This window comes from Bradyrhizobium sp. ISRA430 (assembly GCF_029909975.1).
Taxonomy (GTDB): Bacteria; Pseudomonadota; Alphaproteobacteria; order Rhizobiales; family Xanthobacteraceae; genus Bradyrhizobium.
Genome location: NZ_CP094516.1, coordinates 1,006,381 through 1,060,626 on the forward strand (window position 1 = coordinate 1,006,381; position 54,246 = coordinate 1,060,626).

General features: G+C 64.0%; 61 protein-coding genes (2 of these 61 cut by a window edge). 31 read left to right on the forward strand and 30 right to left on the reverse strand.

Going from position 1 to position 54,246, the window contains the following annotated elements:
* Positions 1–260: the 3' portion of a hypothetical protein gene (locus tag MTX21_RS05185; protein WP_280963748.1), read on the forward strand. 4 nt of this gene lie to the left of the window's left edge; only the last 260 of its 264 coding nucleotides appear in the window; its start codon lies off the left edge, out of view; the stop codon is at positions 258–260.
* 59 nt (positions 261–319) lie between these two features.
* Here MTX21_RS05185 and MTX21_RS05190 read toward each other — a convergent pair whose 3' ends face one another.
* A complete protein-coding gene (locus MTX21_RS05190; protein WP_280963749.1) occupies positions 320–1,144 on the reverse strand; it encodes a lytic murein transglycosylase in 825 nt (274 codons plus the stop codon).
* Positions 1,145–1,278: 134 nt separating this feature from the next.
* Positions 1,279–2,187: a DUF2189 domain-containing protein gene (locus MTX21_RS05195; RefSeq protein WP_280963750.1), complete on the reverse strand. Its 909-nt coding sequence runs from the start codon at positions 2,185–2,187 to the stop codon at positions 1,279–1,281.
* A 330-nt stretch (positions 2,188–2,517) separates the two neighbouring features.
* Between MTX21_RS05195 and MTX21_RS05200 the strand changes: the two genes are divergently transcribed.
* Positions 2,518–2,904 (forward strand): DUF3597 domain-containing protein, encoded by a 387-nt coding sequence (locus MTX21_RS05200; protein WP_280963751.1) that lies wholly within the window; start codon positions 2,518–2,520, stop codon positions 2,902–2,904.
* A 52-nt stretch (positions 2,905–2,956) separates the two neighbouring features.
* On the opposite strand, the gene MTX21_RS05205 is transcribed toward MTX21_RS05200, so the two are convergent.
* The gene (locus MTX21_RS05205; RefSeq protein WP_280963752.1) at positions 2,957–3,232 is read right to left on the reverse strand and encodes a GNAT family N-acetyltransferase; all 276 of its coding nucleotides are present in this window, start codon (positions 3,230–3,232) and stop codon (positions 2,957–2,959) included.
* Positions 3,233–3,337: 105 nt separating this feature from the next.
* Between MTX21_RS05205 and MTX21_RS05210 the strand changes: the two genes are divergently transcribed.
* Both MTX21_RS05210 and MTX21_RS05215 read left to right on the forward strand, forming a co-directional pair.
* Positions 3,338–4,273 (forward strand): tetratricopeptide repeat protein, encoded by a 936-nt coding sequence (locus tag MTX21_RS05210; RefSeq protein ID WP_280963753.1) that lies wholly within the window; start codon positions 3,338–3,340, stop codon positions 4,271–4,273.
* Between the two features lie 199 nt (positions 4,274–4,472).
* Entirely contained in the window at positions 4,473–4,871 is a 399-nt protein-coding gene (locus tag MTX21_RS05215; RefSeq protein ID WP_280963754.1) for an SPW repeat protein, read from the forward strand.
* A 47-nt stretch (positions 4,872–4,918) separates the two neighbouring features.
* Here the strand turns inward: MTX21_RS05215 and MTX21_RS05220 are convergent, their stop codons facing one another.
* Both MTX21_RS05220 and MTX21_RS05225 read right to left on the reverse strand, forming a co-directional pair.
* On the reverse strand, positions 4,919–5,194 hold the full coding sequence (locus MTX21_RS05220) for a GNAT family N-acetyltransferase (protein WP_280963755.1): 276 nt from the start codon (positions 5,192–5,194) through the stop codon (positions 4,919–4,921).
* Positions 5,195–5,349: 155 nt separating this feature from the next.
* Entirely contained in the window at positions 5,350–5,712 is a 363-nt protein-coding gene (locus tag MTX21_RS05225; protein ID WP_280963756.1) for a hypothetical protein, read from the reverse strand.
* Between the two features lie 283 nt (positions 5,713–5,995).
* Between MTX21_RS05225 and MTX21_RS05230 the strand changes: the two genes are divergently transcribed.
* From MTX21_RS05230 to MTX21_RS05250, 5 genes are all read left to right on the forward strand, one after another.
* Positions 5,996–7,603, forward strand: a complete 1,608-nt coding sequence (locus MTX21_RS05230) for an acyl-CoA synthetase (protein WP_280963757.1) — start codon at positions 5,996–5,998, stop codon at positions 7,601–7,603.
* 9 nt (positions 7,604–7,612) lie between these two features.
* A complete protein-coding gene (locus MTX21_RS05235) occupies positions 7,613–8,473 on the forward strand; it encodes a DUF296 domain-containing protein (protein ID WP_280963758.1) in 861 nt (286 codons plus the stop codon).
* Between the two features lie 109 nt (positions 8,474–8,582).
* Entirely contained in the window at positions 8,583–9,335 is a 753-nt protein-coding gene (locus MTX21_RS05240) for an AAA family ATPase (RefSeq protein ID WP_280963759.1), read from the forward strand.
* A gap of 917 nt (positions 9,336–10,252) precedes the next feature.
* Positions 10,253–10,819, forward strand: a complete 567-nt coding sequence (locus MTX21_RS05245) for an SRPBCC family protein (protein ID WP_280963760.1) — start codon at positions 10,253–10,255, stop codon at positions 10,817–10,819.
* A 2-nt stretch (positions 10,820–10,821) separates the two neighbouring features.
* Positions 10,822–11,775: a cytochrome D1 domain-containing protein gene (locus MTX21_RS05250; RefSeq protein WP_280963761.1), complete on the forward strand. Its 954-nt coding sequence runs from the start codon at positions 10,822–10,824 to the stop codon at positions 11,773–11,775.
* A 93-nt stretch (positions 11,776–11,868) separates the two neighbouring features.
* On the opposite strand, the gene MTX21_RS05255 is transcribed toward MTX21_RS05250, so the two are convergent.
* Complete coding sequence (locus MTX21_RS05255; RefSeq protein ID WP_280970973.1) at positions 11,869–12,528, reverse strand: HAD-IA family hydrolase; 660 nt, start codon at positions 12,526–12,528, stop codon at positions 11,869–11,871.
* Between the two features lie 98 nt (positions 12,529–12,626).
* Between MTX21_RS05255 and MTX21_RS05260 the strand changes: the two genes are divergently transcribed.
* Complete coding sequence (locus MTX21_RS05260) at positions 12,627–12,854, forward strand: DUF433 domain-containing protein (protein ID WP_280963762.1); 228 nt, start codon at positions 12,627–12,629, stop codon at positions 12,852–12,854.
* A 1-nt stretch (position 12,855) separates the two neighbouring features.
* Complete coding sequence (locus tag MTX21_RS05265) at positions 12,856–13,191, forward strand: DUF5615 family PIN-like protein (protein ID WP_280963763.1); 336 nt, start codon at positions 12,856–12,858, stop codon at positions 13,189–13,191.
* On the opposite strand, the gene MTX21_RS05270 is transcribed toward MTX21_RS05265, so the two are convergent.
* From MTX21_RS05270 to MTX21_RS05285, 4 genes are all read right to left on the reverse strand, one after another.
* Complete coding sequence (locus MTX21_RS05270; RefSeq protein ID WP_280963764.1) at positions 13,188–13,415, reverse strand: hypothetical protein; 228 nt, start codon at positions 13,413–13,415, stop codon at positions 13,188–13,190. The genes MTX21_RS05265 and MTX21_RS05270 overlap by 4 nt on opposite strands.
* A gap of 52 nt (positions 13,416–13,467) precedes the next feature.
* Positions 13,468–16,443 carry an excinuclease ABC subunit UvrA gene (gene uvrA, locus MTX21_RS05275; protein ID WP_280963765.1) on the reverse strand — a complete coding sequence of 992 codons (2,976 nt, stop codon included), beginning with the start codon at positions 16,441–16,443 and terminating at the stop codon, positions 13,468–13,470.
* Positions 16,444–16,799: 356 nt separating this feature from the next.
* Positions 16,800–17,495: an outer membrane protein gene (locus tag MTX21_RS05280; protein WP_280963766.1), complete on the reverse strand. Its 696-nt coding sequence runs from the start codon at positions 17,493–17,495 to the stop codon at positions 16,800–16,802.
* 234 nt (positions 17,496–17,729) lie between these two features.
* Positions 17,730–18,491: an outer membrane beta-barrel protein gene (locus tag MTX21_RS05285; protein WP_280963767.1), complete on the reverse strand. Its 762-nt coding sequence runs from the start codon at positions 18,489–18,491 to the stop codon at positions 17,730–17,732.
* A gap of 456 nt (positions 18,492–18,947) precedes the next feature.
* On the opposite strand from MTX21_RS05285, the gene MTX21_RS05290 reads away from it, so the two are divergent.
* From MTX21_RS05290 to gyrA, 3 genes are all read left to right on the forward strand, one after another.
* A complete protein-coding gene (locus tag MTX21_RS05290) occupies positions 18,948–19,439 on the forward strand; it encodes a single-stranded DNA-binding protein (protein ID WP_280963768.1) in 492 nt (163 codons plus the stop codon).
* Between the two features lie 211 nt (positions 19,440–19,650).
* On the forward strand, positions 19,651–20,049 hold the full coding sequence (locus MTX21_RS05295; protein WP_280963769.1) for a DUF2306 domain-containing protein: 399 nt from the start codon (positions 19,651–19,653) through the stop codon (positions 20,047–20,049).
* Between the two features lie 169 nt (positions 20,050–20,218).
* Complete coding sequence (gene gyrA / locus MTX21_RS05300; RefSeq protein ID WP_280963770.1) at positions 20,219–22,960, forward strand: DNA gyrase subunit A; 2,742 nt, start codon at positions 20,219–20,221, stop codon at positions 22,958–22,960.
* Here gyrA and MTX21_RS05305 read toward each other — a convergent pair.
* From MTX21_RS05305 to MTX21_RS05330, 6 genes are all read right to left on the reverse strand, one after another.
* Positions 22,957–23,886: an alpha/beta hydrolase gene (locus MTX21_RS05305; RefSeq protein WP_280971361.1), complete on the reverse strand. Its 930-nt coding sequence runs from the start codon at positions 23,884–23,886 to the stop codon at positions 22,957–22,959. The two genes, gyrA and MTX21_RS05305, sit on opposite strands and share 4 nt — an antisense overlap.
* A 27-nt stretch (positions 23,887–23,913) precedes the next feature.
* Positions 23,914–24,648, reverse strand: coding sequence for an ABC transporter ATP-binding protein (locus tag MTX21_RS05310; protein WP_280963772.1), 735 nt, complete (start codon positions 24,646–24,648; stop codon positions 23,914–23,916).
* On the reverse strand, positions 24,645–25,778 hold the full coding sequence (locus tag MTX21_RS05315) for an ABC transporter permease (protein WP_280963773.1): 1,134 nt from the start codon (positions 25,776–25,778) through the stop codon (positions 24,645–24,647). The genes MTX21_RS05310 and MTX21_RS05315 overlap by 4 nt, the downstream gene beginning before the upstream one ends.
* Positions 25,779–25,788: 10 nt before the next feature.
* Positions 25,789–27,330: an acyltransferase gene (locus MTX21_RS05320; protein WP_280963774.1), complete on the reverse strand. Its 1,542-nt coding sequence runs from the start codon at positions 27,328–27,330 to the stop codon at positions 25,789–25,791.
* Complete coding sequence (locus MTX21_RS05325; RefSeq protein WP_280970974.1) at positions 27,254–29,107, reverse strand: KUP/HAK/KT family potassium transporter; 1,854 nt, start codon at positions 29,105–29,107, stop codon at positions 27,254–27,256. The genes MTX21_RS05320 and MTX21_RS05325 overlap by 77 nt, the downstream gene beginning before the upstream one ends.
* Before the next feature lie 191 nt (positions 29,108–29,298).
* Positions 29,299–29,556 (reverse strand): hypothetical protein, encoded by a 258-nt coding sequence (locus MTX21_RS05330; protein ID WP_280963775.1) that lies wholly within the window; start codon positions 29,554–29,556, stop codon positions 29,299–29,301.
* Between the two features lie 257 nt (positions 29,557–29,813).
* Between MTX21_RS05330 and coaD the strand changes: the two genes are divergently transcribed.
* From coaD to queA, 5 genes are all read left to right on the forward strand, one after another.
* Positions 29,814–30,311 (forward strand): pantetheine-phosphate adenylyltransferase, encoded by a 498-nt coding sequence (coaD, locus tag MTX21_RS05335; protein WP_280963776.1) that lies wholly within the window; start codon positions 29,814–29,816, stop codon positions 30,309–30,311.
* 35 nt (positions 30,312–30,346) lie between these two features.
* A complete protein-coding gene (locus MTX21_RS05340; RefSeq protein ID WP_280963777.1) occupies positions 30,347–30,910 on the forward strand; it encodes a peptidylprolyl isomerase in 564 nt (187 codons plus the stop codon).
* An 8-nt stretch (positions 30,911–30,918) separates the two neighbouring features.
* Complete coding sequence (locus tag MTX21_RS05345) at positions 30,919–31,332, forward strand: hypothetical protein (RefSeq protein WP_280963778.1); 414 nt, start codon at positions 30,919–30,921, stop codon at positions 31,330–31,332.
* The gene (locus MTX21_RS05350; RefSeq protein WP_280963779.1) at positions 31,329–31,793 is read left to right on the forward strand and encodes a peptidylprolyl isomerase; all 465 of its coding nucleotides are present in this window, start codon (positions 31,329–31,331) and stop codon (positions 31,791–31,793) included. Before MTX21_RS05345 ends, MTX21_RS05350 begins: the two co-directional genes overlap by 4 nt.
* A 159-nt stretch (positions 31,794–31,952) precedes the next feature.
* Positions 31,953–33,026, forward strand: a complete 1,074-nt coding sequence (gene queA, locus MTX21_RS05355; protein WP_280963780.1) for a tRNA preQ1(34) S-adenosylmethionine ribosyltransferase-isomerase QueA — start codon at positions 31,953–31,955, stop codon at positions 33,024–33,026.
* Between the two features lie 110 nt (positions 33,027–33,136).
* Here queA and MTX21_RS05360 read toward each other — a convergent pair whose 3' ends face one another.
* From MTX21_RS05360 to MTX21_RS05375, 4 genes are all read right to left on the reverse strand, one after another.
* On the reverse strand, positions 33,137–34,174 hold the full coding sequence (locus MTX21_RS05360) for an aspartate-semialdehyde dehydrogenase (protein WP_280963781.1): 1,038 nt from the start codon (positions 34,172–34,174) through the stop codon (positions 33,137–33,139).
* A 225-nt stretch (positions 34,175–34,399) separates the two neighbouring features.
* Positions 34,400–35,005 carry a PepSY domain-containing protein gene (locus MTX21_RS05365; protein WP_341510688.1) on the reverse strand — a complete coding sequence of 202 codons (606 nt, stop codon included), beginning with the start codon at positions 35,003–35,005 and terminating at the stop codon, positions 34,400–34,402.
* Positions 35,006–35,263: 258 nt separating this feature from the next.
* Complete coding sequence (locus tag MTX21_RS05370; RefSeq protein ID WP_280963783.1) at positions 35,264–36,016, reverse strand: TetR/AcrR family transcriptional regulator; 753 nt, start codon at positions 36,014–36,016, stop codon at positions 35,264–35,266.
* Between the two features lie 130 nt (positions 36,017–36,146).
* Positions 36,147–37,346, reverse strand: a complete 1,200-nt coding sequence (locus tag MTX21_RS05375) for a patatin-like phospholipase family protein (RefSeq protein ID WP_280970975.1) — start codon at positions 37,344–37,346, stop codon at positions 36,147–36,149.
* Between the two features lie 216 nt (positions 37,347–37,562).
* Here MTX21_RS05375 and tgt point away from each other — a divergent pair, with 216 nt between their 5' ends.
* Positions 37,563–38,696: a tRNA guanosine(34) transglycosylase Tgt gene (gene tgt, locus MTX21_RS05380; RefSeq protein WP_280963784.1), complete on the forward strand. Its 1,134-nt coding sequence runs from the start codon at positions 37,563–37,565 to the stop codon at positions 38,694–38,696.
* Here the strand turns inward: tgt and MTX21_RS05385 are convergent.
* On the reverse strand, positions 38,693–38,911 hold the full coding sequence (locus tag MTX21_RS05385) for a hypothetical protein (protein ID WP_280963785.1): 219 nt from the start codon (positions 38,909–38,911) through the stop codon (positions 38,693–38,695). The two genes, tgt and MTX21_RS05385, sit on opposite strands and share 4 nt — an antisense overlap.
* Positions 38,912–39,134: 223 nt before the next feature.
* On the opposite strand from MTX21_RS05385, the gene cysK reads away from it, so the two are divergent.
* Positions 39,135–40,112, forward strand: coding sequence for a cysteine synthase A (gene cysK / locus MTX21_RS05390; RefSeq protein WP_280963786.1), 978 nt, complete (start codon positions 39,135–39,137; stop codon positions 40,110–40,112).
* A gap of 2 nt (positions 40,113–40,114) precedes the next feature.
* Complete coding sequence (locus tag MTX21_RS05395) at positions 40,115–40,354, forward strand: BrnA antitoxin family protein (RefSeq protein ID WP_280963787.1); 240 nt, start codon at positions 40,115–40,117, stop codon at positions 40,352–40,354.
* A gap of 197 nt (positions 40,355–40,551) precedes the next feature.
* Here MTX21_RS05395 and MTX21_RS05400 read toward each other — a convergent pair whose 3' ends face one another.
* Positions 40,552–41,988, reverse strand: coding sequence for a caspase family protein (locus tag MTX21_RS05400; RefSeq protein WP_280963788.1), 1,437 nt, complete (start codon positions 41,986–41,988; stop codon positions 40,552–40,554).
* A gap of 205 nt (positions 41,989–42,193) precedes the next feature.
* Positions 42,194–43,069 (reverse strand): DMT family transporter, encoded by an 876-nt coding sequence (locus MTX21_RS05405; RefSeq protein WP_280963789.1) that lies wholly within the window; start codon positions 43,067–43,069, stop codon positions 42,194–42,196.
* Positions 43,070–43,222: 153 nt separating this feature from the next.
* Here MTX21_RS05405 and MTX21_RS05410 point away from each other — a divergent pair, with 153 nt between their 5' ends.
* Positions 43,223–43,621 (forward strand): RidA family protein, encoded by a 399-nt coding sequence (locus MTX21_RS05410; RefSeq protein WP_280963790.1) that lies wholly within the window; start codon positions 43,223–43,225, stop codon positions 43,619–43,621.
* Between the two features lie 53 nt (positions 43,622–43,674).
* On the opposite strand, the gene MTX21_RS05415 is transcribed toward MTX21_RS05410, so the two are convergent.
* The 3 genes from MTX21_RS05415 to MTX21_RS05425 all read right to left on the reverse strand — a co-directional run bounded on the left by MTX21_RS05415 (position 43,675) and on the right by MTX21_RS05425 (position 45,282).
* Positions 43,675–44,226 (reverse strand): hypothetical protein, encoded by a 552-nt coding sequence (locus tag MTX21_RS05415; protein WP_280963791.1) that lies wholly within the window; start codon positions 44,224–44,226, stop codon positions 43,675–43,677.
* Entirely contained in the window at positions 44,171–44,521 is a 351-nt protein-coding gene (locus tag MTX21_RS05420) for a hypothetical protein (RefSeq protein ID WP_280963792.1), read from the reverse strand. Before MTX21_RS05420 ends, MTX21_RS05415 begins: the two co-directional genes overlap by 56 nt.
* Before the next feature lie 173 nt (positions 44,522–44,694).
* Positions 44,695–45,282 (reverse strand): formyltransferase family protein, encoded by a 588-nt coding sequence (locus MTX21_RS05425; protein ID WP_280963793.1) that lies wholly within the window; start codon positions 45,280–45,282, stop codon positions 44,695–44,697.
* Positions 45,283–45,444: 162 nt separating this feature from the next.
* Here MTX21_RS05425 and MTX21_RS05430 point away from each other — a divergent pair, with 162 nt between their 5' ends.
* From MTX21_RS05430 to MTX21_RS05440, 3 genes are all read left to right on the forward strand, one after another.
* Positions 45,445–45,624 carry a hypothetical protein gene (locus tag MTX21_RS05430; RefSeq protein WP_280963794.1) on the forward strand — a complete coding sequence of 60 codons (180 nt, stop codon included), beginning with the start codon at positions 45,445–45,447 and terminating at the stop codon, positions 45,622–45,624.
* Positions 45,625–45,688: 64 nt separating this feature from the next.
* Positions 45,689–45,847: a hypothetical protein gene (locus MTX21_RS05435; protein ID WP_280963795.1), complete on the forward strand. Its 159-nt coding sequence runs from the start codon at positions 45,689–45,691 to the stop codon at positions 45,845–45,847.
* Between the two features lie 122 nt (positions 45,848–45,969).
* Positions 45,970–46,185: a hypothetical protein gene (locus MTX21_RS05440; protein ID WP_280963796.1), complete on the forward strand. Its 216-nt coding sequence runs from the start codon at positions 45,970–45,972 to the stop codon at positions 46,183–46,185.
* 6 nt (positions 46,186–46,191) lie between these two features.
* Here MTX21_RS05440 and MTX21_RS05445 read toward each other — a convergent pair whose 3' ends face one another.
* The gene (locus MTX21_RS05445; RefSeq protein ID WP_280963797.1) at positions 46,192–46,494 is read right to left on the reverse strand and encodes a hypothetical protein; all 303 of its coding nucleotides are present in this window, start codon (positions 46,492–46,494) and stop codon (positions 46,192–46,194) included.
* A 209-nt stretch (positions 46,495–46,703) separates the two neighbouring features.
* Here MTX21_RS05445 and MTX21_RS05450 point away from each other — a divergent pair, with 209 nt between their 5' ends.
* On the forward strand, positions 46,704–46,928 hold the full coding sequence (locus MTX21_RS05450) for a hypothetical protein (protein WP_280963798.1): 225 nt from the start codon (positions 46,704–46,706) through the stop codon (positions 46,926–46,928).
* An 8-nt stretch (positions 46,929–46,936) separates the two neighbouring features.
* Here the strand turns inward: MTX21_RS05450 and MTX21_RS05455 are convergent, their stop codons facing one another.
* Positions 46,937–48,979 carry an acetoacetate--CoA ligase gene (locus MTX21_RS05455; RefSeq protein WP_280963799.1) on the reverse strand — a complete coding sequence of 681 codons (2,043 nt, stop codon included), beginning with the start codon at positions 48,977–48,979 and terminating at the stop codon, positions 46,937–46,939.
* A gap of 242 nt (positions 48,980–49,221) precedes the next feature.
* Between MTX21_RS05455 and MTX21_RS05460 the strand changes: the two genes are divergently transcribed.
* From MTX21_RS05460 to MTX21_RS05470, 3 genes are all read left to right on the forward strand, one after another.
* Entirely contained in the window at positions 49,222–49,848 is a 627-nt protein-coding gene (locus MTX21_RS05460) for a metallophosphoesterase family protein (RefSeq protein WP_280971362.1), read from the forward strand.
* Positions 49,849–49,977: 129 nt separating this feature from the next.
* Positions 49,978–50,283: a hypothetical protein gene (locus MTX21_RS05465; RefSeq protein WP_280970976.1), complete on the forward strand. Its 306-nt coding sequence runs from the start codon at positions 49,978–49,980 to the stop codon at positions 50,281–50,283.
* Positions 50,284–50,496: 213 nt separating this feature from the next.
* A complete protein-coding gene (locus tag MTX21_RS05470) occupies positions 50,497–50,631 on the forward strand; it encodes a hypothetical protein (protein ID WP_280963801.1) in 135 nt (44 codons plus the stop codon).
* Between the two features lie 868 nt (positions 50,632–51,499).
* Here the strand turns inward: MTX21_RS05470 and MTX21_RS05480 are convergent.
* Positions 51,500–52,171: a hypothetical protein gene (locus MTX21_RS05480; RefSeq protein WP_280963803.1), complete on the reverse strand. Its 672-nt coding sequence runs from the start codon at positions 52,169–52,171 to the stop codon at positions 51,500–51,502.
* A gap of 256 nt (positions 52,172–52,427) precedes the next feature.
* Complete coding sequence (locus MTX21_RS05485) at positions 52,428–52,655, reverse strand: hypothetical protein (RefSeq protein ID WP_280963804.1); 228 nt, start codon at positions 52,653–52,655, stop codon at positions 52,428–52,430.
* Positions 52,656–53,174: 519 nt separating this feature from the next.
* Here MTX21_RS05485 and MTX21_RS05490 point away from each other — a divergent pair.
* On the forward strand, positions 53,175–54,246 hold the 5' portion of the coding sequence (locus tag MTX21_RS05490; protein WP_280963805.1) for an AI-2E family transporter. 35 nt of this gene lie beyond the right edge of the window; the window shows 1,072 of its 1,107 coding nt (coding positions 1–1,072); the start codon lies at positions 53,175–53,177; its stop codon lies beyond the right edge, outside the window.

Below are 54,246 nucleotides of genomic sequence, written 5' to 3' on the forward strand. Positions count from 1 at the left end.
CGAAGTTACTCGGGGTTATTGCAATTGCTGCCGTTGCCTTGGCCGTCGCGCCGGCTCAAGCCGCCAAACATGCGGCTGGTGGGTGCAGCTCGGCCAATCTGGAGCACACGGAGACCGCGATCGAGAACATGCCGGATGGCGACAGCAAGACGGTCGCACAGAAGGAGATCGCGGCAGCTCAGGACTCACTGCTCAACGGCAAAATGGGTGTATGCGGCGCACACCTGAACAAGGCGATGCGCGCCTCCATGGGTAAGTAAACGCTCAAAGAGGGCCGGTCGCGGCGCGATCGGCCCTAGGCTTTTGTTCAGGACCTGTCCTAAGGAGCGCGCGCGAGCTGGGTCGCGAAATAGGCGACCGTCTTGGCGTAGACCTCGCTCTTGTTCCACTGCTGTAGCACCGCGAAATTCGGGCTGCCCGGCTGCCAATCCTTGCCGCGCTGCCAGCCATAGCCGGCCAGATAATTCGCGGTGGAGGCGAGCACGTCGGGCGCGTTGTGCAGCAGGTCGCGCTTGCCGTTGCCGTCGAAGTCGACGGCGTACTTTATCCAGGATGACGGCATGAACTGGGTCTGGCCGATCTCGCCGGCCCAGGCACCGCGCATTTCAGCCGGTGCCAGATCGCCGCGTTGGACGATGCGCAGCGCATCCATCAGCTCGCCGCGAAACTGCTCGGCGCGCCGGCAGTCATAGGCCAGCGTCGCGAGCGAGCGGATCGTCGGAAACTTGCCGATGTTGACGCCGAAATCGGTCTCGAGCCCCCAGATCGCGACCAGCACCTCGCCCTGCACACCGTACGCCTGCTCGATGCGGGAGAGCACCGAGCCATATTGCTTCATCATGTTGGAGCCGCGCTGCAGGCGCGGCGGCACCATGCGGCCGGAAAATTCTTCAAAGCTCTGGCTGAAGACTTTTTGCGAGCGGTCGCGATTGAGCACGGTCTGATCGAGGGTCACGCCGGCAAGCCCCGCGGTGATCGCCTGCTGCGAGATGCCCTTGGCGGCGGCGTCGGTTTTGAAGTCGGCAAGCCAGGCATCGAAGTTGCCCGAGCCGCAGGCGACTGCGGCGAGCGTGGGCTCGGCAGACAGGATGGACGCGGTGAGGGTGAAGGCGGCGAGGGCGAGACGAGAAATCGTCGGGGTCATTCGAATGAATTCATTCCGTGAAGTGGCATGACCGGCGGCGACAATCTCGGGAGTAACCGCGGCCAAAGCAAGGCGTTTGAAGACACTCCGATCCTGCCCACGACGCGGGCAGGATCGGCTGTTGCCGCATGTTACTAGGCGTTCGTGTCATTCCGCCAGGGGAAGAGGTTGGCGGGGAAATCGGCCGCCGGCTTGCGCGGACGATGCGGCGGAGGCGGCACCGGACGGGCACCGGGTTCGGAGACGATTGCCTTGCGGTAGAGGTGCCAGGTGGCGTGGCCGAGCAGGGGGATGACTACGGCCAGGCCAAGGAAAGCGGGGATCGTTCCGAGCGCCAGCAGCACTGCCACGATCAGGCCCCAGGCCGCCATCGGCACCGGGTTCTTCGCCACGACGCGAAGCGAGGTCACCACCGCCTCCAGCGCGCCGGCATGGCGGTCGAGCATCAGTGGAAACGACACGACGCTGACGCAAAGCGTACCCAGCGCGAACACGAAGCCGACGCCGCAGCCGACCACGATCAGCCACCAGCCTTGTTGCGTCGTCAGCACGCGCCTTGCGAAATCCGAGATTCCGGTCACGCCTTCATAGCCGAAGGCTGCAACGTAGATCGCCTGCGCCGTCGCGACCCAGGTCACGAACAGCGCGAGCAACAGCGTGCCGAGGCCGAGCATCGCGCCGAATGAAGGCGAGCGCAGCACCTCCATGGCATCCCAGGCGCTGGCTTCCTCACCGCGTTCGCGCCGGCTGCTGAGCTCATAGAGTCCGAGGGCGGCGAACGGGCCGATCAGGGCAAAGCCCGCGGCCAGTGGAAACAGCAGCGGCAGCACCGAATAGCCCATCACCACGCGAGCGAGCACGAGGCCCAGCACCGGATAGATCACGCAGAGGATGATGGCGTGGCTCGGAACCGCCTTGAAATCTTCCCAACCGCGCTTGAGCGCGTCGTGCAGGTCGGACAGTCGGATGGTTCGGATCACAGGTCCAGCCGCATCCGCGGTCTGGGCCATCGTGGGGACATTGCCCTGGTAGAACGTGGCCATGGTCGCTAACTCCCTTGCCCTGCGGCCGAACCCCCGGCGCCGGCAAACGGCGCAAGCGGCCGCTCATCTCTGACTTTCGCGATCCCGACCAGACGCGAGATCCAGATGGCATCGCGAGCTGAACGTCAACCGTACCCCCAATTCCGAGTCCTGTCCCGCACGCATGGGTGAGATTCGATGCCGCAGTGCAACCTCGAACGTGTCATTCGGTCGTCATTTCGCCGCAGATAAGCTGATGCTGGTTGCAGCTTCGCTGAACTCGGCGGGCGCAACGCAGAAACTTCGGCTATAAGTGAAGGCCTTCCAACGGATCCTATTCGGGGAGCAGACATGAGCATTTTCGGGAAAATCATGAGCGCGATCTTCGGCAGCGAGCCGGCCGCTGCCGCGCCCCCTGCGGGCAGTGCGCCCGCCGGCTCCGCGCCGTCGTCTGCGCCTGCTGCTGCGCCCATGGCAACCGTGGACGTCGCCGCGATCGTCGACAAGGCCGCCGCCGCCCACAAGGGCGAGAAGCTGGAATGGCGCACCTCGATCGTCGACCTCATGAAGGCGCTCGACATCGATTCCAGCCTTGCCGCCCGCAAGGACCTCGCCAAGGAGCTCGGCTACACCGGCGACATGAACGACTCGGCCAGCATGAATGTCTGGCTGCACAAGCAAGTCATGTCCAAGCTCGCCGCCAATGGCGGCAAGCTGCCGCCCGAGATCAAGCACTGATCGGCATCACCGTCGCACCAGGGGCCCGCGAGATCGCGGGCCCCTTTTGCTTTCAGGCGACGAGATCGGCATCCTCCGGATGCCTGTCGAGATAGTCGACGACGAAACCGCAGCCGGCAATCACCTTCTTGCCGTCGTGGCGGATCAATTCCAGCGCGCCCTTGATCAGCTCGGAAGCGATGCCGCGGCCGCGCAGCGCGCGCGGCGTCTCGGTGTGGGTGATGATCACGGCCGACGGCGTCAACCGATAATTGGCGAAGGCGACCTCGCTGCCGACGTCGAGTTCGAAGCGGCTCTTGTCCTTGTTGTCGCGTACCGATGCCGCCATGCGTGACCCTTCCGAAGCGAGGCTTGTTTCCCCGATCTAGGCGCCTGAACCGGCTCTTGCCAAGGCGCGACCAAGGAAGGTTGCCGCAGGGGAGATATCCGAAAAATGCGTGTCCCGATCAGCCTCATGGCCGTACTTGCCGCGCTCGCCGCGATGTCGCCGGTGCCGGCCTCGGCGGAAGGCGGCCCGGCCTGGGAGGCGTGCGTTGGACTGACAGGCACGCCGGACGAGCGGGTCAAGGCCTGCTCGATCGTGATCGACACCAAGAGCGAGAGCGGCCGCAGGCTCGCCGGTGCCTATTGCAACCGCGGCCATGGCCTGACCGAGAAGAGCGAACTCGATGCCGCGCTGTCCGACCTCGACGAGGCGGTCAGGCTCGCTCCGGATTATGCCTGCGCCTTCAACAATCGCGGCCGCGTCTTTTCCTTCAAGCACGACTACGATCGCGCCATAGCCGACTACGACCAGGCCATCAAGCTCGATCCGTCGCTGGCGCTCGCCTATAGCAACCGCGGCGAGTCCCGCTATAACAAGGGCGACCTCGACGGCGCCTTGGCTGACTTCAGCACCGCGATCAAGCTCGACTCGAACTATGCCACGGCCTATGCCAATCGCGGCTACGCCTACTATCGCAAGCACGACATGCCGCATGCGCTCGCCGACTTCACCATGCGGATCAAGCTGGCGCCCGGTCTGCTCGCCTATATCGATCGCGGCAACGTCTATCGCGACAGCGAGCAGCTCGACCGCGCCGCCGCCGATTACGGCGAGGCGATCCGGGTAGCGCCGACGGATGCGCGCGGCTGGCGCAATCGCGGTATGATCCGGCTCTACCAGGGCGACAACAAGGGCGGGCTCGCCGACTACGACAAGGCGCTGCAATACGATCCGTCCGACGTGTTCTCCTGGAACAATCGCGGCCAGGCCAGGCTTCGGCTTGGTGACAGGCAAGGTGCCATCGCCGACTTCAGGAAGGCGCTGGAGCTGCGGCCCGGGTTGCCGGCCGCGCGCGAGGCGCTCCAGAAGCTCGGTGCCCTGTAGTTGCAGTGCAGTACGAGTGCCTGACGAGGGAGCACCGCACGCGACCCCAAATAATCCGCGCCATCGCTCTTGCAAGTTCCACGGCGGTTGCGACATTCTTGACAGGACATACGCCCGAATGCGGCCGGCAGGGTCGTTAGACATTCGGAGTGTCATGATCGCCAGCCGCCGACGTATGCCTCTGTTGTAGGAGGGTACGATGTCGGACTTTGGTTTCTTGAATACTCATCGAACATGGGAAGACTGGTGCGGGATGCTGCTCGGCGCGCTGATCGTCGCGTCGCCATGGTTTCCCATCCAGGATCAGGCCGCGATTGTCGGACAGCAGATGGCGATCCTGAACGCGGTCGCAGTCGGCCTTGCCGTGTTTGGCATCAGCCAGCTCGAATACGTCTCGCTGCAGCGCTGGCAAGAGGTGACGACGATTCTGATCGGACTGTGGCTCATCGCCTCGCCCTATGTCCTCGGCTATTCCGGTGAGGGTTTTCTCCGCATCTACCACACGAGCCTCGGCGCGGTGGTGGTGCTCCTCGGCGTGCTCCAGCTTTGGCAGGACTGGGACCTGAATGACCAGGAGATGCTCAAGCATGGGCAGTAGGCCGTAGATGTCGGCAGATCCGCCTGGCTATGGGCGGGCCTGTACTCTCATCTCTTCACAAGATCCGCATAGTCCGGGTGCTTGTCGATCCACGCCTTCACGAACGGGCACTGCGCGACGACCTTCAGGCCTGCGGTGCGGACCTGATCGAGCGCGCCCTTAACCAGCTTCGAGCCGATGCCCTTGCCGCCGAGCTCCGATGGCACCTCGGTATGGACGAAGGTGATGACGTCGCCATCGAGCTTATAGTAGGTCGCGGCGAGGTGGCCCTCGACGGCGAGCTCGTAGCGGCTGTGGGTTTTGTTGTTGATGACGTCGCTCATGTCGTCTCCGGTCAGCTCTTCAGCGATTCCGTCAGCATCTTGCGGATCGACCAGGCCTCGCCGTCGGAGGCGCCCCTGATGTCGTCGATCTTCCAGCTATCGGCCTCGCCCGCGAAATCATAATGCACGATCTGGTCGGCGGGTTTGCGATCGGTTCAATCGGCCGCCGTGGCCAGCCGCGCGTCTTCGGGCTGTTGTTGCCGCGGGCGCAGGCACCCCTGGCAGATGACGAGCGAACGGTTGACCCTGGCGTCCTGCTCGGCCTCGATGCCGTCCTGGGCCTGCCACCATTCTTTCGAATAGGGCTGAAATCCCGCCTCCGCGTTGTTGCGGTCGGCTCGTGCAACGGTGCGCGATGGGCCAGAGACGGAACGCGGCTGATTGGGATCCTCGCCGGCGCCATCCCAGGCATAACGCGCGGGTGTGAACGCGGGATCCGAGGCGAGGTGCGCTTGCGGCGCCACAGCGCATCCGGCAAGCGCCAGCGACAACAGGAGGACGGCGGGCGCTTTGACCATGATGCGGCACTCTGTACGCGAGAACTGCGCGAGGTTGCGCCGATCATGTTTAAGATTCCCTGAACGGTCGCGGTCGCGGCGGCGACCAACGCGAATGAGATATTTGCTCCTCATCTTCACTCTGCTGTTTCAAGGAGAAGGCCATCTCGGCGATGTCGTTTGAGTTCGGGAAGCCGTAAGGCGAGGTGCGGCCGGCGGCCTTGCTACGTTGCGGGCGATGGCGATAAATGGGATGCAAAGGGCGGGGCACAAGCACGCGATCCGCCATCGAAGAGGAAACCCCATGCAGCCCCTGCGCATGTCCCGCCGCGTCATGAATCTCGCTCACATGCTGACCCAGAATGCGCGGCGGCATGGTTCGCGCCCCGGATTCGTGTGGGGCGACAGATCCTGGACCTGGCGCGAAATCGATGCGCAGGTCTCGGCACTGGCGGCGGCGCTCGCAGCGCGCGGCATCAAGAAGGGCGACCGCATCCTCGTCCACTCCAAGAATGGCGACGAGATGTTCGTCTCGATGTTCGCGGCGTTCCGGCTTGGTGCGGTCTGGGTTCCCACCAATTTCCGCCTGATGCCGGACGAGGTCGCCTATCTTGCCCAGGCCTCCGGTGCGAAGGCGTTTTTGTGTCACGTCGATTTTCCCGAGCACGCTGCGGCCGTGAGCGGCGGCGCGCTGGACTTCATCTGGAGCATCGACGGCAAGGCCTCGTTCGGCGAGCGAAGCGTGGCGGAGGCCATCGCCTCGCAGGCCGGCGCTGATGTCGCGAATGTGGATGTCGAGTACGACGATCCCTGCTGGTTCTTCTTCACCTCCGGCACCACCGGCCGCTCCAAGGCCGCCGTGCTCACCCACGGCCAGATGGGGTTCGTGGTGACCAATCATCTCGCCGATCTGACGCCCGGCACGACGGAGCAGGACGCATCGCTTGTGGTGGCGCCGCTGTCTCATGGCGCCGGCGTGCATCAATTGATGCAGACCGCGCGCGGCGCGCGTACCGTGCTGCTGCCGACGGAAAAATTCGATATCAACGAGGCGTTCCGCCTGATCGAAGCGCATCGCGTCAGCAATCTGTTCACGGTGCCGACGATTTTGAAGATGATGATCGAGCATCCCGCCGCCGACAAATACGATCATTCCTCGCTGCGCCAGGTGATCTATGCCGGCGCGCCGATGTATCGCGAGGACCAGAAGGCCGCGCTGAAGAAGCTCGGCAAGGTCATTGTGCAGTATTTCGGCCTCGGCGAGGTCACCGGCAACATTACCGTGCTGCCGGCGGCGCTGCATGATCCCGAGGACGGTCCGCACGCGAAGATCGGCACCTGCGGCTTCGAGCGCACCGGGATGCAGGTCTCGATCCAGGACGATGAGGGCCGCGAGCTGAAGCCGAACCAGAGCGGCGAGATCTGCGTGATTGGTCCGGCGGTGTTTGCCGGCTACTACGACAATCCCGAGGCCAATGCCAAGGCGTTCCGCAACGGCTGGTTCCGCACCGGCGATCTTGGCCACATGGACGAGGAGGGATTTGTCTATATCACCGGCCGCGCCTCCGACATGTACATCTCCGGCGGCTCCAACATCTATCCGCGCGAGATCGAAGAGAAGATCTTGACACACCCGGCGATCGGCGAGGTCGCCGTCCTCGGCGTGCCCGATCCGACCTGGGGCGAGGTCGGCGTTGCCGTCTGCGTCGCGCGGGAAGGCGAGAAACCGGTGAGCGAAGCGGAGATGGCGGCGTTCCTTGGTCCCAAGGTGCCGCGCTACAAGATGCCGAAGCGCTTCTTCTTCTGGGAGGCCTTGCCGAAGTCCGGTTACGGCAAGATCCCGAAGCGCATGGTGCGCGACGAGCTCGAGGCCCGCGGGCTGCTCGATCTCGACAAGAAGCAGGCGGGCTGAGCGAGCGTCATGCGCAGCATCAAGCAGCCGGGCGCACCGGTCGCCGAGCGCATCCAATGGGCGGAGGCGAGGGGGCGCGCTTTCTCGTTCAGGCTTCAGGCAGGTTTGCCGCTGCTGGAAGCCGCGCGGCGTGGCTTTGCGGCAGAAGGCTTCGCCGGCGGCGTGCTGAACTTCCGGCGCGGTGCGCTCGGCCCGTTCGCCTATGTCATGCCGGCGCTGTCCAAGACGGGCGAGAATGCCGCGTTCTATAGCGAGACGTTCCGCCCCAACGGTGTAACGCATACGAAGCTCGGCAGCATGACGCTCGGCATGCGCGACGGTGCACCATTCTTTCATTGCCACGGACTCTGGAACGAGGCCGATGGCCGCGCCAGCGGCGGCCACATGCTGCCCGAGGAGACGATAGTTGCCGAGCCGTTCGAGGTCGAAGCCTTCGGTCTCGATGGTGCGATGTTCAAGGCGCAGTCCGATCCCGAGACCAACTTCAAGCTGTTCGGACCGGTGGCCGCCGCGAGCAGCGGTGCGCGCACGACCAGCCGCGCCTTCGCGCTGCGGGTGCGACCGAACCAGGATTTTGCGGGCTGCCTCGAAGGCTTCTGCCGTGAGCGCGACATCGCGCGGGCGAAGATCCATGGCGGCGTCGGCTCGACCATCGGCGCGCGCTTCACCCATGGCGGCGTGACCGAGCCGTTCGCCACCGAGCTGGCGGTGACGGCCGGGACGATCGCACCGGGCCAGTCCGGCGCGCTCGAAGCCGTGCTCGACGTCGCCTTGGTCGACTACACCGGCGGTCTCGCCGAAGGCCGCCTGGTCCGGGGCGACAATCCCGTGCTGATGACCATGGAGCTGGTGCTGGAGGCGCTAGCGTAGGGCCACGACCGGGGCTTGTGGCCGGGTCACGATGCCACTTCCCAAGCGGAATTGTTCCTGTTATGTTCCGGTCGGGCGTGCGGTATGGCACGTGTAGGGAGGAGCGGAGATGCGAGGCCGAAATCGCGACATCAGGTTGCCCGCGCCCTATCTCCGGCGCGTCTGGCTCGACCGCGCTCTGGTGCCGGACTGGGAGGCCTATCCGTACTGTCTTCCCCTCTTCAGCGAAGAATTCGACCTGAACTTCGACACCGCGATCACGATCATCGTTGGGGAGAACGGCACCGGCAAATCGACGATTCTGGAGGGTATCGCCGCGCTCGCGGGCTATGACGACGCCGGCGGGGGCAAGGGGTATAGACCGGTCGATCATTCCAATGCGCGCGAGATCATGGGTGGAGAGCTGTCCGTCGCGCTGCGTGCCGGCTGGGTACCGAAGATCACCAACGGCTGGTTCTTTCGCGCCGAGACGTTCTTTTCCGTCGCCAGATATCTCGATGAAGTCTCGGACATGCCGCCCGATTTCCTGTCCTATTCCCACGGCGAAGGTTTTTTGCGGTTCTTCGAGGAGCACTGTCAGCGGCAAGGCATCTTCATCTTCGACGAGCCGGAGTCGGCCCTGTCGCCAGCGCGGCAGATGGAATTTTTGAAGCTGCTGCACCGCATGGATTCCTCCCGCAATTGCCAGGTGATCATGGCCACTCATTCGCCGATGCTGATGGCCTATCCCAACGCGAAGCTGTTGCGGCTCAGCAAATACGGCCTTGAGCCGGTGACGGTGGAAGAGACTGATCATTACCGGGTGATGCGGGAGTTTTGCGCGGACCCGCGCGGGTTCGTCGAGGCGACGCTGGCGGAGTGAACCTCGTTCTCTCCGTCGTCATTGCGAGGAGCTCTTGCGACGAAGCAATCCAGACTCTGTCCGAGGGAGCACTCTGGATTGCTTCGCTTCCAGCTTCGCTCTGCGAGCTTCGGCGGACCAGTCGCCCGCAATGACGGAGTGTGCGTAGAGTGCTTGCCTTCAATTCCCATTTCTGTCCCGGTCTGTGAACACAACTTCCCGTTCTCGCGGCATGACCTGCCCGAGCTTTGCGGCAGTTGCCGCCCTCAAAAGTGCCGAGGGCGCAGGGAAGGCCGGGTGCCGGCTGGCACCCGCGGTCCGCTGTGCGCAAATGCGCTGGAAACAGATGCACAGCGGCATACAGGGCAGCCAGGACATCCCGGCCTTCCCTGCGCAGTGGCTTTACGGCTTATGTCGCGCTCTCCCCAGGGAGCGATGCACTATTGCCCCCGTCGCCTTGCGGATGACTGATGTTGCGGACCCGGTCGGGGCCGCAGCATCACCGCAAGATTTGGCGCACAGACTCCGGGCGCCAGGACCACACGATTTTGCCGTACGCGAGCTGCACCGGTCGTGTGCGCGCGGTAGTCGCTCACGGAGTGACCCGCCCTGCAACTCCCTTCGCGCCGATGCCGCCGCGTCCACCGCATCCCAACCCGCGTGTCGTGACGATCGCGATACGCCCCTCGGACCGGGTCGAGACCGGCCGAGATATGCGATAATTCCGAATTCGTGTAAAGCGAATTATTTTGGGCGCGGAGTGCCGCGGAGGATTGACCACGCTCTGGGGTGTTTTGCCCGTCGGGCAACCCAAGGGATGGTGGCCCACAGTGGTCCCGCCACGGCCGCGCCACGAACTTGTCTACCCATGGTCCAAATATGCGTTACGATGTTCCCAGCGCGCGTCAGTCGCGCAAGGTCAAACGTGAGGACACGACATGAGGGTGACGATCGGAAAGGCGATCGCCGGGGTGGCGGCGCTGGCGGTGGCGGGGATGGCATTGACGGCGGCTTTTGAGCCGGTTTGGGCCCACGGCCCGACCCGGCAGAAGGTCCGGGAATCGATCGAGATCAACGCGCCGCCGGCCAAGGTGTGGGCGGTGATCGGCAATTTTCAGGACATGAGCTGGCTCGCGCCGGTCACCAAGACCGAGGGCGAGAAGGGCAATGAGATCGGCGCGACGCGGCGGCTGACGCTGACCGGCGGCGCCACCGTCGACGAGGAGCTCTACAAATTCGACGCCGGCGCGATGACCTATTCCTACCGGATCACCACCGTCGACGTGAAGGTGCTGCCGGTCACCAACTATTCCTCGACGCTGACGGTATCGCCGAGCGCCGACGGCAAGGGCTCGACCCTGGAATGGGCCGGCGCGTTCTACCGCGGCTTTCCCAACAACGATCCGCCGCCGGAGCTGAATGACGAGAACTCGGTAAAGGCGGTGAGGGCGCTCTATCAAACCGGCCTCGCGGCGCTCAAGAAGAAGATCGAGAGCGGAAGCTGACCGTGCGCGTCCTGGTTCTGGCGGCGCTCGCCGCCAGCATCGGCCTGGTCTCGGCCGAGAAAGCCTCGGCCGAGGAGGCGTTCGTCACCAATCAGCTCAGCGAAAATCTAACGGTCGTGGACCTCGCAACCGCGCGGCCTGTCGCGACCATCGCGATTGGCGGCAAGCCCGCGGGTGTCGCCGTGACCTCGGACGGACGCTTCGCCTATGTGACGAGCCCCGAAGCCAAGGCGCTTACGGTGGTCGATGCCGCCGCCCGGCGGATCATCGGCAAGATCAATGTCGGCGGCGGTCCGCTCGGTGTCGCGGTGGCGCCGGATGGTGCTGCAGTCTATGTTGCCGACTGGTACGCCGCGGCGGTGCGGGTGGTCGATCCGAAAGAGCAGCGCCTGGTCGCTGAAATCGCGGTCGGCGCCTCGCCGTCGGGCCTCGCGGTGACATCAGACGGGCGGCTCCTGCTCTCGGCAGATCGCGATGCCGACAGCGTGTCCATTGTCGATACCGCAACGCGGCAGCGCAAGGCGATCGTCAAGGTCGGCACACATCCGTTCGGCGTCACGATCGACGCGGACAGCAAGCGCGCCTATACCGCCAACGTCGAATCGAACGACGTGTCGGTGATCGATATCGCCGGGGCGCGCGAGGTCGGCCGGATCGCCGTGGGCATGCGCCCCTATGCCGTGGCGCTGGCACAAGGCCGCGGCTTCGTCACCGACCAATATGGCGGCACCGTCAGCGTGTTCGATCTTGCGACACTGAAGCCGGTCACGCGCATCACGGTCGGCGATTATCCGGAAGGGATCGCGGCGACCGCGGACGGCAAGCGGATCATCGTGGCCAACTGGGAGAGCAACTCACTCAGCATCATCGACGCGGTCGAGCTGAAGGTGATTGGCGAGGTCAAGGTCGGCGACGGCCCGCGCGCGTTCGGGGCGTTTCTCAGGCGGACGCAGTAGGAGGCGGATGTCCCGTAGCCCGCATGAGCGAAGCGACATGCGGGGGCCGCTTTCATCCATGGACGGCCCCGGATATCGCTACGCTCATCCGGGCTACGGCACCGGACCCAACGCGCGCGCAATCTCATCCATCCGCTCGAACGTGTGGTCCGGTTTCTGCGCCCGCAACGCCGCCGGCGCCGCGTAGCCCCAGCACACGGCGCCGCAGGCAATGCCGACAGCCCGCGCCGCTTCGATGTCGCGGACCTCGTCTCCGATGGAGATCACACGGCTTCGCTCCGCGCCGGCGCGGCGGATGACACGGCGGAATTTCGCGGGCTTGCCGAACAGCGATGCGGCGCAGTCGAAATGCGAGAACAGGGCCGCGGCATCGCCGAGCTTTTCGCGCGCATTGGCTTCGCTGTCAGAGGTCACCAGCGCGAGCTGCACGCCGCTCTGCGACAGCGCCTCCAGCATCGCCTCGACGCCCGCAAACAGCGAAATCTCCGCCGCCGCCTCCGCCTTCAACCGCCGCGCATGCCGCGCGATCGCCGGCAGCTTCCACAGCGGCACCTCGAGGCGCGTGAGGATCTCGCGCGTCGACGCATGCCGTAGCCCCTCGACCTCCTCATCTGCGACGCGCCGAAAGCCGAAGCGATCGGCAACATCGTTGACTCTGAGGTGACCATAGCCCTCGATTGCGGTGCGCAGGAACCACGGAAAGCTGTCGGCCAGCGTGCCGTCGAGATCGAAGATGGCGAGGGAGTAGGGCATTGCGGGAGAGGTGCCGGGCGGATCGAGCAACATGCTCGCTGGCGACGCACTGACAGATGCTATCTGAGATGCTATATTGACCTCCACAGAGGTGACAGATGTCGGAGCTACTGGCAAGGATTACGGTCGACCCGGAACGCATGCATGGACGCCCCTGTATTCGCGATCTGCGCATCACAGTTGCCGACGTTCTGGGATTGCTGTCCGCCGGGCAGTCGCGCGAGAGCATTCTCGAGGATTATCCGTATCTGGAGGAGGCCGACATTGACGCGGTGCTCGCCTATGCTGCCCGTCAAGTCGATCACCCGATCATAGCGGCCAAATAGCTTGCTTTACCTGATCGACGCTCAGCTTCCACCCGCACTCGCGGATGCCATGCGTCGAGCAGGATTCGAGGCGGCTCATGTCGTCGAGTTCGGGATGGCAACCGCGACCGACGGAGCGATTTGGAACGAAGCCATTTCTCGATCAGCCATTCTCGTGACCAAGGATCGCGATTTCTCGCTGCTTCGCGCTGCAAAGAGGCAGGGGCCGATCGTGCTGTGGGTCCGCGTCGGCAATATCGACAATCGCGCGCTAGTTCGTCAGTTTCTGAGTGCCATGCCGCAAATTGTCGAAGCCGTTGCGCGGGGCGAGGCAGTCATTGAATTCGTTGGCAGCTAGCGGCGGCCGTTACGAGCGTGGGCGTCGCTGACATTCGCCAGCTTTAAGCACCGCCATTGCGGCAATGGGCTGCTGCTCTCGCCGAACTGCCAGGCCAGCACCGCTTCCGCGCCGCGTTTCCTGGTGCCTGTGATATACGCGCAGCGATAGCGGCCCTCGTAGACGCAAAGCACCTGCTGCTCGAGAATGGCGTCACAAAGGAGCAGGTAGTTTGCGCAGAGCATCGCCGGCACCCCCACCAGAGGTGCGATCCCCCAATACCATCAGAGCCGGGAACTACTCCGCCGCCTCGCTGGTGCTCCGCCGCTTCGGCTTCCGCGCCTTCTTCAGCACCGGCTCCAAGAATTGGCCCGTATAGCTCCGCGGCGCCTTGACAATATCTTCGGGCGGGCCCCAGGCGACGATTTCGCCGCCGCCGTCGCCGCCTTCGGGACCGAGATCGATGACCCAGTCGGCGGTCTTGATGACCTCGAGATTGTGCTCGATGACGACGACGGTGTTGCCCTGCGCGACGAGCTCGTGCAGCACTTCCAGGAGTTTCTTGACGTCGTGGAAGTGCAGGCCGGTGGTCGGCTCGTCGAGGATGTAGAGCGTGCGTCCCGTTGCGCGCTTCGACAGCTCTTTTGCCAGCTTGACGCGCTGGGCTTCGCCGCCCGAAAGCGTCGTCGCTTGCTGGCCGACGTGGATGTAGTCCAGGCCGACGCGGTGCAGCGTGTTGAAAGTTTCGCGGACGCGCGGGACGGCCTTGAAGAAATCGGCGGCTTCCTCGACGGTCATGTCGAGGACGTCAGCGATGCTCTTGCCCTTGAACAGGACTTCCAGCGTCTCGCGGTTGTAGCGCTTGCCCTTGCAGACGTCGCAGGTGACGTAGACGTCGGGCAGAAAGTGCATCTCGATCTTGATGACGCCGTCGCCCTGGCACGCCTCGCAGCGGCCGCCCTTGACGTTGAAGGAGAAACGGCCGGGCTCGTAACCGCGCGCCTTCGCCTCGGGGAGCCCGGCGAACCACTCGCGGATCGGCGTGAAAGCGCCGGTATAGGTCGCGGGGTTGGAGCGCGGGGTGCGGCCGATCGGCGACTGGTCGATGTCGATGATCTTGTCGATGTGCTCGAGGCCCTCGATGCGGTCGTGCGGGGCGGCGCCTTCGCTCGCGCCGTTCAGCTTGCGGGCGATGGCGCGGTAGAGCGTGTCGATCAGTAGCGTCGACTTGCCGCCGCCGGAGACGCCGGTGACGCAGGTGAACAGGCCGAGCGGGATCTCCGCCGTGATATTCTTCAGGTTATTGCCTCGCGCGTTCACCACCTTGATGGTGCGGCGATGGTTCGGCGGGCGCCGCTCCGGCACCTCGACCTCGAGCTCGCCGGTGAGATATTTGCCGGTCAGCGATTTCGGGTTGCGCATGATCTCGGCGGGCGTGCCTTCGGCAACGATGTTGCCGCCATGCATGCCGGCGCCGGGGCCGATGTCGAGCACGTAGTCGGCCAAGCGAATGGCATCCTCGTCATGCTCGACCACGACCACGGTGTTGCCGAGGTCGCGCAGGCGCTTGAGCGTATCGAGCAGGCGGGCATTGTCGCGCTGGTGCAGGCCGATCGAGGGCTCGTCCAGCACGTAGAGCACGCCGGTCAGACCGGAGCCGATCTGCGAGGCGAGGCGAATGCGCTGGCTCTCGCCGCCGGACAGCGTGCCGGAGGAGCGGGAGAGGGTGAGATAGTTGAGGCCGACGTCGAGCAGGAAGGTGAGGCGCTCGCGGATCTCCTTGAGGATGCGGCTCGCGATCTCGTTCTGCTGCGCGTTCAGCGCCTCCGGCACACCCTCGAACCACTCGCCGGCGCGTTTCACCGACAGCTCGGAGATCTCGCCGATATGCTTGCCGCCGACCTTGACGCACAGCGCCTCGGGCTTGAGCCGAAAGCCTTTGCAGGCCTCGCAGGGGACGTCGTGGAAATACTTCGCCAGCTCCTCGCGCGCCCACTCGCTCTCGGTCTCGCGATAGCGGCGGTTGATGTTGGTGATGACGCCCTCGAACGGCTTCTTGGTGTCGTAGGAGCGCACGCCGTCCTCGTACGAGAACTTGATCTCGTCGTCGCCGGAGCCATAGAGGATCGCGTCTCTCGTCTTCTTCGGCAGGTCCTTCCACTTGGTGTCGAGCGCGAACTTGTAGTGCTTGCCGAGCGCGGTCAGCGTCTGCACATAGTAGGGCGACGACGACTTGGCCCAGGGCGCTATCGCGCCTTTGCGAAGAGTGAGCTCCTTGTCGGGGATGACGAGATCCTCATCGACATGCTGCTCGACGCCGAGGCCGCCGCAGGCCGGGCAGGCGCCATAGGGATTGTTGAACGAGAACAGCCGCGGCTCGACCTCCGGAATGGTGAAGCCGGAGACCGGGCAGGCGAACTTTTCCGAGAACAGGATTCGCTCGGGGCCGCTCTTGTCGTGGATCTTTGCGGTCTTCTTCTTCTCTTCCGCAGGCGCGGCGGCCGGCGTGTCGGCGAACTCGACGACGGCGAGGCCCTCGGCGAGCTTCAGCGCGGTCTCAAAGCTCTCGGCGAGACGCTGGCCGATATCGGCGCGCACCACGATGCGGTCGACCACGACGTCGATGTCGTGCGGGAATTTCTTGTCGAGGTTAGGGGCCTCCGCGAGCTCGTAGAAGGTGCCGTCGATCTTGACGCGCTGGAAGCCCTTCTTGAGCCATTCGGCGAGCTCCTTCTTGTACTCACCCTTGCGGCCGCGCACGACCGGCGCGAGCAGATAGAGGCGCGTGCCCTCGGGCAGCGCCAGCACGCGGTCGACCATCTGCGAGACGGTCTGGCTCTCGATCGGCAGACCCGTGGCCGGCGAATAGGGCACGCCGACGCGCGCCCAGAGCAGGCGCATGTAGTCGTAGATCTCGGTGACGGTGCCGACGGTGGAGCGCGGGTTCTTCGAGGTCGTCTTCTGCTCGATCGAGATCGCCGGCGACAGGCCGTCGATCTGGTCGACGTCCGGCTTCTGCATCATCTCCAGGAACTGGCGCGCATAGGCCGACAGCGACTCGACGTAACGGCGCTGGCCTTCGGCATAGATCGTGTCGAAGGCGAGCGAGGATTTGCCGGAGCCGGACAGGCCCGTGAACACCACGAGCTTGTCGCGCGGGATCTCGACGTCGATGTTCTTGAGGTTGTGCTCGCGTGCGCCACGGATCGTAATTGCGCGCAGGCTCGAGCCCGCGTTCTGCTGTTGGCGCTTCGCCTTGATCACTTCATCCATCCTGGTGGTCCCCAAGAACCGAAAACAAGAACCCAAACCCAACGGGAAAATCCCAAAGGCGCGCGGCCGCGCCAGCGTTCAGGCGCGCGCGTTGCCGGGAACCGGGATCGGCGCCGATGGGTATGTCAGCGAACGTAGGAAGAACGAGGGCGGATTTCCAGTGCGAGTTGCGAATCGTCAACGGATTGTTGGTGCGCTGGCGGCACGTGGCAGTAGCAACGCTCGGTAGCGGCTGTCGGCGCTTCGTTCGCAGTCGAATACGGATCGTGTGATCGGCGCCTGAGCAGGATGCGCGCGAAAACAAAAAGGCCGGCGCAAGGCCGGCCTCTCATAGCGCGATGGCGCTGGGGCGAAGCTTAGTACTTCGCGACCACCGGGGCGCCGAAGTGATAGTTCACGCCGACCTGCACGGTGTGGAAGTTGAGCGTGCCCGAGGGCAGGGCGCCGGAGAAATAGGTCTCGCCGGCGAGGCTGCGATAGAGATACTCGCCCTTGACCGACCACTGCGGCGCGAAGAACGCTTCGACGCCGGCGCCGACGGTCCAGCCGGAGTGCCACTTGCTGTCCGACGCGGTGATGCCGAGTGCGGAGAGGCTGATCTTGTTGTCGATCCAGGCATAGCCGCCGGTGCCGTAGAACAGGACCTGGTTGACCGCCCAGCCGATGCGGCCGCGCACGGTGCCCATCGCATCGGTCTTCGAGCTCGCCGTTGCGGTCGCAACACCGAAGCCGGGGACGACGGTGGCGCCGGTCACCGAAGCGCTGACGTCAGCCCAGGCGCCGTCGGCTTCGAGGCCGAACACGACGTTGCCGGCCTGCCAGTTGTAGCCGGCCGTGCCGCCGACAAAGCCGCCCTTCATCTTCGGGTCGGTCGAGGAATTTTCCCACGCGCCGCCACCGACGATACCGAGGTAGAAGCCGGTCCAGTTGTAGACCGCGGCCGGAGCGATCGGAGCCTTGGTGTAGTGGCGGGCTGCGAGATCGGCAGCCGTGGCGGGAGCAAATGCGCTCAGTGCGAACAAACAGGCCGAAGCCAACAAAACCTTCTTCATCTTCAATTCAGTCCCAGTCCCGGTTTCTGTTTTTGCCTTCCGTGCGAAAGGAAGGACATCGGACGCTCTCGTCCAACTGCGGCCGGCTTACACCAGCGAAGCTGGAAGTTGTGTACCCCAAAAGTCACAACAGGTCAGAAAACGGGCTGCATTGCTGACCTATTGTTCAGCAGCGCGCAGCAAAAAGGCCGGCGCGAGGCCGGCCTTGAAGCACCGATCGATATCCGGGTGATATCAGTACTTTGCGATCACCGGGCCACCCCAGCGATAGTTCACGCGGACGAGCCCCATATCGACATCCTGGCTGATGCGCTCGGTTTGCACGAAGACGCCACCGAGGGAGAAGTCGTTGTTGCGGTGTCCCAGGAAGATATGATCGTACTCGACGCCGACCGACCAGTTGGGCGCGAAGCCGAACTCCAGGCCAGCGCCGACGGTGCCGCCCCAGCGGGTCTCGCGAGCCGAGCCGAAGACGGTGCCTGCGCCTACAAAGCCTGGCGCTGTGATCAGGTCGTACCTGTCTCCGACCACCGCACCGCCGCCCTTCACGTAGAAGAGGACGTTGTTCCAAGCGTAACCAACCTGTCCCGTGATCAGGCCGAAAGCGTCGATCCGGGTGCGGTTCTGCTGGAAAGGCGCGCTGGGGCTGATGTTGTCGCCCTTGAAGTCAGCCCAGTTGCCCTGACCCTCGACACCGAACACCCAGTTGGCCGACTGCCAGCGATAGCCGATCTGGCCACCGACAGTGCCCCCGGTCGCGTCGTGGCAACCGTCGCCCACCAGCGTGCCGGTTACCGGTGTCACAAAGTCCCAGCACTTGTGGCTGGTGCCGCCACCGCCGTTGATGCCGATGTAGAAGCCGCTCCAGTCGTAGACCGCGGCCACCGCAGGCGGCGGAGCCTTGGTGTACGGACGCGCGGCGAGGTCCGCAGCGCTCGCGGGAGCTGACAGGCTCAGTGCCACAGCTCCGATTGCACCCACCCAAATCTTATTCATTGCAGTCTCCCCAGTTTCGCCCGCTTCTCGAAATCCCCGAAGCGGTCAATTAGGCGCGACGCCCATATGAACTAATTCCGAGGCAACCCTAGCTTAATGTCGCACCTGAGTCCGTCTCCGAAATGCAACAGACGCAGACGAACGACAGAGCCGGTAAGTTAATGAATGTTAAGTGGTTTCAACCGTTCGCGGGAACCCAAAAAAGTTCCATCTCGGTTTGCCACTTTCTCGACGCATCCGCGTCATTCAGCCGTCACAGCCTTCCGTTGGTTTCGCCAAGAACAAATCTGGAACAAGGCGACCGCCGATGCTATATGTGGGGATAAGTTGAGGGGTGGCGGGCTGATCGGCGGCTGCAAGCGCCTTGCGAGCGTATAGGGTCCTCCCAACGGGCGAATGGCGCGGCAACGCGCGGCCTTTTTCGAAATTCAGTGACGTTTGGAGTGGAGAGCGGCGATGGCGGGAAGCATCAACAAGGTCATTCTGGTCGGAAATCTCGGCAAGGATCCGGAAATCCGCCGCACCCAGGACGGGCGACCGATCGCAAATCTGTCGATCGCGACCTCGGAAACCTGGCGGGACAAGGCGACCGGCGAGCGCAAGGAAAAGACCGAGTGGCACCGCGTGGTGATCTTCAACGAGGGGCTCGCCAAGGTCGCCGAACAGTACCTGAAGAAGGGCTCGAAGGTTTACGTCGAGGGCGCGCTCCAGACCCGCAAATGGACCGATCAGAGCGGGGTGGAGAAATACTCCACCGAAGTCGTGCTCCAGGGCTTCAACTCGAACCTCACCATGCTCGACGGCCGTGGCGGCGGAGGAGGCGGCAACTTCGGCGAGGAGCCGGGCGGCGACTTCGGCTCCAGCGGTCCGGTCAGCAGCGCTCCGCGCCGTCCTGTGGCCGCTGGCGGCGGTCGCAACAGCGACATGGATGACGACATCCCGTTCTGAGGCCGCGAGGGCGCAGGGTACCTCGCATCTTGGATCCCGCTAACTCGCGTAAAGCGGCAAAATTCCTTACCAATCGTCGGATAGGGCTTGGCATTTCCGGCCTTGCTTCAGATTGCGCCTGAGCTTTTGACGGGGCGCGATGTGAATGGTATTAACTTGATGTTAATTCTATTCACATTGCCGTTTCCGCCGCTCTGGAGGTCGCCCGCCCATGAGCCTCGCGCCACTGCTTGAGGCCGCGCCGGCCATTCCGCTGCATGCCTTCGCGGCCATGGCCGCGTTCGGGCTTGGCCTCGTTCAGTTCGCGGCGCCCAAGGGCACGCTGCCGCATCGGACGATCGGCTGGATCTGGGTCGTCCTGATGGTCGTCGTGGCCGCGTCGTCATTCTGGATCCACCAGATCCGGCTGGTTGGCCCGTTCAGCCCGATCCATCTCCTGTCGATCTTCACGCTGGTGGTGCTGCCACTGGCGGTGTGGCGCGCCCATACTCATCGCGTCGCCGATCATCGCCGGATGATGATCTTCATCTTTACCGGCGCGCTGGTGGTGGCGGGCCTGTTCACGCTGGTGCCCGGACGCATCATGCACCGTGTGATTTTCGGCGCTTGAGGAGTGGTTTCCGGCGGCACGTTCCGGCGGTTCCGGCGGCAGTGCTATAGAGCGCGTAAGTCGTTGGAAAAATAAGCGGAAAAAGCGCTTCCTGGGGGCCTTGCGAGGGTGGTTATCACGCGCTCGATGCGCTATATGATTCCCAGACAAAACCTCACCGGATTTCCCCTTGGCTGACGACGACAACAAGCCCGGCGACCAGCCGGCGCAACCCTCGGACATTCGCCCCGTTTCCATCTACGAGGAGATGAAGAAGTCCTATCTCGATTACGCGATGAGCGTGATCGTGGCGCGTGCGCTGCCCGATGCGCGCGACGGGTTGAAGCCGGTGCATCGCCGCATCCTGTTCGCGATGAACAATCGCGGCGATACTCCGGACAAGAAGCATAAGAAGTCCGCCGGTGCCGTCGGCGAGGTCATGGGTAAATACCACCCGCATGGCGACCAGGCGATCTACGACGCGCTGGTACGCATGGCGCAGGACTTCTCGATGCGCGCGCCGCTGATCGACGGGCAGGGCAATTTCGGCTCCGTCGACGGCGATCCGCCGGCGGCCATGCGTTACACCGAGTCCCGCCTGACCAAGATCGCGCTGAAGCTGCTCGAGGACATCGACGACGATACCGTCGATTTCCAGGACAACTATGACGGTTCCGAGAAAGAGCCGGTGGTGCTGCCGGCCAGGTTCCCGAACCTGCTGGTCAACGGTGCCGGCGGCATCGCGGTCGGCATGGCCACCAACATCCCACCGCACAATCTGGGCGAGGTGATCGACGCTTGCGTGGCGCTGATCGACAATCCGTCGCTTACCATCGACGAGCTCAACAACATCATCCCGGGTCCGGATTTCCCGACCGGCGGCATCATTCTCGGACGCCAGGGCATCCGCAGCGCATATCATCTTGGCCGCGGCTCCATCGTGATGCGCGGCAAGGTCGAGTTCGAGACGATCCGCAAGGAGCGCGAGGCGATCGTCATCACCGAGATTCCGTATCAGGTGAACAAGGCGACAATGGTGGAGCGCATCGCCGAGCTCTACAAGGAAAAGAAGATCGAGGGCATTTCCGACCTGCGCGACGAGTCCGACCGCGACGGCTACCGCGTCGTCGTCGAGCTCAAGCGCGATGCCATGCCCGACGTGGTGCTGAACCAGCTCTATAAGTTCACGCCGCTGCAGACCTCTTTCGGCGTCAACGCCGTCGCGCTCGACTCCGGCCGTCCGCAGACGATGAACCTGAAGGACATGCTGACGATCTTCGTCGGCTTCCGCGAGCAGGTCGTGACGCGCCGGACCAAATACAAGCTGCGCAAGGCGCGCGAAAGGGCGCACGAGCAGGTCGGCCTTGCGATTGCGGTCGCCAATATCGACGAGATCATCCGTGTGATCCGGACCTCGCCCACGCCGGCTGCCGCGCGCGAGACGCTGATGACGCGCGACTGGCCCGCGCGGGACGTCGAGGACATCATCACGCTGATCGACGATCCCCGTCACCGCATCAACGCGGACGGTACGATCCGCTTGTCGATGGAGCAGGCCAGGGCGATTCTGGAACTGCGCCTCGCGCGCCTCACCGCACTTGGCCGCGACGAGATCGGCGACGAGCTGTCCAAGCTCGCCGGTGAGATCGGCGACTACCTCGACATCCTGCGCTCGCGCGCCCGCATCCTCGACATCATCAAGGCTGAGCTTGCCGAGGTGAAGGCGGAGTTCGCCACGCCGCGCCGCACCGTGATCATGGAGCAGGAAGGCGAGGTCGAGGACGAGGACCTGATCCAGCGCGAGGACATGGTCGTCACGGTCTCACACGCCGGCTACGTCAAGCGCGTGCCGCTGTCGGCCTATCGGGCGCAGCGCCGCGGCGGCAAGGGCCGCGCCGGCATGCAGACCCGCGACGAGGATTTCGTCAGCCGCCTGTTCGTGGCCTCCACGCATACGCCCGTGCTGTTCTTCTCCTCGCGCGGCCAGGTCTACAAGGAGAAGGTCTGGCGCCTGCCGATGGCGGCTCCGAATGCGCGCGGCAAGGCGCTGATCAACATCCTGCCGCTGGAGCAGGGCGAGCGCATCACCACCATCATGCCGCTGCCGGAGGATGAATCCACCTGGGGGCAGCTCGACGTGATGTTCGCCACCACCGGCGGCAACGTCCGGCGCAACAAGCTGTCCGACTTCGTCGACGTGCGCCGCTCCGGCATCATCGCCATGAAGCTGGAGGAGGGCGAAGCGATCGTCGACGTGCAGATCTGCACCGAGCGCGACGACGTGCTGCTCACCGCCGCCGGCGGCCAGTGCATCCGTTTCCCCGTCACCGACGTGCGCGTGTTCACCGGGCGCACCTCGATGGGCGTGCGCGGCATTGCGCTCGCCGGCGGCGACAAGGTCATCTCGCTGGCGATCCTGCGCCATGTCGAGACCACCTCGGACGAGCGCTCGGCTTACCTGAAGATGCGCCGCGCGGTGGCCGGTGAAAGCGCCGCCGAGGAGACGGCGGATGCCGAGGCCGAGGAGACGTCCGGCAGCTTCCAGCTTCCGCAGGAACGCTATGTCGAGATGTCGGCGCAGGAGCAGGTCGTGCTCACAGTGTCCGTCAACGGCTATGGCAAGCGGACCTCGTCCTACGAGTACCGCACCACGGGCCGCGGCGGCAAAGGCATCGTCGCGATGAGCGTCAATAACCGCAACGGCAATCTGGTGGCGTCCTTCCCGGTGGAAGAGGCCGACCAGATCATGCTGGTCACCGACAAGGGCCAGCTCATCCGCTGCCCGGTCGAGGGCATTCGCATCGCCGGGCGCTCGACGCAGGGCGTGATCGTGTTCGACACCGCCGAGGACGAGCACGTGGTCTCGGTCGAGCACATCACGGAAGAGACCGAGAACGGCAACGGCGAGAACGGGAACGGCAGCGCGGCCTAGGCCGGCCGCGAAGCCGGCAAAGTTACCTCGCATCGCAGGTCGGAGATGAATTCTCCGATCTGCGCGATGGCAGCATGGGCTTCCGGCAGCACGGGGACGAAGAGCTGGAAGACGTGCGGCATGCGCGGCCAGACCTCCAGCCGGCTCCGCGGATTACACTGTTTCAGCTTGTCGGCCATGCGGACCGCATCATCCCGCAATATCTCGTCGCTGCCGACGTGAATCAGCACCGGCGGAAGCCCGGATGCGTCGCCATAGAGCGGCGATGCATAGGGGCTACACGCGTAGGCGCCTGCGAGATAGCAGCGCACGAATTCCGGAATATCATGCACATTCAACATCGGATCTGACGCGGCATTCTCGGTCAACGAGGGCGCGGTGAGCGCAAGATCAGTCCAGGGCGACATGGCAACCGCTGCCGCTGGAAGCGGCTTACGTTCGTCACGCAACCTCATGAGAAGGCACAGCGCCAATCCTCCACCGGCTGAATCACCCATTACGAACAGTTCGCCGGGGGCGCTCGTTTCGCTGGCGAGCCAGAGAAAGCCCGCCACGGCATCGTCCAGGGCGGCGGGAAACGGATGTTCGGGTGCAAGGCGATATTCAAGCGCCCAGACCGTCGACCGGGTCGCATTGGCAATGCGCCAGGTGAAGTGGCGATAGTAGATCGGTGCGCCCGAGATGTAGGCCCCTCCATGGAGATAGAGCAGGTTGCGCCGCGGTCGCGACGCCGGCGTGGCGATCCGGTGTAGTGTGAGGCGGCCGGCCCGCACGACGCTCGTCTCGGTGCTGGCTGGCGGATGTGGCACCCATCGCTCCATGCGATGCATTTTCGCCCGCCACGTCCCGACATCGAAAGGCTGATGGTGGCGTTTCAGGAACATGCGGATGCCGAGGCGCAGCATTTCGGCGCGAAGGGTCATCATTCTCCTCTTGCTTCATCCGCACGGACCTTACGACCTGAATGCGGCCGCCTTCGGCAAATGCAGCCGCCCGGGTCCGCCGGATTCGGTGTCGACCAGGAGGCCGTCCTCGATCTCGACGATGCGATCCGCAAAGGGAATGACCCGGGGATCATGGGTGACGACGAGCACGGCGCGCTCGCGCTGATGTGCGGTGTCAGCCAGAATCCGCATGATGCTTCGCCCGTTATTGCCGTCGAGCGCAGCGGTTGGCTCGTCGGCGAGAATGACCGAGGGATTGGCGACAAAGGCTCGCGCTATCGCGACCCTCTGCTGCTCGCCGCCGCTGAGTTCGCCCGGCAACGTATCGGCCTTCTGCTCCAGACCAACCATGCTGAGAGCTTCCAAGGCTCGTTCGCTGGCTTTGCGCCCACGCTCGCGACGGATGTCGAGGGCGAGTTGCACGTTCTGCGCGGCGGTCAGCGTCGGAAACAGATGATAGGACTGGAACACAAAGCCGATATGGTCGCGCCTCATTTTGGCCAGTCCCTCCTTGTCGACACCGGACGTGGGCATGCCGCAGACGGTGAGCGTGCCCGAACTTGGTGCCAGCATGCATCCGAGAATGAGAAGCAGCGTCGTCTTGCCGCTGCCGGACGGCCCCATCAGCAGTGTGAACTCGCCGCGCCGCAGCGTCATGTCGATACCGCGCAGCGCCTTCACCTCACTGGCGCCACGGCCAAGCGTTTTCTTGATTTCGGCAGCCTCAATGATGGTTTCGTTCATCGCATGAATACCGTTGCTGGATCGATGCGCACCACACGCACGATTGCGCCGATCGCCGATGCCACGCACATGACGACCGTCAGCACAAACAGAGCTGCAATCAGCCAGGGCGTGATGACGATCGGCAACGCGCTCTTGGCAGTCATCTCAACAACGACGGCGCCAATCGCAGTCGCAAGGACGAAGCCGATGACCGCATTGAGGAGCGCCTGATAGATGATGACCCCGTAGATATATCCATTCGACGAACCCATTGCGCGCAGGGTGGCGAATTCGCTGAGGTGATCCTTGGTGCTCGAATAGAGGGTTTGCGCGACGATGACGGTGCCGACGATCACTCCGAGCAATGCGCCGGCAAACAGCGCAGCGCCCGCGCCCGTCCCGAACAGCCAGAACGAGCGGCTACGGCTGCGGAATTCATCTGTCGTAAGCACCTCATGCTCACCAACCCGAGCCCGGACGGCCTTAAGGACTGTGTCGCGATTGGCGTCGGGCTTGAGGCGAACGACGAGATTGCTGGCGCGGTCAGGAAAGGTTCCAGTGTAGGTGCGGGCGTTTTTCAGGTCCACGAAGATATAGGGTGTCGTGGTGAAGGAGCGGATGCCGTCGGTCAAGGCCACGATCTTCACGCGGCGGCCGCGGATCTCGGCCGTCGATCCGACTTCGGAGACGCCGAGGCGATCGTGGTAGGAGCGGTCGACGACCACGGCTCCATTTTGCGACAGCGCGCGGACGTCGCCCTCGACTACGTTCCATGGCCCCAGGATTCCATCACGCAGATCGGCGCCGACAACAAAGATGGGTGTTATCTCGCCGCTCTCGAGGCGCCAGTCCGAGAAGCCGATGACTAGCGGGACCACAGAGGCGACGCCATCGACGGACGCGACCTTGTCGCGTAGCTTCGCATCCAGCAGCGAGGGGTCCTCAAAGCATTTCGCTCCCTTCGGTAACACCCAGAGATCGGCTGACGCATGGTCGATCATCGTCGTCACCATGCGACCGAATCCCAGGAACAGGCCCATCTGGATCATCACCAGCACGACCGAAAAGACGATTCCAACGAGCGTCGCGAGAAAACGCAGGCGATCGTGGAACAGATTGCGGGACGCGAGTGTCGGGACCAGTGACATGGACGTTCCGTCATCGAGGTTGATCTGAGATTGCGCTCTTGCTCGGGAGTCCGGAATGCCGGTGGACCAGCAGTCTCACGCTCGCGGTCAGGAATCCGCTTGCGGCCCAGCTTAGGGCCAGCGCCGCGACGAGGACGAACGTGGCCTTGGCGACGGCATTCAGGCTCGTGTCGAGCAGGGCATATTGCAGCCACAACACAAACGGGTAATGCGTGAGGTAGATGCCGTAGGCATTGACCGAAAGGCTGTCGACGAGCGCCGAACGGCGACGCAACAATGCCAGCGAACTCGCCACGAAAGCGATAACTCCTGTTGCGCACGCAACGGGAAAGGCGAAAGCCGCGGCGAGGCGATCTGCCGGCGGGCTGGCATTCCAGTCCGGCATCGTCAGCGAGGTCAACACGCCCCATACCGCAAAGCAGGCGAATGCTGCTGCCACCCAGGCTGGCCAGCGGCGCGCGAGCGGGCCATCGGTGCGGAAGACACTGCGATCACAGCCGTAGCCGCCGATGGCAAATCCTGCGGAAAAATAGAGAAGATAGTGCAGCGGGCGGCTTAGCTGGAAAGACAATGGGCCGAAAAAGGTCCATTCCCAGGGCGTAAAGATCATGGCCAGCGGGACATAGGCCAGCGCCGACAGACTTGTCAGGCCTGCAAAAAAGAGCAGCGGACGATCGTCGCACCTGGCGACGATTAGGCTCGCGGCCCGTGGCCATGATGGCGCGAATTCATGCAGTGCAGCAGCTAGCGCGCTGAGCAGCAGAAGCTGCCACAAGAACCATTGCGGGCCCGAGGGCCACATCGGCAAAGCGCGCCAGTGCTGCCAAAACGCCGCAGGCGATGGATCGGTCGCGGTCGTCAGATACGACGCGTAGTACGCCACCGGACTGAGAAAAGCGACCGCGAGGACGAAGGGCAATCCAATTCGCCACCACCGCGACGCGAGATAGGCGGCGGCGCCCTTGCGGATGAGGCCTCGCGGGGCGAACAGGCCCGCCAAAAGGAACATCAGCGACATCAAGCTGACGTCTTGCCATGCGCAGAACAGGTCGAGCCCGAACCAGCGCTCGCGGTCGATGATCGGAAACGCGATCCACCGATAGGGCGGTGAGTCGAAAGCAAACGGATGCAGCGGTTGCGAGGCGAGGTAGGGAAGGGCCGAATGGAAGGCGACCACGATCAGGATGACGACGGCGCGCAAGTTGCTGAGTGTGGCGTTGGCGCCAGAGTTCATGGTGGAGCACCAGCCGAGGATTTGGTCTCGCCAGAACCAACCGAAACGCAGCTCACCTTGTTCCAAATTCGGCGTGGAGCTTTTTTCACCAACCGATCCGCGGCTGGACGCTGTTTTGCTGAATCCCACGCCTCCAGCGCTCGGGCGCCCGCGTGCTCGTTGGCCTGGGATCTTGTCGCAACCGGTGTCGGCGTAGCGACGCTGCGCGCATTGTTGTTGCCGCGTGCGAGCAACGCGTCGGCTAGATCTCGATCTCCGTTCCGAACTCCACCACCTGTCCCGTAGGCACGCCGAAGAATGCCGCCGAGCGTTCGGCATTGCGCTGGAGGAAGGAGAACAGGCCCTCGCGCCACACCCACATGCCCGGAACGTCTTCACGCGGGATGATTGTCTCGCGGCCGACGTAATAGGTGATGTCGGAGAGGTCGACGCCGGGCAGCTTGCCCTGGCGGCAGGCGAGCTTCAGGCCCTCGTAGATTGTGGGGTTCTGCATGAAGCCGTAATGCAGGACCACGCGGGTGATGCCGGGAATGATCTCGTTCACCTCGGCACGCTCCTCGTCGGCGATGTGCGGGGATTCCTCGATCAGCACGGTGACGAGCAGTACGCGTTCGTGCAGGACGCGGTTGTGCTTGACGAACTGCGTCAGCGCCAGCGGCACGCCTTTCGCCGCGGACGCCAGAAATACGGCGGTGCCGGGCAACCTCGCGCGGCACTTGTTGACCGCCGTCTCGATCAGGTCCTCTTCCGGCTGGCGCAGCTTGCCGCGTGCGGCCTCGACCAGCTTCACGCCGCCGCGCCAGGTCAGCATCAGGAAGGCGACGAGTCCGGCGAGCAGCAGCGGAAACCAGCCGCCCTCGAACAGCTTGATCGAATTGGCCGAGAAGAAGACCACGTCGATCGCGAAGAAGAAGCCGTTGACCGCGACCACGAGCCAGGGCGAATAGCCCCATTGGATCGCCACGAGCGCTGCGAGCAGCGTCGTGATCGCCATCAGGAGCGAGACCGCGATGCCATAGGCGCCGGCGAGCGCATCCGATGTGCCGAAGCTCAGGACGGCGCCCAGCGTTGCGGCGGCGAGCAGCCAATTCACCAGCGGCACGTAGATCTGACCCATCGCGTGGCTCGTGGTGTGTCGGATCTGCATGCGCGGCAAGAAGCCGAGCTGGATCGACTGCTGGGTCAGCGAGAACACGCCTGAGATGATCGCCTGCGAGGCGATCACGGTCGCGACCGCCGAGAACGCAACCAGTGGATAATGCAGTGCGTCGGGGCAGAGCTGGAAGAATGGATTCTCGAGCATGCCCGGATCCGTGATCAACAGCGCGGCCTGGCCGAAATAGTTCAGCACCAGCGCGGGCAGGCAGACGGCGAACCAGGCGAGCCGGATCGGAAAGCGGCCGAAATGCCCCATGTCGGCATACATGGCCTCACCGCCGGTCACGGCCAGGAAGGCCGAGCCGAGAATCGCAAAGGAGACGTGGAAATCCTGATGGATCAGGAATTCGAAGGCATAGAGCGGGCTGAGCGCAGCGAGCACCGCCGGCGCCTTGACGATGCCATGGATGCCGAGCGCTGCCAGCACCACGAACCAGGCGAGCATCACCGGACCGAAGATGCGGCCGATGAAGCCGGCGCCCTGCTTCTGCATCATGAACAGCCCAACCAGGATGGCGATGGTCACGGGCACCACGACCGGCGCCAACGAGGGCGCATCGACCTTGAGGCCTTCGATGGCACTCAGCACGGAGATCGCCGGTGTGATCGCGCCATCGCCGTAGAGCAGCGCCGCGCCAACGAGGCCGACCACTAGAAGCTGCGCGCGCCAGGTGCCGGGCTGGGCATGACGGGCATGCAGCAGCGCCAAGAGCGCGACGATGCCGCCTTCGCCGCGGTTGTCCGCGCGCAGGATCAGCAGCGCATATTTCAGCGAGATGATCAGCAGCAGCGCCCAGAGGATGAGAGACGCAACCCCCAGCACTGCGTCGTGAGTCACGGTGCCGCCATGGGCGGCCGCCTTGGCGGCTTCCTTCAGGGCGTAGAGGGGGCTGGTGCCGATATCGCCATAGACCACCCCGAGGGCGCCCAGGGTCATTGCAAGGGGCAGCGGATCAGGATGATGGCCGGAAGCGACTGCTGGCGTACTGGACAACGGCGACCCCCGGATGGGATCGCGCCCGACGGGCCATTCCGAGGGGCGCGAGTATCACGCAGTCTGCGACGAGACGTCGCAAATTTCCACGAGATTATATTGGGGGTTATATGACGCGAAGCTGACAGACCGCCTTACGGGGTGCGGTCGGCCGTCACCAGCCGGGCCTCGCGGACAGTGGCCTTGGTGCCGGCGCGGTGCAGGCAGGACGCCTCGAAATTCGGCCAGGCTTGCTGCGAGCAGTCTTTGCCGGTCGTGCGGATGTCGAGCCGGTCGGCCTTGGCAAGCGGCTGCGGCACGCTGGCCTCGACCCTCGGTGCGAAGCCGGGCAGGACGGTGAGTGCTGCGGCAACACACGCGGCAATAGCGATCGCTGAAAGAGCCTTGATCATCGACGGTCCCCTGTGATGCGGCCGCTGCGCCTTGTTTGCGGCCCGTCATTCGTTGGGCGGATCAGTAACCATGGCCAGTTTCGGGACGTCTTCGCGGATGCGCAAAATGGTTTCGTTCGCGGTCCGTTTTGTTTCGTGGTCGGCCTCAGGACGAAACAAACGGGCCGGCGCCGACATGGCGGGTGGATATTTTGCGGGAAACGGCCGGGGAACCTGTCCGGCTTGCCGGGCAGGGCCGGGCGCGGTAGGACGGTGCCATGTCGCGCATCGCCTTCTACCCAGGTTCCTTCGACCCGATCACCAATGGCCATCTGGACGTGGTCCGGCACGCCGTTCCGCTGTGCGACCGGCTGGTTGTCGCCATTGGCGTGCACCCCGGCAAGAAGCCGCTGTTCTCGACCGAGGAGCGTCTGAAGATGCTTCACGATGTCTGCGATCCCGTGGCGGCGAAGGCCGGCTGCATTCTCGAAGCGACGACGTTCGACGATCTTTCGGTGACCGCTGCGCGCAAACATGGCGCGACGATCATGATCCGGGGCCTGCGTGACGGCACCGACCTCGACTACGAGATGCAGCTCGCCGGCATGAATGAGGCGATGGCGCCCGAGGTGCACACGGTCTTCCTGCCGGCCTCACCCGTGGTCCGCCCGATCACCGCCACACTGGTGCGCCAGATCGCCGGCATGGGCGGGGACGTTTCGGCCTTCGTACCGCCGCTGGTTGCGGCATTGCTCAAGGCAAAGTTCGCCGGCTGACGGCACGCGTTCATCTCATCTGATCCGGAGTTTTCATGATCCGTATTCTCGCAGTTCTTGCCGCGCTCGTGTTCGCGGTCCCGGCACTCGCGCAATCGCTGCCGGCAGGCCTCGACAAGGCCAATGCGATCGTCATCGACACCACCAAGGGCCGCATCGTCATCAAGCTGCGGACTGATCTTGCGCCCCAGCACGCCGAGCGCCTCAAGCAGCTCGCGCGCGAAGGCTATTACAACAACGTGCCGTTCCACCGCGTGATGGACGGCTTCATGGCGCAGACCGGCGACGGCCAGAACTTCAACGGCACCGGCGGCTCGAAATACCCGAACCTCAAGCAGGAATTCTCCAAGGTGCACTTTGCCCGCGGCATCGTCGGCATGGCGCGGCGCGGCGACAGCGTCGACAGCGCCAACTCGCAGTTCTTCATCATGTTCGCGGACGGCGGCAGCCTCGACGGCCAGTACACCGTGGTCGGCGAGGTCGTGCAGGGCATGGACGTCGTCGACAAGCTGAAGAAAGCCCCGCCCGGATCCGCGAGCGGCACCGTCACCGATCCCGACAAGATGGTGAAGGTGCAGGTCGCCTCCGACATCAAGTAGCAAGCGCAATGGCGCGCCGCGGCGAAAAGCTCCTGGTAGCTGTCGCGGCGCTCCTGCTTGGCACCTCCGGCGCGAGCACTCAGACGCCCGACCGGGTCAACACCCTCCACGACCTCTTCGCACGGCTGGGCAGTTGCTGGAGACCGCCGCCACCCTCCCGGGCCCGCGCACTCGACATCACGGTCGTCGTGAGCTTTAACCGGACCGGAGACATCCTGGGCCATCCGAAGATTACCTACGAATCCGCGGAGGCCTCCGACAATGACCGGCTCCAGTACCGGATTGCGGTGATGGAGGCATTGCAACGCTGCACGCCAATGCCATTTACCGATGCGATGGGCGGCGCCGCTGCGGGGCGTCCATTCGCGGTCCAGTTCCACGGCCGGAAGGCTTCACCCCCAACCCAAGAGAAACGAGCATGAGCGCCACCGAAAACACCCTGATCCTCGAAACCACGCAGGGCCCCGTTACCATCGAGATGCGGCCCGATCTCGCGCCGAACCATGTCGCGCGCATCAAGGAGCTGGTGCGCGAAGGCTTCTACGACGGCATCGTGTTCCATCGCGTCATCGACGGCTTCATGGCGCAGACCGGCTGCCCGCACGGCACCGGCACCGGCGGTTCGGGTCAGAAGCTGAAGGCGGAGTTCAACAAGGAGCCGCATGTGCGCGGCACCGCCTCGATGGCCCGCGCCGCCAATCCCGATTCCGCCGACAGCCAGTTCTTCATCTGCTTCGACGACGCCCGCTTCCTCGACAACCAGTACACGGTGTGGGGCAAGGTCACCGCAGGCATGGAGAACGTCGACAAGATCAAGCGCGGCGAGCCCGTGCAGAACCCCGACAAGATCGTCAAGGCGCGGATGGCGGCGGACGGGGAGTAACAACCACCGCTCCTCATGGTGAGGAGGCGCGAAGCGCCGTCTACGGACGATGCTATCGCCGAGCGAACCATGAGGCCACAGACCGGGCCTTCATCCTTCGAGACGCGCGTTCCGCGCTCCTCAGGACGAGGGTCTGACTGTGTCGCGTCAGGCCCGACTATGCGCACCGATCTCTTCGACTTCGACCTGCCGCCCGAGCGCATCGCACTGCGCCCGGCGCAGCCGCGCGACTCCGCGAAGATGCTGGTCGTGGAGAACGGTGTGCTGCGCGACCAGACGGTCTCCGACTTGCCGCAGTGGCTGAAGCCCGGCGACCAGCTCGTCGTCAACGACACTAAGGTGATCGCCGCCCAGCTCAAGGGCCGCCGCATCGGACGCGAGACTGAGCCAAGGATCGAAGCGACGCTGATCAAGCGCCTAGATGGTTCGCGCTGGCTGGCGCTGGTGAAGCCGGCCAAGAAGCTCGTCGCTGGCGACCGCATCCGCTTCGGCAATGAGGGCAAGGTCTGCCTGCTCGGCCATCTCGATGCCGAGGTCGAGGCCAAGGGCGCAGAGGGCGAGGTGACGCTATCGTTCTCGTTCCACGGGCCGACGCTCGACCAGGCGATATCGGATCTCGGCAGCCCGCCGCTGCCGCCCTACATCGCCTCGAAGCGCACGCCTGACGATCAGGATTTTGCCGATTACCAGACGATGTTCGCGGCCAATGAAGGCGCCGTCGCCGCGCCGACCGCAGGGCTGCATTTCACGCCCAGGCTGGAGCAGGCGCTGCGAGATCGCGGCGTCGGAATCAACCGCGTCACGCTGCATGTGGGGGCGGGGACGTTCCTGCCGGTCAAGGTGGAAGACACCGAAGGCCACAGGATGCATGCCGAGTGGGGGACCATCTCGGCGGAGACGGCGGAGAAGCTGAACACCGCGCGGAAGAGCGGCGGCCGCATCGTCGCGGTCGGCACGACGTCATTGCGACTGCTCGAAAGCGCCGCCGACGAGGACGGCACGATCCAGCCGTTCGCGGCCGACACGTCGATCTTCATCATCCCCGGCTATCGCTTCCGTGCCGTCGATATTTTGCTGACCAATTTCCACCTGCCCCGCTCGACGCTGTTCATGCTGGTGTCGGCCTTCGCGGGCCTCGACACTATGAAGCAGGCATATGCGCACGCGATCGCGGAGAGTTACCGGTTCTATTCGTACGGGGATGCGTGTTTGCTGTTTCGGGCGAAGGGCTAGCGTCGGCGCACTTACAGGGTGGGTTAGCCGGAGGCGTAACCCACCACCTTTGTCGCCGCACGAGAAGAGGTGGGTTACGCTGCGCTAACCCACCCTACGGATCTTCCTCGTTACGCCATCACGCGCTGCGGCAGCAGCTCTGCGATCTGCACCGCATTCAGCGCCGCGCCCTTGAGGAGCTGATCCGCCGCCACGAACATCGAGATCGAATGCCCTGAGGGATCGCTGAGGTCCTTGCGGATGCGGCCGACCAGGACGTCATCCTGGCCCGAGGCGTCGACCGGCATCGGGAAGTAGTTCTTGGCGCGGTCGTCGACGATCTTCACGCCAGGGGCCTGCGCCATGATCGCGCGGACCTGATCCTCAGTGATCGGCTTCTCGCATTCGAAGGTGATGGCCTCACAATGGGCGCGCAGCACCGGCACGCGCACGCAGGTCACGCCGACCGCGATCTTCTCGTCCTCGAAGATCTTGCGGGTCTCCTTGATGACCTTGGTCTCTTCGTCGTTGTAGCCGGTCTCGGGATCAACGGCCGTGTTGTGGTTGAAGAGATTGAAGGCGTAGGGGTGCGGCATCACCTTGGGCGTATAGACCTGCCCGTTGAGATTGGCGCGGGTGGACTCAACAAGCTCGTCCATCGCCGCCGCGCCGGCGCCGCTGGCGGCCTGATAGGTCGAGATGATCACGCGCTTGATGCGGTTCCTCTGGTGGATCGGCCAGAGCGGCACCAGCGCGGTGATGGCGGCGCAGTTCGGGTTGGCAATGATGCCCTTGTGGTCGCGGATGCGGTTCGCGTTGATCTCGGGGATCACCAGCGGCACGTTCGGGTCCATACGGAACGCCGAGGAGTTGTCGACCACGACCGCGCCGGACTTGACTGCGATCGGCGCGTACTTCCTGGAAATGCCGCCGCCGGCGGAGAATAGGGCGATGTCGACGCCGTCGAAGGACCGCTCAGTGAGCTCCTCGATGATGACATCCTTGCCGCGGAACGACACCGTCTTGCCGGCCGAGCGGGCGCTCGCCAGCGCCTTCAGCTTGCCGACGCGAAAGCCGCGCTTGTCCATGGTGGCGATGAATTCGGCGCCCACCGCACCGGTGACGCCGACAATCGCGACGACGGGATCGTTACTCACTTTCTCCTCCATTGAGCTGCAGACAACAAAAAAGCCCCGGACCATCGAGGGCGGGGCTTCGGTAGAGCTGATGCGTTCAGTCGACGACTACGCGCGCACGCCTCCCCGGGCCCCGAAGGCCGTGGTGGTTTTGGTCGTGCGTTTCGTGATCGTGAACATGGCGGCGACTTATGCGGGAGAGTTTTGCGCGCGTCAATGGCCTTTCGGGGGGATTGTGGCCGCGGGCGGGACCTGCCGCTATTTGGTCCGGGCACCCGGAGGCTCGAGGATGACCTCCTTGAGATCGTCGCCGCTGATGACGACGATCGCGAAATTCAGCCGGCCGCGCTCACGCACGAGCCCGCCGCTGATCGCCTTGCCGGACGCCGCGCGCTCGGCGACGCGCACGGCATCCGCGAGGCGGTGCCGGATCGCGCCAAGCGCTGCGAGGTTGTTGCGATCCTCCGCGTCGAGTTGGGTCAGGGGCAGGGCGGCTTCGCCGCCGATGACTTCGCCGGTCGCGGCATTGATGGTGTGCCGCCAGATGCGGTCGTTGTGCAGGGTCTTCACCCGGTAGACCGGCACGCCCGAGGCGCCGTCGAAGCTCACATCGGCCGTGGTCGCGCCGGCATGCCGTGCTTCGGCGATCGTCATGGCCTGACTCAGCGAGATCGTGGAGCTACGGAAGCGCTCGATCTCGCGGCTGACCTCTTGACGGTCGGCCTCGGCGTCACCGTCCGTTTCGTTGTGAAGGGCGGCGGGCGTGCCGCTGGTCGTGACGATCGCGCGCGCCGGCGCCGCAACGAGCAGCGCCGCCAGAGCGATCGCAAACAATTGCCACGAAGTTCGTCTGGCTGTCGTCATCCTCGAATCCTCGCCGCCGGGCGGGCCGCATCATACACCAAACAAGACGCGGCCGACCTTGGGCATCGGTCGGCCGCGGAGCGTCGCAACGGGCCGGAGCTCGTCGCGGCGATCGAAGTCTGAAAGGCGGTGCGGACCCTTTGGGGCTGGTGAAACGGGTCCGTACCTGCTTATAATGAAACCATACCGTATCGTTTTATTTTAGTCAACGACCGGAGCGTCGTGCCGTGTGGATAGATCGCGGAGCTCACGCAATTGTCAGCGGGACGGGCGCCGTCGTGCGTTGGCCTTGCCCGCGCCTTGAATGCGGTCCGCGGGCCCCAGCGCGCCGGTCAGGAACAGCCTGATCGCCGCCCGCATGCGCTTTTCGGCCGACTTGATCTCGAGCGGCATGCCAAATGTCGCCATGCGATGGGTGTGACCGACGACGACATCGAGAAACACCTCAGCCGCGATGGTGGTGTCCTCGACGTCGAGAGCGCCCTGCGTCACGAGGTGATCGAAGAAGCGCGCCGTCGTGGCGACGGCTTTCAGCCAGCCTTCCTCCTTGCCGAGCTTGGCAATGTCGGGGAAGTTGATGGCCTGTGACGTCATCATGCGGCTGAAGGCCATGGCGTCGGGGCCGCAGGTGAACGTCAGCATCTCCCGCCCGACCTCGACCAGCCGCTGCTCGACCGAGATGTCCGAGGAGCTGCCGAACTGGGTTTCGGCTGCCGCGGACAGCGGGGCAAGCCAGCGGTCGATTTCGCGCCTTAGCACGGCCGTGAACAGCCCGCGCTTGTCGCCGTAACGGGAATAGACGGTGGGCTTGCTGACGCGGGCCGCTTCCGCGACCGCATCGAGCGAGGTTGCGTCAAAGCCGCGGTCCAGGAACAGGCGGGTGGCGACCTCGATCAGGCGCTGATCGCGCTCGAGCGCGGCGCTCTTCGTCGGCCGGCCGCCGCGCGATTTCGGCACCTCGCGTCTTACGGAGCGCGTTGGCGTTCTTGTCTTGGTCGCAGTCAATCCCATGCCCAATGATTCCTGCGCGTTCCCAATGTCGTCATTCGCTCTATATCGCGCAGGGACGGGGGCGTCATCGCGAATCTGGCCGAATTGGCCGTATCGTCAACGGTTTCGAAAGGGCGCCGTTCCCCGGTGGTCACGGCAGCGTCGAGGTCCAGGCCTGACCGCTTGCTGCCTTCTCATATCCATACTGATACAGCGCGCGCATGTAGGCGGTATCGAACCCTTCCGAGGGCGGCGCTGGATAGTCGCGCTCGATATAGGACAGATGGAAGCCCAGCCGGTTGCGTTTGGCGAAGTCGTAGGTCGAGAAGATGATCGAACGGGTCTGCGACTGGGTGATCGACGACAGGCTGCGCGAGGCGACATCGATGGTGCTGTTCGACACGAGCTCGAAGTTTCGTTCGATCTTCTTGTTGACGAGGATGTAGATGTCCATCCTCGCGTTGCCGGGCAGGCGTCCCTGGAAGAGCAGGGCTTCCGGCAGCGTCAGCACCGGCGCTGTCACGCCGCCGTCGACATGCATCTCCTGAAACCGCCGGCCCCGGCCCTCGGCTTCGATCAGGATGGGCGGAAACACCAGGGGAATGCTGGCGGAGGCCGCCATCACGTCGCGAAACAGGTGCAGCGCTTCGGGCGTGCCGACCGCGGCGATCTTGCCCATGTCCCAGATGGCAGTCCGCTGGGTATCGAGATCGGTCGTCACGACCAGCAGTTTCCGGCCCTTGGCATTTTCGTGTGCGACCTGCATGAGGATCTCCGGCCCGACATAGCGGGCCACCAACTCGCGCAGCCGCTTATTGCCGAACAGGCCGGATCCGAACAGCACCCGGATGATGCTGGGATCATTCAAAAGGCTCTCCGCGATGCCGCTGGTGTAGACCTCCCGCAGCGTGTCGTCGTACTGGGGCCCGAGGAATGCAAACGGCGCGATCAGGCCGCCGGTGCTGACGCCGGAGACGACCGAGAAGGTGGGACGGGTGCCGGCCCTGCTCCAACCGTTCAGCACGCCAACGCCATAAGCGCCGTCGGCGCCGCCGCCGGAGAGCGCCAGATAGGTTCGGCTCGCGGCGTTATACTCTTTTTCGAAGCTGAATTTCGTGATGGGCTCGTCGGCGTAGCGCCGCAAGCCGTCGATGTCGAGGACGCGTGAGGTGCTGGCCTCGGCCGCGGTGTAGGGCGTCCGCGGCAGGGAGGTGCAGGCGGTCAGCGCGACGCTGCACGCCACCGCTGCCGACGCGAACAAGCGAGAGGCAGTCAGTTTGATCCAGTCACCGGAGGCGATGGGCACATCAGTCGAGTGTGAAGAGGAATGCATGGGTTGGCGGCGGGAGATCACGCAAATGCTGCCGCGGTCAGCGTCGCCGCGGTGTCTCGTCCAGCCCCCTTTTGATAAAACTATACTGTATCGTTTTATTTAACAAGCCGCCGTGTTCCCCAAGTCTGCGATAACAAGTCTGCGATAAATTGTGTCCCAGCTTGGGGCAGAGGCCGCTCCAACGGCGTCTCGGGCGGGTTGATTGGCTTCTCTCGACACGCAATAAGCACCGCCATGAGTCTCCCCAATCATTTCGAGTTGCTCGCCACCGATGGCGCCGCGCGTACCGGCCGCCTGACCACGCCGCACGGCGTGGTGCGGACGCCCACCTTCATGCCGGTCGGCACCGCCGGCGCGATGAAGGGCATGCACTGGCGCGAGGTGCGCGATGCCGGCGCCGACATCGTGCTCGGCAACACCTACCACCTGATGCTGCGTCCTGGCGCCGAGCGCATTGCGGCGCTCGGAGGCTTGCAGAGGTTTACCGGCTGGAACGGGCCGATGCTCACGGATTCCGGCGGCTTCCAGGTGATGTCGCTGTCCGACCTGCGCAGGGTCAGCGAGAAGGCCGTGACGTTCCGCTCGCATATCGACGGCGCCAAGGTGGAGCTGTCACCTGAACGCTCGATCGAGGTGCAGCGCTTCCTCGGCTCCGACATCGCCATGCAGATGGACGAATGCGTGCGGCTGCCGGCCGAGCGCGACGACATCGATCGCGCGATGCGATTGTCGCTGCGCTGGGCCGAACGCTCCAAGCGTGCCTTCGAGAGCGCACCCGACGGTTACATGCTGTTCGGCATCGTACAGGGCGGCGACATACCGCAACTCCGTCACGCCAGCACGCAGGGCCTCGTCGAAATCGGATTTCACGGCTATGCGATCGGCGGCCTTGCCGTCGGCGAACCGCAACAGGTGATGCTGGCGATGATCGATGAGACGGCACCGGCGCTGCCATCCGACCGGCCGCGCTACCTCATGGGCGTCGGCACGCCGGACGACATTCTCGAAGCGGTGAAGCGCGGCGTCGACATGTTCGATTGCGTGATGCCGACGCGCAATGGCCGGCATGGCGTCGCCTTCACGCGCTTCGGCCAGGTCAACCTGCGCAATGCGCGCCACGCCGACGATTCCCGTCCTCTGGATGAAGAGAGCTCATGGCCGGCGACGCGCAACTATGCGCGCGCCTATCTCCACCATCTCGTCAAGGCGGGCGAGACGCTGGGAGCGATGCTGCTGTCCGAGATCAATGTCGCTTACTACCAGTTCCTGATGCAGGGCATCAGGGACGCGATCTCACACGGAAAGTTCGAAGAATTCTATCAGCGTACGCGCGAGGACTGGGCGAGGGGCGACATCGCCCCGCGCTAGTTGCACGTAAACCGCGATTTGACGGCGTGCTTGGTCACGAAGCCATAGCCGCAGGTGTCGCAAGTCCAGAGATAGCTGATCACGTGGTCCGAGACATAGGCAGAAGCTTCGGCGGCGACCATCGAGTCGGCGCAGACGGGACAGGTGGGCAACTCGCTGCAACGCGGATAGCGGTTCAGCGCGACGGTCGACAACACTTCAGCAACTGCTGACATCGTGGTGACCTCCCTGCTTTAAGGCCTAAGTCTAACATAAGCAGAATCAGTTGACGAGGTCGCAACACAAATACGTTGGTTTTCTAATATCTGCAGCTCACGCGATTTTGCGATGCAGCGTATTTAACATGTGCCGCATTGCCGCTTGCGTGTCGCCATAAGCTGTCTGTAACTGCGCGAAAGCTGCGATCAGAGCGCGAATTGTTGTCACAGGGAGTTCATCATGGACGCACCGTCCACCACGGGTGCAGCGCACCAACCCGGCCGCGGCCGGGTCTACGATTCGATCGTCGAGGCCTTTGGCGATACGCCGATCGTGCGACTGCGCCGCCTGCCGGGCATGCACGGCGTGAACGCGACCATTTTGGCAAAACTTGAATATTTTAATCCGGCTGCGAGCGTGAAGGATCGCATCGGCGCGGCGATGATCATCGCGATGGAGAAGGCCGGTATCATCAAGCCGGACACCGTGCTGATCGAACCGACCTCGGGCAACACCGGCATCGCGCTCGCTTTCGTCGCCGCCTCGCGCGGCTATCGCCTCAAGCTGGTGATGCCGGAATCCATGTCGATCGAGCGACGCAAGATGCTGGCGTTCCTCGGTGCGGAGCTGGTGCTGACGCCGGCCGCTCAGGGCATGAACGGCGCGATCGCCGCCGCGGAAGAACTGCTTAAGACAACGCCGAACTCGGTGATGCCGCAGCAGTTCAAGAACCTCGCCAATCCCGAAGTGCACCGCCGCACCACCGCGGAGGAAATCTGGAACGACACCGGCGGCAACATCGATATTTTCGTCGCCGGTGTCGGCACCGGCGGCACCATCACCGGCGTCGGCCAGGTGCTCAAGCCGCGCAAGCCCTCGTTGCGGGTGGTCGCCGTCGAGCCTGAGGAAAGTCCCGTGCTGTCGGGCGGTCAGCACAGCCCGCACAAGATCCAGGGTATCGGCGCCGGCTTCGTTCCCGAGATTCTCGACCGCTCCGTGATCGACGAGATCGTGAAGATCAACTCCACGACAGCCATCGATGCCTCGCGGGCGCTGGCGCGGCACGAAGGCATCCCGGGCGGCATCTCCTCGGGCGCTGCAATTGCCGCCGCGCTCCAGATCGGCAAGCGACCGGAAGCTGCGGGAAAAACTATCCTGGCGGTGGTACCGTCCTTCTCCGAGCGCTATCTTTCGACGGCGCTGTTTGAGGGGATCTAGACATGGCGGATCAACCGAGGCGGCCGCGGACACTGGCCGATGCCAGGACTGAGGCTGAGGCTGCGTTCAAGAAGGTGACCGCCAAGGTCGCCGAGGCGCCGCCGAAGAAGAACGTAGCACCCGGCGTCAGGGAGCAGGTCACGCTGCGCATCGACCAGGACGTGCTCGAGTTCTTCCAGGCGGCCGGTCCCGGCTGGCAGGACCGGATCAACGAGGCGCTGCGCAAGGCGGCGGGGAAGTAGCATTCGGCCGTGCTCAGTGTTTGACCCTCCTCCTGAGGAGCGCGCCTTTTGCGCGCGTCTCGAAGGATGAAGGCCAACGCCGCGAGAGCTGGGCCTTCATGGTTCGAAACGGCGCTTGCGCGCCTCCTCACCATGAGGGACGAAAGAAAAAAGCCCGGCGTGAGCCGGGCTTTTTCATTTTGAAACTGGCTCGTGCCTCAGCGGCGGAACATGCCGCCCATCATGCCGCCGACGACGCCGCCCACGAATGCCGCGCCGGCATCGCTGGGGCCGCTGCTGCGCTGGGGCGCAGGCGCGCTGCTGGGCGCGGGGGCGCTGCTGGCGCGTCGGGCCGGCTTGGCGCTGTCAGCGCTCGCGGTCGGCGGGGCAGCCACGATCTCGGCGAGCAGGGCCTTGTGCTGCAGCTTGTTGAGATAGCCGGACGACGGATAACCGCGCGCGGCCTGCCAGCGCTTGATCACCGAACGAGTCTCCTCGCTGAATGCACCGGTGACTTTGGTATCGAAGCCGAGACCGGTCAGGCGACGCTGCACATCGCGGCGCTGCCCCTTGTCGAGCCCGATCTGGTCCTCGGTGAGCTGGGTGGCTTCATCAGTGAAGGTCGCCGGATCGACACCCGCGTTGAGGTTGCGGGTCGTGGTCGACGGTCCGCTCTTGATCGCCGCCAGTCGCGCCAGCGCCAGCGCCTTGAACTGGCCGTTCGGATAGGCGGAGAGATAGGCGTTGAGCTCTTCCGGCTTGTTGCTCTCCTTGACCGAGCGCCAGTACTCGAGCTCGAGATTGGCCGCATCGGCGTTGGGGCCGCTCACGGCTGCCGGCACGCTGCCAGCCGCAGTCGGCGCCGCGTTGGCAACCTGGGCCGTCGGGGCCTGATTGAGGTAGACCGCGCCGATCAGGTTGGTGTGGCCCCATGGAAGCTGGCCCTTGTGGGTCTCTTCGTTGACCTGGGCGCGCACCGAAGTCATCGCCTGCTGGATCTCGACGCCGGGCTTGGTGATGTTGTCGATCAGCGCCCGGGTGAACGGGCTGTTGTTACCCTCCTGGCCGTCGAGCGCGGTCTGGCCCGGGCCGGTGGCGAATGCGATCAGCGTGCCTTCACCCGACTTCATCTCGGCGAGGCCGCTCTGCACGTTGACGCTGCGGGTCGCCGAGTTCGACTTGATCTTGGCGGCAAAGGGATTGTCACGGCAGGCGTCGAGGAAGACCAGCTTGACCTTGGCATCACCCATGGTCTGGTCGAGCGTCAGGTCGATGTTGATGGCTGCGCCGAGCTTGACGTCCATTTCCGATTTGATGTCGGCGTCGACGGGCAGAAGGTAGTTGGTGCCGCCGACGGCGATGCCGTGACCGGCGTAGTAGAACACGGCGATGTCGGAGCCCTGCGCCTTGCGGCCGAAGTCCAGGAGCTTTTCCGTCATCTGGTCGCGGCTGAGATTGGCCCCTTCGATCACGTCGAAGCCGACATTGCGCAGCGTGGCCGCCATCGCCTTGGCGTCGATCGGCGGATTCGGCAATTGCGCAACGTTCTTGTAGGCGCCGTTGCCCACGACGAAAGCGACACGGCGGTCGGCCTTCGCGGCGCTGACCGACAACGCCATGCACATCAGCGAGACGAGGAGGGTGAGAAAGCGCATCTGAAATCCCCAACAGAATCGAATTGCAGGCAGCAACAAATCGGCAGCGAAACTACACGAAGTGCCGGACTTCGTGCCACCAAAACGGCGGTTCGCCTGGTCCAAACCCGTTACTGTGTGGCCGAATGTGCACGATGGAATGCCCTTGAGCGTGATCCAAATCACGCTCGACCACTTTGTTTGGTCGTCCGAGCGGGCTTGTGGTTCATTGCGCGCGGGCGGGAACGGGCACAGTCGGCTTCAAATTCAGGAGGTTACCAAACAGGATCAGCGCAGCGCCAAGCACCGTCCAGGCGTCGAGCCGCTCAGAATATAGGAGCCAGCCGGCGGTCGCGGTCAGCGGCACGCGCAGGAAGTCCATCGGCACGACGATGGTCGCGTCCGTATATCGCATCGCGCTGGCGAGGCAGTAATGCGAAAACGTGCCGCAGATGGCGATGACGATCATCCAGGCCCAGGCATAGGGTGTCGGCCAGGTCCAGACGAACAGGGTCGGAACGAAGCCTGCGACAGATTGTACCACCAGCATCCAGAACAGGATCGACAGGGCGGTTTCCGTGCGGGTCAGCGATTTGACCAGCGCCATCGATATCCCGAAACCCATGGCGGCGCCGAGTGCAATGAGCTGGCCCGGATTGATCTCGCCGGTTGCGGGCCGGACGATGACGACGACGCCGACAAGGCCGAGCACGATCGCGGCGGTCTTCCAGGGTGTGATGCGCTCCGACAAGAAGCTCGCCGCGAGGATCGCGGTCCAGATCGGCATGGTGAATTCGATCGCCACGACCTGACCGATCGGTATCAGCGTCAGCGCGAAGAACCAGCCGAGTTGGGCGACGTAGTGCACCAGATTGCGCCCGATGTGCTGCGGCAGTCGCGTTGTCCGCAGCACCTTGAAGCCGCCGGCGCGGTAAATGATCGGGGAGAGCAGCACGAAGCCGAGCAGCGAGCGCACCTCCATGATCTGGAAGACGTTCAGCTCGCGCGTCGTCTCGCGCCCGGCAACCGCCATGATCAGCATCAGGGACAGCCAACCGGCCATCCACAGCGCAGCCATCATTTTGGACGGTGTCGTGCTCATCGGCGCAAGGTGTAGGAGGAGAGAATCCGAGGGAGATCTCCGGTATCGGTGACATCAACGCAGTTTGCAACGGCCAAATCTGCGGATGCAGCGATGCATGGCGGCGTGCTAAGGCTGTACCGAACAACAAGAAAAATCGGGAGGTCTTCGCTCATGCGTATCTTGCAGCCGGCCGGATGGTCGAAACCGCGCGGCTTTTCCCACGGCGTGGTGGTGGAAGGACCGGGCCGATGGGTGGTGCTGGCCGGGCAGACCGGCGGCGATGAGACCGGGAATTACGCGCCGGACCTTGCGGCCCAGGTCGCGACCGCACTCAAGCGGATCGTCAAGCTTCTGGCGGAAGCCGGCGCCGGCCCAGAGCACATCGTCCGCCTGACCTGGTATCTGACCAGCCGCAGCGACTATGAGGCCGCCGGCCCTGGTATCGGCGCGGCCTGGAAGGAGACGCTCGGGCGCAATTTCCCGCCTTCGACCCTGCTTTACATCGGAGGGCTGGTGGATGAGCGGGCCAAGGTCGAAATCGAGGTAACGGCGTTCATTCCGACCGCCTGAACGCAAACGATCCGGCGCGGCCGCCGGATCGTTTGTCGCGTCGTGATAGCGGCTTAGCGCGACATCGTGATGTTGGCGCCGCGGAACTGGCTGTCCGCGCGCATCGTGACGATCTGCTTGTTGCCGCTGGTTCTCAGCGCGATGTTGGCGTTGAAGCCGGCGCCGGCGGTCGAGGCAACCACCTCGAAGTTGCCGCCGCCGCCGCGGCCCTGCAGGGAGCCGCTGATATTGCGGCTGGCCTCGCTCCAAGCGCCTGTGATGGCGCTGCCTTCGGCACGCACACTGGCGGCGAGGTTGAACTTGTAGGCATCGCTGGCGCAGGTCAGCGACATCTCCATGGTCGGGCCGACGGGCGCATATTTGGCCCGGCAGCGGATGCGCTCGGTAGATCCGTCATCGAGGATGACGGTGCCGGTGCCGCTCCACGTGCCCGCCATCGGCGCGAACGGACCGGCTTGGGCGTGGCTCTCGGAATTGGCGATTGATCCCACAAACAAAACGGCGGCCGCCATCAGCAGCCGCCGGTATCGGGCACGAGCCTCAGTTGGTTTATTGGCGCGATGCTTCCCAGCGCCCGCTGCACGGTATGCCTGCTGATGCTCCATTCCACTTCCCCGATCCGGCGTTGCCGTTGAGTTGACCGTTGGCATATGCACCATTGATCGAAACCCGCACAAGACCCTCACGGCCGATGGTGCCGGAAACGTTAGCGCCGGGCGCGGTGATCCTGCCATCGGCAACGGTCAGCATGGAGCTCGCGGTGGGCTCGCAGGAGCCGGTCTTCGTCACAATCGTGACCTGCCAGTTGCCGTCATAGGGGTTCTGGGCGAAGGCGGGAGCGGTGAGGGTACCGGTGAAAACTGAAGCGGCACAGATCACCGCAATGCGAGCAAAACGCATGAATTCCGTCCTTGAATATGTCTAAGATGTTGACGCTTTATTCGGGCGAAATGTGACAGAAGTTTGTTGCAATGCCAAAGTGAAAATTGTTCCTGTGGAAACAATAGTTTATTTGCAATTCCGGCTTCGATTTTTGAAGTGGAATCAACGCGGCTGGCCGTTAAGGGTAAACGTCAGGCGAGACTCGGCGCCGAGGTCGCGAACTGCTCGTCCTGAGGCTTGGCCGGCAGCGCCTTGTGCACCGTGGCGTAGTCGATCACGTCGGCCAGCAGCTTGAGGCCGAGGGGGGCCAGCGCGCGCTCCCACAACTCGCGCGCGGTCTCGCCCTTCTTGACGAAGCACCAGTCCTGGGCGGCGATCGCGCCGGCATCCATGCGCTCGGCGAGGTGGTAGATGGTGCCGCCGGCGATCGGGTCGCCTTCCTTGATGGTCCATTCGACCGCGGCCTTGCCGCGATGGCGGGGCAGCAGCGACGGGTGGTAGCCGATCCCGCCGAGCTTGGCCGCAGCGAGCGCGTCCCGGCCGACCCGGGCGTGGCTGTGCGCCGTGATGATCAGGTCGGTGTCGGGCGCAATCTCGGAGGCCACCACCAGCTTTGGATTGGCCTGAACCACCACATCGATGCCGGCGGCTTTGGCCGCCGCGGCCAGGCGATCCTCGCCGTCGGCCACCACGACCCGCACCACAGGCACGCCGTGCTCCCGGAGCATGTTCAGGGTGGTCACGCCGAAATGGCGGGAGCCGACGAGGGTAATGCGCATGGGCTTCTGTTCCGTCTCGCAACTGCGTCATCCCCCGATAACACGTTGGGACACCACCCGCGGGGCATTTGCGCCGGTTATCAACAATGCGCACAAATAGGGTCGTATCGAACCGGCGGCCGCCTCATTGCGTCCAACACCCGTCCAAGTTGGGGGAATGCCGTGTCGAGATGGCCGAAACTGATGCTGATGAGCGGGATCACATCGGCGCTGCTGATCTATGAGATCACGAGCGCGACGGAGGCGCCGAGCCAGGCGCTCGCCATCCTGCAATACGCGCTGCTGGCATGTGGGCTGATCGGGCTGCTCGGCTCGATCGTGATGTATGTGCAGGAGCGATGAACGTCACATTGCGCCTTGCGCGATCGTTGCCGCGTCGCCGGCAGACTACGGAAGGCCCGTTCCTGTGTTCGATTCCGGACAGAACGAGCCGCCGCCTGCCGCTACACTCGGCGGACCGGGGCTGGCGACATTTCATCCCGCATCCATTTTCGAACCCGGTAAAGCCGCTGGCATGATCGCCAGCGGCTTTTTCATGCCGCGCGGTGAAATCATCGAACGGTAACACGATCTCAACCAGCTTCGCGTATCGACGAATCTGTCGCGGATTTGTATTGCGTACCGCGACACTGAAAATGTCCCGCCGGCGCCAATGCCGTGCGGGATTTTCTGCCGGGACCGATTTGGATGCCGAGCGCGATTGAGCAGATCGTCGACACCTATGTCCGCCTGAAGAACCGCCGCGGCCTGGATGAGCTGATGATGCACAGGCAACGGCTCGCGGTCGATCTCAAGAGCAGGTCCGGCTACGATTTCAGCCTGCCGATCGGCCAGATCGATGCGGAGATCGCAATCATCGAGGCCGGCATCGGGCGGCTGAAGGCGGCTAGCGCCGCAGCCTGAGACGCATCAGTCCCGCTTGCCGCCGTCGATGACGGTGAACAGCGGCCGCGCCGGCGTCGGCTCGACCAGCAATTCCTCCACCAGCGCCGTAGCCGCATCGACATATTTGCGCGTCGGCCGGTCAAGCGGGCGCGTGGCCTCGTCGTTGAGCGCGACCTTGGCGGCCTCGACGAGCTTGCGCATCCGGATCGCATGGTCGTCGCCGGCTGTCAGCGTCGCGCGCGCCAGCGAGCGCAGCACGAACAGCTCGCCTTCGAGGCGGAGCAGGCGATCGTTCAGTTTGGTCAGGACGGCGTTGAGGTCCGGCATCACAGAGCATTGGGGTCGCGGAGGATCCGTCCTGATCTAGCGGCGATGGGTGAACGGACTCCAAATGCCATCAGCGCAATTCGGCAGATCTTCGTGAAGCGGTGGCATCTGCGATGCCGCCGATGTGACCGGTCGTGACCTCGCGGCGCGTGGGCGGAGCAGGGTTCCCGCACCACATCACGGACGGGTGGATTTCTGGAGCACATTCAATGCGGTCCGTCCTGGCCTTGGCTCTCTTGATCTCGGCATGCAGCGCGGCCGCTGCAGCGCCGGCGCATCGCGCCCACCCGCGGCCACATGCCGTGCCACATGAGGTGGTTCGGCCCGCCGAGAATTCAGCCGTTCCGCCCGGCTGGTACAAGTTTCCCGGCTATCCGCCGATCCCGCCGTCGGAGAACAGGAATCTCGATCCCTCCAACTACGGCGGCGGCTGATTGCCGCTTCAAGCTGCGGTTCGAGCGAGGTAATCGCGCGCGAACGCGAGGTACCAGTCGAGGCAGGCGGGATTGGCCATCGCCTCCTTGTTGATGACCTTCTCGACGGGATGGCCGAGCAGCAGCTTCTTGATCGGCAGCTCCTGCTTCTTGCCCGAGAGGGTGCGCGGAATCTCGGCGACCGCGAAGATCTCGTTCGGCAAGAATCTGCGCGACAGGCCGGCCTCGATCGCCTTGTTGATCTTCGCCTGGATCGCGCCGTCGAGCGCGATGCCCTCGCGCAGCACCACGAACAGCGGCATGTAGCTGTCGCGGCCGAGATATTCGAGGTCAACCACGAGGGAATCGAGCACCTCCGGCAGCGCCTCGATTGCGGAATAGAGTTCGCTCGTGCCCATGCGCAGGCCGTGGCGGTTGATGGTCGCATCGCTGCGGCCGTAGATCACGCAGGAGCCGTCGGGATTGATCTTGAGCCAGTCGCCGTGCCGCCACACCGGTCCCCGGCCACTACCGTCGAAATTGTCCGGATAGGTCTCGAAATAGCTCGAGCGGTAGCGCACGTCGCCCTTGTCGTTCCAGAAATAGAGCGGCATCGACGGCATCGGCTCGGTACAGACGAGCTCGCCGACCTCGTCGACCACGGCGCGGCCCTGTTCGCTGAAAGCTTCCACGGCGGCGCCGAGCAGGCGGCACTGCATCGCGCCCGGCGTCTGCGGCAGCTCGCGGTTGCCGCCGATGAAGGCGCCGGCGAAATCGGTGCCGCCGGAGATGTTCGCCCACCAGATGTCGGCTTGCGCCTTGCTGCCGTTGCGCTTCGACAGCGCCGCGAAGCGCGCGTTGAACCAGGCTTGCGTGTCGGCGCTGAGCGGCGAGCCGGTCGAGCCGAGGCAGCGCAGATGTGAGAGGTCGCCCGCAGCGGCGAGGTCGATCTCGGCCTTGGCGCAGCTTGCGAAGAATGCCGCGCCCGCGCCGAAGAAGGTCGACTTCGAGTCGGCGACGAAGCGCCACAACGTGGTCCAGTCCGGCTTGTCTTTGGGGCCGGCGGGACTGCCGTCGAAGATGCAGCAGGTGGTGCCGCTGAGCAGCCCGCCGACCTGACTGTTCCACATGATCCAGCCGGTCGAGCTGTACCAGTGATAGCGCTCGCCGAACGAGTTCTCGTGGTAGGAGCAGCCGATGTCGTTGTGCAGGCCGAGCAGCGCCAGCACCACGATGACGATGCCGCCATGGCCGTGCACGATCGGCTTTGGTAGGCCGGTGGTGCCACTGGAGTAGACGATCCAGAGCGGATGGTCGAACGGCAGCCAGACCGGTTCGAACGCGTCGATCGCCGCACCGGTCCTGGCGAGAATGGCCGAGAGGGGAGCGTCGGGGGCCGCTGCTTCCGCGCCGTGCAGGATGACATGTTCGACCGTCGGCAGCGATCGGCGGAGCTCGCCAATGACATCGCTACGGTCGTGCCGCCGGCCTGCATAGGTGACGGCGTCGCAGGCGATCAGCACCTTCGGCTCGATCTGCTTGAAGCGGTCGATGACGACAGGGGCGGCCATGTCGGGCGCGCAGACGCTCCAGACCGCGCCGATGCTGGCGGTGGCCAAAAACGCGATGATGGTCTCGGGGATGTTGGGCAGATAGGCCGCGACGCGGTCGCCAGGCTTGACGCCCATGTCGCGCAGATGCAGCGCGAGCGCGGCGGCCTTGCGCCTCAGCTCCGGCCAGCTCGTCTCGGTGAGGCGTCCGTCCTCGCCGCTGCTGACGATCGCGGGTAAGCCGGCGGCGTCCGCCGCCACGACGTGCCGGAACACCTGGCGCGCGTAGTTGACCTGCGCGCCGGGAAACCAGACCGCGCCGGGCATCTTGCGCTCGGTGATCACGGCCGAAAACGGAGTCGGCGACTGCAGATCGTAATAGTCCCAGATGCTGCGCCAGAAGCCTTCGAGATCGCGCACGGACCATTGCCGCATCTCCTCATAGCCGGCGAAGGAGAGGCCGCGCTGTTCAGTGAGCCAGCGGCGGTAGAGGGCGATCTGGGGGACGAAAGCTGCGGTCATTGTGTCCAAAACTCGATTGCGGGCAGGGGAGTGTAACTGGTGTCGCAGCGTTGCAGAAGCCGCAGTTCTCACAGACGACGCTGACCGGCGGCATGGGTCCCTGGCGTTCCGCCAGGACGACGTTGGGGAGGGTCGTACAGCACTGCGTCAACAGATGCGTCATTGCGAGCGCAGTGAAGCAATCCAGGAACCTTTCCGCGGAGACAGCCTGGATTGCTTCGCTGCGCTCGCAATGACGGAGTGTGGGCCGGTGGTGTTACTCTTTCAACTCGCATCTCGAACGCCAGGCACGAGGCTTTCCGTCGGTGCGCGGCGATCAGGATCGAATTCTCGTTGAACTTTGGCAGGCGGGCAGCTCGACCCGAAGCGATTTCCGACAGCTTGAGCGCAAGCACTTCGAGTGGATGGCCAGCATGCCACCTACGCTCATGTATAGAGAGCAGGTGTTCCTATGCCATGCATCACCACGGGACGATGCTGAATTTTGGCTCGACTACATAACCAGTGATGGCGGCGTGCGCGCGAGTCCGATCGAGACTATCGAGTCTGCGGCCGAGGGAATAGACGCGCAAGTCATCTTGTGCGGGCACACACACATTCCGCGAGTCGTTCGTCTGAGGAATGGGCGAATGGTGGTAAATCCTGGCAGCGTTGGATTGCCCGGTTACGATGGGCGAGTGCCTGTCCCATACGTGGTCGAGGTCGGCACGTCCCACGCGTGCTATGCAATTTTGGACCACACACGCGCGGGGTGGTCTGCCACACTCCGGTACGTACCATACGACAACGCGCCCATGGCCGAACTCGCGCGCAGCAAGGGGATGCACACTTGGGCGAGCGCGATCGCTACTGGTTGGGCCGAACGGTAGGTCGGCTCCTTGCCCTTCGCGGCAGATCGCGTCGCACGAGCTTGGTCGCTCGCGGACGTTGCCGCGCGCCAGAGCGGGATTATAATCTTGCGACATTGGAAGCCGATACAACCTGGAAGGAGGTTGACCGTGAACAGCTCCAATCGCTCCGTTCTGATGCTGGTTGTTCTAGCTGCAGCTCTCGTGCCGGTCAGCAAACGATATGTGGGACCTGCTTATGCCGACGCGACAGCAGACTTGCTCGCGACCCAGATACGCAGCCAGGGTCTTGTTTGCGACAAGCCTCAGAAAGCGACCCGCGATGCGAAGTTGTCAAAGCGGGACTACGACGTGTGGGTCGTCAAGTGCGAGAACGCCACCTACAGATACGGCCGATATCCGGACCTTCCCGCAAACATCGAAAAGCTGAGCGACGAGAATGCCGACAAGAAGTAGCCGGCTTGCAACGAACCTCGCACGGTAGCCGGGCACTCATTCCGAGAGCCGAGTAAATCATCGCCCTGAGTGAGGGTCGGTTAACAGAATAGTTACGACTTCTTGCCAGCCTGTGGCCATTGCAGATCGTCGCAGCAGCGACTTCTAGAAATATCTAGTCTATCTCAAATCGTACCTGCTCGGTTGGCAGTCTCTTCACTGGGGACGTCTGCTATGTGCAAGGGAATTTTGATTACGCTTCTCGCGTTGTTCTGTCTGGCGATGTGCGATCTGTACTGGTCAGACGGCCGTTATACCGATGCTGCCATCGTGATGGCGAAACAGATCAAGCGCTCCTACGGTGTCTGATTGAGCGGCTTTCCATCTTGAGACGCCGGGCTAGGAGCCAGCAGCCGCAAGCCTCCTACTTGCAACCGCGGCAGATCGTAAGCTTGCGTTTCAACGCCTCATCTTCTTGATCGATCGATTCCTGCGCAGTGATGTTATCTGTCTGCGCATTGGGCTTGGAGGCCTTTGCTGCGCGTGACCTCGTGGGGCGCGCCGCCTCGGCTGACGTCTCACTGTCGTCGACGGTGCCGACGCTGAAGCCATCGTAGTCGACGGCCGGACCCGGCGACGGCGGAGGCCCGCTGATCACCGGTGGTGACGAAACCCTGTCGGATGCCGCCGGCGGGAGGGCCCCGCTCGTCGCCGATGACGGCCCGCCATCGGGCTTTGCCGCGGGCTTGGAATTCTTGGCGGTCGCTCGTGGCGGCGACGCTTTGGGCGCGGCCATAGGCGGCCAGGGGTTGTTGGTCGCGCCCGAAGGCGCCGCACCCCGTTCAGTCGGCGGCGGAGCAAGCGAAAGCGGCGGAGGGACCGACGTCTGGCCTCTCGCACTGCCCTGCAGCAGGGCGCCAGCAGACAGGAAGCCAAGGGCAAGGAGCGTCGCGCGTTTCATCCGCATCCTTCAAACGGTTTTGGTTGAGCAATCGATCGCATGACTCGCCGAGCCACGCTGCGTTGAAAATATCCAGCAATCACATGGCGATCAAAGGTGACGGAAATGGGGAGCGAGGGGGCGTGAGGCTTCCCCTCTCCATCGTAGTTGCCGGGTCGCACGTTTTGGTGGTCAGGAGAGCAGGCACAAATGAATTGGGCCATCGCCCGAAGTCCGCTCTGGGCCGAAGGCAAGGGTGGCGAAATTGCGCTGTCGCAAATGAGAATGAGGATCAACTTATTCCCTTTGAAAGAGATGCTCCGGTTCGAGGGTAGGGCCGACGATTGAACCCTGTCGCCAAGCTCGATACGCGAGCACCGCTGGATGCCCGGGTAGCCGCCACCACGGCAACATCTTTTCGATGCCCGTTGAGGCGGCTTCGCTTGTTGTTTCCAGTCGTGCCTGCCGAAACGCGAATCCTGGGCCTAGAGTTGCTGCTGCATCGGCAGGATCGACGCGCAACGCCGAGGTTGGATCACTGACGTCCTTGAAGGTGGCAAGCGCCGGAACATCGTCAGGCGGCAAGACACCTCGTCCCTTCAGTTTGAAATCTTCGGTCCAGTCGGCTTTCTGGCCTGGCGCCAATGCGTCGCGCGTGAGCCGAAAAAGACGGTATTGATCTGCCCCGAACGGACCAAAACCCAGCAAAGCAACGACGTTCTTTCCGTGGCCGAGATCTACGAATACCGCGCGACCTTTAAAGTCGCTACGAATTCCTCCTGCCTCTATAGGCCCCCAGTTGCCACTCTCCCACCGATGGGTCTCGATAACACTGGAGCCAGATTTGATCCCTTCAGGGGTCTGGATTTCGATCGTGAGCCGGAAGCGCTGCGTGTATGCCGGCTGCACCCACAAATACGCGCCGAACGCGAATACTAAAAGGATGGCGACTAAGCCGATCCGCCTCATGCCGGCGCCTCTAGTTATCTACCGCTCTCCTTTTGGTTGTATCTGACGTGCGCGTCAATGAATTTGCTCGCCAAGAATCGACGTCCCATCAATTGCTGAAATTTCCGGTTTGGGGCAGTGGTCGACTTAGACTAAGGCCGGCGCGATGTCTGCGTTGGGGCCATTAGCGTCTTCGTTCGCAGCGGAACGCGCCACGAGCGGCTAGCACCTAGCAGATCGAGGCGTGCAACTAACGGCGGCGCGCCTTAGCGTCTGCCTACCACTGCACGCCGGCCCAGCGCCGGCCGAACACCGGTGGCTTCGTTTTCACCGCTGCCCAGCCGAAGAAGTGATGATTGCCGGACCAGGTGTGAATCACGCTGCTGCAGATGCTGCATTTGAAGCTGCCGGAGTGCGGCTCGGTGTGTTCTTCCCTGGTCGCGGTGTAGTTCATGCTGCAACCCGCGCAGGTGAATTCTTCGATCGTCCAGATGCTGTTGGCCATTGCACAGGAGTGTTTTTGGGGACCTGGCGCCAAGCGTAGGCGCGGGCGCTTGCATCGGCGTAAACCGGCCCAAGGAAATCCGGTTAATGGGTGTTAGCCAAACCGGTTCCGGATTTGAGGACCGCGATATCGCCTATTGCCCGATCCGGTCGCCCCGCATGTCCCGATCGATCCGCATCGTCACGCGCCTGATGGCGAGCAGCGACAGCCGGCCTTGAACCCGTCCGGTTCTGACTCTCGAGCCGATCGCATAGGCGTAGCGCCAATAACCCGGTGCGCCATTTCGCTTCAACGAATAGTGGACACCGCGGTGAACGCCGCTGTGCTCATCAAGTTCTTGCAGTCGGCGGGCCATGGTCTCGGAATGCGCAATCTGCGCGCCGCGTTCCTATTTTGCGCCGCTTCTGCCGTGCCACGGGGGGCGGGGCGGCCCCGGGTCGTCTTGACGCCCGGTTGGATGCTGGCAATAACCCAAGGCCGCACAAGCGGTGGAGACGCGTTGATGCCGCAAGGAAGGCCGTGCCCGTGAAAAGTCTTCGTCAGCTCCTGACCGGAGAAGACATCATCCAGCTCGTGATCCGGCTCGGCCTGCTGGCGTTGCTGATCATCTGGACGTTCCTGATCATCCGGCCGTTCGTGCCGATCCTGACCTGGAGCGCCGTGCTCGCGGTCGCGTTCTATCCGGCGTTCAGCTCGCTGGCCAAGCTGCTCGGCGGCCGTCCGAAGACGGCGGCGGCGATCCTCACCTTGATCACGCTCGGCATCGTCATCGGCCCCGCGACCTGGCTCGGCCTTAGCGCGGTCGAGGGGGTGAGGGAGCTCGCGCGCCAGCTCGGCACCGGCGACCTCGCGCTGCAGTCGGCGCCGGAGCAGATCAAGTCCTGGCCGATCATCGGCCCGACACTCTACGAGCTCTGGGACCAGGCCTACAACAACATCCGCGCGGTGCTGCGCGAGGTGGCGCCTTATCTCCAGCCGCTGGCAGGGCCGCTCCTGTCGCTAGCCGGCGACGCCAGCCTCGGGACGCTCCAGTTCCTTGTCTCGGTGTTCGTGGCCGGCTTTCTGTTTCCGCACGGCCCGCGACTGGTCGAAGCCGGACGCGGCTTCCTGTTTCGCATCGTGCCAGAGCAGAGCGAGCATTTTCTGGAGCTTGCGGGTGCGACCATCCGCGCGGTGGCGCAAGGCGTGATCGGCGTTGCAATCGTGCAGGCGCTGCTCGCCGGCATCGGCTTCAAGCTTGCGAGCGTGCCGAGCGCCGGCCTTCTCGCCTTTCTCGTGCTCCTGCTCTCGATCGTGCAGATCGGCGCATTCCTCGTGCTGCTGCCCGTCATCATCTGGATCTGGACCGCAAAGGACGTCACCACGGCGCTCCTGCTCACCGTGTTCCTCGTCCTGGTCGGCTTCATCGACACCATGTTGAAGCCGCTCGTGATGGGGCGCGGCCTCAACACGCCCACGATCGTGATCTTCGTCGGCGTGATCGGCGGCACGCTCGCCCACGGCATCGTCGGCCTCTTCATTGGGCCGATTGTCCTGTCGGTCGCCTGGGAGCTCGCGGCCGCGTGGATCAGGACCGATCGGGCGCAGGCGG

Excerpts from the sequence above, each read along its gene's own strand:
- MTX21_RS05190 (WP_280963749.1), bottom strand. The coding sequence starts at position 1,144 with ATGACCCCGACGATTTCTCGTCTCGCCCTCGCCGCCTTCACCCTCACC.
- MTX21_RS05195 (WP_280963750.1), bottom strand. The coding sequence starts at position 2,187 with ATGGCCACGTTCTACCAGGGCAATGTCCCCACGATGGCCCAGACCGCG.
- MTX21_RS05200 (WP_280963751.1), top strand. The coding sequence starts at position 2,518 with ATGAGCATTTTCGGGAAAATCATGAGCGCGATCTTCGGCAGCGAGCCG.
- MTX21_RS05205 (WP_280963752.1), bottom strand. The coding sequence starts at position 3,232 with ATGGCGGCATCGGTACGCGACAACAAGGACAAGAGCCGCTTCGAACTC.
- MTX21_RS05210 (WP_280963753.1), top strand. The coding sequence starts at position 3,338 with ATGCGTGTCCCGATCAGCCTCATGGCCGTACTTGCCGCGCTCGCCGCG.
- MTX21_RS05215 (WP_280963754.1), top strand. The coding sequence starts at position 4,473 with ATGTCGGACTTTGGTTTCTTGAATACTCATCGAACATGGGAAGACTGG.
- MTX21_RS05220 (WP_280963755.1), bottom strand. The coding sequence starts at position 5,194 with ATGAGCGACGTCATCAACAACAAAACCCACAGCCGCTACGAGCTCGCC.
- MTX21_RS05225 (WP_280963756.1), bottom strand. The coding sequence starts at position 5,712 with ATGGTCAAAGCGCCCGCCGTCCTCCTGTTGTCGCTGGCGCTTGCCGGA.
- MTX21_RS05230 (WP_280963757.1), top strand. The coding sequence starts at position 5,996 with ATGCAGCCCCTGCGCATGTCCCGCCGCGTCATGAATCTCGCTCACATG.
- MTX21_RS05235 (WP_280963758.1), top strand. The coding sequence starts at position 7,613 with ATGCGCAGCATCAAGCAGCCGGGCGCACCGGTCGCCGAGCGCATCCAA.
- MTX21_RS05240 (WP_280963759.1), top strand. The coding sequence starts at position 8,583 with ATGCGAGGCCGAAATCGCGACATCAGGTTGCCCGCGCCCTATCTCCGG.
- MTX21_RS05245 (WP_280963760.1), top strand. The coding sequence starts at position 10,253 with ATGAGGGTGACGATCGGAAAGGCGATCGCCGGGGTGGCGGCGCTGGCG.
- MTX21_RS05255 (WP_280970973.1), bottom strand. The coding sequence starts at position 12,528 with ATGCCCTACTCCCTCGCCATCTTCGATCTCGACGGCACGCTGGCCGAC.
- MTX21_RS05260 (WP_280963762.1), top strand. The coding sequence starts at position 12,627 with ATGTCGGAGCTACTGGCAAGGATTACGGTCGACCCGGAACGCATGCAT.
- MTX21_RS05270 (WP_280963764.1), bottom strand. The coding sequence starts at position 13,415 with ATGCTCTGCGCAAACTACCTGCTCCTTTGTGACGCCATTCTCGAGCAG.
- uvrA (WP_280963765.1), bottom strand. The coding sequence starts at position 16,443 with ATGGATGAAGTGATCAAGGCGAAGCGCCAACAGCAGAACGCGGGCTCG.
- MTX21_RS05280 (WP_280963766.1), bottom strand. The coding sequence starts at position 17,495 with ATGAAGAAGGTTTTGTTGGCTTCGGCCTGTTTGTTCGCACTGAGCGCA.
- MTX21_RS05285 (WP_280963767.1), bottom strand. The coding sequence starts at position 18,491 with ATGAATAAGATTTGGGTGGGTGCAATCGGAGCTGTGGCACTGAGCCTG.
- MTX21_RS05290 (WP_280963768.1), top strand. The coding sequence starts at position 18,948 with ATGGCGGGAAGCATCAACAAGGTCATTCTGGTCGGAAATCTCGGCAAG.
- MTX21_RS05295 (WP_280963769.1), top strand. The coding sequence starts at position 19,651 with ATGAGCCTCGCGCCACTGCTTGAGGCCGCGCCGGCCATTCCGCTGCAT.
- MTX21_RS05305 (WP_280971361.1), bottom strand. The coding sequence starts at position 23,886 with ATGATGACCCTTCGCGCCGAAATGCTGCGCCTCGGCATCCGCATGTTC.
- MTX21_RS05310 (WP_280963772.1), bottom strand. The coding sequence starts at position 24,648 with ATGAACGAAACCATCATTGAGGCTGCCGAAATCAAGAAAACGCTTGGC.
- MTX21_RS05315 (WP_280963773.1), bottom strand. The coding sequence starts at position 25,778 with ATGTCACTGGTCCCGACACTCGCGTCCCGCAATCTGTTCCACGATCGC.
- MTX21_RS05320 (WP_280963774.1), bottom strand. The coding sequence starts at position 27,330 with ATGCCGAACGCTCGGCGGCATTCTTCGGCGTGCCTACGGGACAGGTGG.
- MTX21_RS05325 (WP_280970974.1), bottom strand. The coding sequence starts at position 29,107 with ATGACCCTGGGCGCCCTCGGGGTGGTCTATGGCGATATCGGCACCAGC.
- MTX21_RS05330 (WP_280963775.1), bottom strand. The coding sequence starts at position 29,556 with ATGATCAAGGCTCTTTCAGCGATCGCTATTGCCGCGTGTGTTGCCGCA.
- coaD (WP_280963776.1), top strand. The coding sequence starts at position 29,814 with ATGTCGCGCATCGCCTTCTACCCAGGTTCCTTCGACCCGATCACCAAT.
- MTX21_RS05340 (WP_280963777.1), top strand. The coding sequence starts at position 30,347 with ATGATCCGTATTCTCGCAGTTCTTGCCGCGCTCGTGTTCGCGGTCCCG.
- MTX21_RS05345 (WP_280963778.1), top strand. The coding sequence starts at position 30,919 with ATGGCGCGCCGCGGCGAAAAGCTCCTGGTAGCTGTCGCGGCGCTCCTG.
- MTX21_RS05350 (WP_280963779.1), top strand. The coding sequence starts at position 31,329 with ATGAGCGCCACCGAAAACACCCTGATCCTCGAAACCACGCAGGGCCCC.
- queA (WP_280963780.1), top strand. The coding sequence starts at position 31,953 with ATGCGCACCGATCTCTTCGACTTCGACCTGCCGCCCGAGCGCATCGCA.
- MTX21_RS05360 (WP_280963781.1), bottom strand. The coding sequence starts at position 34,174 with ATGGAGGAGAAAGTGAGTAACGATCCCGTCGTCGCGATTGTCGGCGTC.
- MTX21_RS05365 (WP_341510688.1), bottom strand. The coding sequence starts at position 35,005 with ATGACGACAGCCAGACGAACTTCGTGGCAATTGTTTGCGATCGCTCTG.
- MTX21_RS05370 (WP_280963783.1), bottom strand. The coding sequence starts at position 36,016 with ATGGGATTGACTGCGACCAAGACAAGAACGCCAACGCGCTCCGTAAGA.
- tgt (WP_280963784.1), top strand. The coding sequence starts at position 37,563 with ATGAGTCTCCCCAATCATTTCGAGTTGCTCGCCACCGATGGCGCCGCG.
- MTX21_RS05385 (WP_280963785.1), bottom strand. The coding sequence starts at position 38,911 with ATGTCAGCAGTTGCTGAAGTGTTGTCGACCGTCGCGCTGAACCGCTAT.
- cysK (WP_280963786.1), top strand. The coding sequence starts at position 39,135 with ATGGACGCACCGTCCACCACGGGTGCAGCGCACCAACCCGGCCGCGGC.
- MTX21_RS05395 (WP_280963787.1), top strand. The coding sequence starts at position 40,115 with ATGGCGGATCAACCGAGGCGGCCGCGGACACTGGCCGATGCCAGGACT.
- MTX21_RS05400 (WP_280963788.1), bottom strand. The coding sequence starts at position 41,988 with ATGCGCTTTCTCACCCTCCTCGTCTCGCTGATGTGCATGGCGTTGTCG.
- MTX21_RS05405 (WP_280963789.1), bottom strand. The coding sequence starts at position 43,069 with ATGAGCACGACACCGTCCAAAATGATGGCTGCGCTGTGGATGGCCGGT.
- MTX21_RS05410 (WP_280963790.1), top strand. The coding sequence starts at position 43,223 with ATGCGTATCTTGCAGCCGGCCGGATGGTCGAAACCGCGCGGCTTTTCC.
- MTX21_RS05415 (WP_280963791.1), bottom strand. The coding sequence starts at position 44,226 with ATGGAGCATCAGCAGGCATACCGTGCAGCGGGCGCTGGGAAGCATCGC.
- MTX21_RS05420 (WP_280963792.1), bottom strand. The coding sequence starts at position 44,521 with ATGCGTTTTGCTCGCATTGCGGTGATCTGTGCCGCTTCAGTTTTCACC.
- MTX21_RS05425 (WP_280963793.1), bottom strand. The coding sequence starts at position 45,282 with ATGCGCATTACCCTCGTCGGCTCCCGCCATTTCGGCGTGACCACCCTG.
- MTX21_RS05440 (WP_280963796.1), top strand. The coding sequence starts at position 45,970 with ATGCCGAGCGCGATTGAGCAGATCGTCGACACCTATGTCCGCCTGAAG.
- MTX21_RS05445 (WP_280963797.1), bottom strand. The coding sequence starts at position 46,494 with ATGCCGGACCTCAACGCCGTCCTGACCAAACTGAACGATCGCCTGCTC.
- MTX21_RS05450 (WP_280963798.1), top strand. The coding sequence starts at position 46,704 with ATGCGGTCCGTCCTGGCCTTGGCTCTCTTGATCTCGGCATGCAGCGCG.
- MTX21_RS05455 (WP_280963799.1), bottom strand. The coding sequence starts at position 48,979 with ATGACCGCAGCTTTCGTCCCCCAGATCGCCCTCTACCGCCGCTGGCTC.
- MTX21_RS05470 (WP_280963801.1), top strand. The coding sequence starts at position 50,497 with ATGTGCAAGGGAATTTTGATTACGCTTCTCGCGTTGTTCTGTCTGGCG.
- MTX21_RS05480 (WP_280963803.1), bottom strand. The coding sequence starts at position 52,171 with ATGAGGCGGATCGGCTTAGTCGCCATCCTTTTAGTATTCGCGTTCGGC.
- MTX21_RS05485 (WP_280963804.1), bottom strand. The coding sequence starts at position 52,655 with ATGGCCAACAGCATCTGGACGATCGAAGAATTCACCTGCGCGGGTTGC.